Origin of the sequence: Streptomyces scabichelini, assembly GCF_011045015.1 — a bacterium.
GTDB classification, from domain to species: Bacteria; Actinomycetota; Actinomycetes; order Streptomycetales; family Streptomycetaceae; genus Streptomyces; species Streptomyces scabichelini.
In genome coordinates this window covers 1-56,612 of sequence record NZ_JAAKZY010000031.1, presented here as the reverse complement: position 1 = coordinate 56,612, position 56,612 = coordinate 1, and the positions used below count along the sequence as shown (strand labels likewise).

55 protein-coding genes and 2 pseudogenes are annotated in these 56,612 nt (G+C 68.2%); 35 read left to right on the top strand and 22 right to left on the bottom strand.

The features are described from left to right. Positions 1–60 precede the first annotated feature (60 nt). From G5C60_RS12795 to G5C60_RS12785, 3 genes are all read left to right on the top strand, one after another. Positions 61–1,779, top strand: coding sequence for a glycine/sarcosine N-methyltransferase (locus tag G5C60_RS12795; protein ID WP_478503120.1), 1,719 nt, complete (start codon positions 61–63; stop codon positions 1,777–1,779). A 174-nt stretch (positions 1,780–1,953) separates the two neighbouring features. Next, positions 1,954–2,379 carry a pyridoxamine 5'-phosphate oxidase family protein gene (locus G5C60_RS12790; protein WP_165258263.1) on the top strand — a complete coding sequence of 142 codons (426 nt, stop codon included), beginning with the start codon at positions 1,954–1,956 and terminating at the stop codon, positions 2,377–2,379. A gap of 67 nt (positions 2,380–2,446) precedes the next feature. Continuing rightward, positions 2,447–3,103: a pyridoxine/pyridoxamine 5'-phosphate oxidase gene (locus tag G5C60_RS12785; protein ID WP_165258261.1), complete on the top strand. Its 657-nt coding sequence runs from the start codon at positions 2,447–2,449 to the stop codon at positions 3,101–3,103. Positions 3,104–3,217: 114 nt separating this feature from the next. Here G5C60_RS12785 and G5C60_RS12780 read toward each other — a convergent pair whose 3' ends face one another. The 3 genes from G5C60_RS12780 to G5C60_RS12770 form a co-directional block, all read right to left on the bottom strand. Next, positions 3,218–3,823, bottom strand: coding sequence for a GNAT family N-acetyltransferase (locus G5C60_RS12780; RefSeq protein WP_165258259.1), 606 nt, complete (start codon positions 3,821–3,823; stop codon positions 3,218–3,220). A 31-nt stretch (positions 3,824–3,854) separates the two neighbouring features. Then, positions 3,855–4,262 carry an OB-fold domain-containing protein gene (locus G5C60_RS12775; protein WP_165258297.1) on the bottom strand — a complete coding sequence of 136 codons (408 nt, stop codon included), beginning with the start codon at positions 4,260–4,262 and terminating at the stop codon, positions 3,855–3,857. An 83-nt stretch (positions 4,263–4,345) separates the two neighbouring features. Then, a complete protein-coding gene (locus G5C60_RS12770) occupies positions 4,346–4,795 on the bottom strand; it encodes a DoxX family protein (protein ID WP_165258257.1) in 450 nt (149 codons plus the stop codon). Positions 4,796–4,989: 194 nt separating this feature from the next. Between G5C60_RS12770 and G5C60_RS12765 the strand changes: the two genes are divergently transcribed. Further along, the gene (locus G5C60_RS12765) at positions 4,990–6,180 is read left to right on the top strand and encodes a flavin-containing monooxygenase (RefSeq protein ID WP_165258255.1); all 1,191 of its coding nucleotides are present in this window, start codon (positions 4,990–4,992) and stop codon (positions 6,178–6,180) included. 341 nt (positions 6,181–6,521) lie between these two features. Further along, on the top strand, positions 6,522–8,039 hold the full coding sequence (locus G5C60_RS12760; RefSeq protein WP_165258253.1) for a flavin monoamine oxidase family protein: 1,518 nt from the start codon (positions 6,522–6,524) through the stop codon (positions 8,037–8,039). 233 nt (positions 8,040–8,272) lie between these two features. On the opposite strand, the gene G5C60_RS12755 is transcribed toward G5C60_RS12760, so the two are convergent. Beyond that, the gene (locus tag G5C60_RS12755; protein WP_338145800.1) at positions 8,273–10,336 is read right to left on the bottom strand and encodes a PhoX family protein; all 2,064 of its coding nucleotides are present in this window, start codon (positions 10,334–10,336) and stop codon (positions 8,273–8,275) included. 420 nt (positions 10,337–10,756) lie between these two features. Between G5C60_RS12755 and G5C60_RS12750 the strand changes: the two genes are divergently transcribed. The 6 genes from G5C60_RS12750 (at position 10,757) to G5C60_RS12725 (ending at position 15,657) form a co-directional block, all read left to right on the top strand. Further along, positions 10,757–11,731, top strand: coding sequence for a phosphate ABC transporter substrate-binding protein PstS family protein (locus tag G5C60_RS12750; RefSeq protein WP_165258251.1), 975 nt, complete (start codon positions 10,757–10,759; stop codon positions 11,729–11,731). Further along, complete coding sequence (pstC, locus tag G5C60_RS12745) at positions 11,731–12,681, top strand: phosphate ABC transporter permease subunit PstC (protein ID WP_165258249.1); 951 nt, start codon at positions 11,731–11,733, stop codon at positions 12,679–12,681. The genes G5C60_RS12750 and pstC overlap by 1 nt, the downstream gene beginning before the upstream one ends. Continuing rightward, positions 12,681–13,592, top strand: coding sequence for a phosphate ABC transporter permease PstA (gene pstA / locus G5C60_RS12740; protein ID WP_241266747.1), 912 nt, complete (start codon positions 12,681–12,683; stop codon positions 13,590–13,592). Before pstC ends, pstA begins: the two co-directional genes overlap by 1 nt. Before the next feature lie 62 nt (positions 13,593–13,654). Beyond that, the gene (pstB, locus tag G5C60_RS12735; RefSeq protein WP_165258291.1) at positions 13,655–14,503 is read left to right on the top strand and encodes a phosphate ABC transporter ATP-binding protein PstB; all 849 of its coding nucleotides are present in this window, start codon (positions 13,655–13,657) and stop codon (positions 14,501–14,503) included. A gap of 55 nt (positions 14,504–14,558) precedes the next feature. Beyond that, the gene (locus G5C60_RS12730) at positions 14,559–15,356 is read left to right on the top strand and encodes a winged helix-turn-helix transcriptional regulator (protein WP_338145798.1); all 798 of its coding nucleotides are present in this window, start codon (positions 14,559–14,561) and stop codon (positions 15,354–15,356) included. 10 nt (positions 15,357–15,366) lie between these two features. Then, on the top strand, positions 15,367–15,657 hold the full coding sequence (locus G5C60_RS12725) for a hypothetical protein (RefSeq protein WP_165258247.1): 291 nt from the start codon (positions 15,367–15,369) through the stop codon (positions 15,655–15,657). 74 nt (positions 15,658–15,731) lie between these two features. Here G5C60_RS12725 and G5C60_RS53650 read toward each other — a convergent pair whose 3' ends face one another. Together G5C60_RS53650 and G5C60_RS12715 are read right to left on the bottom strand one after the other, a co-directional pair. Next, a complete protein-coding gene (locus tag G5C60_RS53650; RefSeq protein WP_165258245.1) occupies positions 15,732–17,120 on the bottom strand; it encodes an FAD-dependent oxidoreductase in 1,389 nt (462 codons plus the stop codon). 68 nt (positions 17,121–17,188) lie between these two features. Further along, positions 17,189–17,869 carry an arsenate-mycothiol transferase ArsC gene (locus G5C60_RS12715; RefSeq protein WP_165258243.1) on the bottom strand — a complete coding sequence of 227 codons (681 nt, stop codon included), beginning with the start codon at positions 17,867–17,869 and terminating at the stop codon, positions 17,189–17,191. A gap of 164 nt (positions 17,870–18,033) precedes the next feature. On the opposite strand from G5C60_RS12715, the gene G5C60_RS12710 reads away from it, so the two are divergent. Further along, a complete protein-coding gene (locus tag G5C60_RS12710) occupies positions 18,034–18,438 on the top strand; it encodes an ArsR/SmtB family transcription factor (protein WP_165258241.1) in 405 nt (134 codons plus the stop codon). 162 nt (positions 18,439–18,600) lie between these two features. Here the strand turns inward: G5C60_RS12710 and trxA are convergent, their stop codons facing one another. From trxA to G5C60_RS12695, 3 genes are read right to left on the bottom strand one after another with little or no spacing between them, the layout of a single operon-like run. Then, entirely contained in the window at positions 18,601–18,930 is a 330-nt protein-coding gene (gene trxA / locus G5C60_RS12705) for a thioredoxin (protein WP_165258287.1), read from the bottom strand. Positions 18,931–18,959: 29 nt separating this feature from the next. Then, positions 18,960–19,949, bottom strand: coding sequence for a thioredoxin-disulfide reductase (trxB, locus tag G5C60_RS12700; RefSeq protein WP_165258239.1), 990 nt, complete (start codon positions 19,947–19,949; stop codon positions 18,960–18,962). Beyond that, positions 19,946–20,359 (bottom strand): arsenate reductase ArsC, encoded by a 414-nt coding sequence (locus tag G5C60_RS12695; RefSeq protein WP_165258237.1) that lies wholly within the window; start codon positions 20,357–20,359, stop codon positions 19,946–19,948. The genes trxB and G5C60_RS12695 overlap by 4 nt, the downstream gene beginning before the upstream one ends. A 115-nt stretch (positions 20,360–20,474) precedes the next feature. Here G5C60_RS12695 and G5C60_RS12690 point away from each other — a divergent pair, with 115 nt between their 5' ends. The 4 genes from G5C60_RS12690 to G5C60_RS12675 are packed head-to-tail and all read left to right on the top strand — an operon-like array spanning position 20,475 to position 23,147. Then, positions 20,475–20,783 carry an ArsR/SmtB family transcription factor gene (locus tag G5C60_RS12690; RefSeq protein ID WP_165258235.1) on the top strand — a complete coding sequence of 103 codons (309 nt, stop codon included), beginning with the start codon at positions 20,475–20,477 and terminating at the stop codon, positions 20,781–20,783. Next, a complete protein-coding gene (gene arsB, locus G5C60_RS12685; protein ID WP_165258233.1) occupies positions 20,780–21,886 on the top strand; it encodes an ACR3 family arsenite efflux transporter in 1,107 nt (368 codons plus the stop codon). Before G5C60_RS12690 ends, arsB begins: the two co-directional genes overlap by 4 nt. Next, a complete protein-coding gene (locus G5C60_RS54085; RefSeq protein WP_165258231.1) occupies positions 21,886–22,086 on the top strand; it encodes a DUF2180 family protein in 201 nt (66 codons plus the stop codon). Before arsB ends, G5C60_RS54085 begins: the two co-directional genes overlap by 1 nt. Beyond that, positions 22,083–23,147, top strand: a complete 1,065-nt coding sequence (locus tag G5C60_RS12675; protein ID WP_165258229.1) for an ArsO family NAD(P)H-dependent flavin-containing monooxygenase — start codon at positions 22,083–22,085, stop codon at positions 23,145–23,147. The genes G5C60_RS54085 and G5C60_RS12675 overlap by 4 nt, the downstream gene beginning before the upstream one ends. A 27-nt stretch (positions 23,148–23,174) precedes the next feature. Here the strand turns inward: G5C60_RS12675 and pstS are convergent, their stop codons facing one another. Beyond that, the gene (gene pstS / locus G5C60_RS12670) at positions 23,175–24,236 is read right to left on the bottom strand and encodes a phosphate ABC transporter substrate-binding protein PstS (protein WP_165258227.1); all 1,062 of its coding nucleotides are present in this window, start codon (positions 24,234–24,236) and stop codon (positions 23,175–23,177) included. 450 nt (positions 24,237–24,686) lie between these two features. Beyond that, positions 24,687–25,727: a flavin-containing monooxygenase gene (locus G5C60_RS12665; protein WP_165258225.1), complete on the bottom strand. Its 1,041-nt coding sequence runs from the start codon at positions 25,725–25,727 to the stop codon at positions 24,687–24,689. Between the two features lie 65 nt (positions 25,728–25,792). Here G5C60_RS12665 and G5C60_RS12660 point away from each other — a divergent pair, with 65 nt between their 5' ends. Then, the gene (locus G5C60_RS12660) at positions 25,793–26,116 is read left to right on the top strand and encodes an ArsR/SmtB family transcription factor (RefSeq protein ID WP_338145797.1); all 324 of its coding nucleotides are present in this window, start codon (positions 25,793–25,795) and stop codon (positions 26,114–26,116) included. Between the two features lie 27 nt (positions 26,117–26,143). Here G5C60_RS12660 and G5C60_RS12655 read toward each other — a convergent pair whose 3' ends face one another. Further along, positions 26,144–26,509 (bottom strand): ArsR/SmtB family transcription factor, encoded by a 366-nt coding sequence (locus tag G5C60_RS12655; RefSeq protein WP_165258223.1) that lies wholly within the window; start codon positions 26,507–26,509, stop codon positions 26,144–26,146. Between the two features lie 73 nt (positions 26,510–26,582). Here G5C60_RS12655 and G5C60_RS12650 point away from each other — a divergent pair, with 73 nt between their 5' ends. The 5 genes and pseudogenes from G5C60_RS12650 to G5C60_RS12630 all read left to right on the top strand — a co-directional run bounded on the left by G5C60_RS12650 (position 26,583) and on the right by G5C60_RS12630 (position 30,762). Continuing rightward, positions 26,583–26,750, top strand: coding sequence for a hypothetical protein (locus G5C60_RS12650; RefSeq protein ID WP_165258221.1), 168 nt, complete (start codon positions 26,583–26,585; stop codon positions 26,748–26,750). 33 nt (positions 26,751–26,783) lie between these two features. Further along, positions 26,784–28,175 carry an NAD(P)-binding domain-containing protein gene (locus G5C60_RS12645; RefSeq protein WP_165258219.1) on the top strand — a complete coding sequence of 464 codons (1,392 nt, stop codon included), beginning with the start codon at positions 26,784–26,786 and terminating at the stop codon, positions 28,173–28,175. Positions 28,176–28,243: 68 nt separating this feature from the next. Further along, complete coding sequence (locus G5C60_RS12640) at positions 28,244–28,687, top strand: ArsI/CadI family heavy metal resistance metalloenzyme (RefSeq protein ID WP_165258217.1); 444 nt, start codon at positions 28,244–28,246, stop codon at positions 28,685–28,687. Positions 28,688–28,694: 7 nt separating this feature from the next. Then, complete coding sequence (locus G5C60_RS12635; protein WP_165258215.1) at positions 28,695–29,924, top strand: MFS transporter; 1,230 nt, start codon at positions 28,695–28,697, stop codon at positions 29,922–29,924. Between the two features lie 54 nt (positions 29,925–29,978). Beyond that, a pseudogene (locus G5C60_RS12630) lies at positions 29,979–30,762 on the top strand (TSUP family transporter). Positions 30,763–30,883: 121 nt separating this feature from the next. On the opposite strand, the gene G5C60_RS51925 reads toward G5C60_RS12630, so the two are convergent. Then, positions 30,884–31,537, bottom strand: coding sequence for a hypothetical protein (locus G5C60_RS51925; protein WP_241266746.1), 654 nt, complete (start codon positions 31,535–31,537; stop codon positions 30,884–30,886). A 524-nt stretch (positions 31,538–32,061) separates the two neighbouring features. On the opposite strand from G5C60_RS51925, the gene G5C60_RS12620 reads away from it, so the two are divergent. Together G5C60_RS12620 and G5C60_RS51920 are read left to right on the top strand one after the other, a co-directional pair. Next, complete coding sequence (locus tag G5C60_RS12620) at positions 32,062–32,325, top strand: helix-turn-helix domain-containing protein (RefSeq protein ID WP_165258211.1); 264 nt, start codon at positions 32,062–32,064, stop codon at positions 32,323–32,325. 160 nt (positions 32,326–32,485) lie between these two features. After that, positions 32,486–32,872: pseudogene (locus G5C60_RS51920) on the top strand (DUF6083 domain-containing protein); the annotation flags it as partial. Positions 32,873–33,100: 228 nt separating this feature from the next. Here G5C60_RS51920 and G5C60_RS53125 read toward each other — a convergent pair. Continuing rightward, positions 33,101–33,223 (bottom strand): hypothetical protein, encoded by a 123-nt coding sequence (locus G5C60_RS53125; protein ID WP_277611265.1) that lies wholly within the window; start codon positions 33,221–33,223, stop codon positions 33,101–33,103. A gap of 146 nt (positions 33,224–33,369) precedes the next feature. Between G5C60_RS53125 and G5C60_RS12615 the strand changes: the two genes are divergently transcribed. The 5 genes from G5C60_RS12615 to G5C60_RS12595 all read left to right on the top strand — a co-directional run bounded on the left by G5C60_RS12615 (position 33,370) and on the right by G5C60_RS12595 (position 39,215). Then, positions 33,370–33,858 (top strand): hypothetical protein, encoded by a 489-nt coding sequence (locus tag G5C60_RS12615; protein ID WP_165258209.1) that lies wholly within the window; start codon positions 33,370–33,372, stop codon positions 33,856–33,858. 71 nt (positions 33,859–33,929) lie between these two features. Continuing rightward, entirely contained in the window at positions 33,930–35,405 is a 1,476-nt protein-coding gene (locus G5C60_RS12610) for a UvrD-helicase domain-containing protein (RefSeq protein ID WP_165258207.1), read from the top strand. 221 nt (positions 35,406–35,626) lie between these two features. After that, positions 35,627–36,580, top strand: a complete 954-nt coding sequence (locus tag G5C60_RS12605) for a serine/threonine protein kinase (RefSeq protein WP_338145796.1) — start codon at positions 35,627–35,629, stop codon at positions 36,578–36,580. A 53-nt stretch (positions 36,581–36,633) separates the two neighbouring features. After that, positions 36,634–37,230 carry an ABC-three component system middle component 2 gene (locus G5C60_RS12600; RefSeq protein ID WP_165258205.1) on the top strand — a complete coding sequence of 199 codons (597 nt, stop codon included), beginning with the start codon at positions 36,634–36,636 and terminating at the stop codon, positions 37,228–37,230. A gap of 35 nt (positions 37,231–37,265) precedes the next feature. Next, complete coding sequence (locus tag G5C60_RS12595; protein WP_241266745.1) at positions 37,266–39,215, top strand: DNA recombination protein RecN; 1,950 nt, start codon at positions 37,266–37,268, stop codon at positions 39,213–39,215. Positions 39,216–39,521: 306 nt separating this feature from the next. Here the strand turns inward: G5C60_RS12595 and G5C60_RS12590 are convergent, their stop codons facing one another. Genes G5C60_RS12590 through G5C60_RS12575 form a run of 4 tightly spaced genes read right to left on the bottom strand, consistent with a single transcriptional unit; the run spans position 39,522 to position 46,592 of the window. Next, positions 39,522–42,605: a TniQ family protein gene (locus G5C60_RS12590; protein WP_165258201.1), complete on the bottom strand. Its 3,084-nt coding sequence runs from the start codon at positions 42,603–42,605 to the stop codon at positions 39,522–39,524. Between the two features lie 10 nt (positions 42,606–42,615). Further along, a complete protein-coding gene (locus tag G5C60_RS12585; RefSeq protein ID WP_165258199.1) occupies positions 42,616–43,743 on the bottom strand; it encodes an ATP-binding protein in 1,128 nt (375 codons plus the stop codon). Next, positions 43,740–45,872, bottom strand: coding sequence for a DDE-type integrase/transposase/recombinase (locus G5C60_RS12580; protein ID WP_165258196.1), 2,133 nt, complete (start codon positions 45,870–45,872; stop codon positions 43,740–43,742). Before G5C60_RS12580 ends, G5C60_RS12585 begins: the two co-directional genes overlap by 4 nt. Before the next feature lie 3 nt (positions 45,873–45,875). After that, positions 45,876–46,592, bottom strand: coding sequence for a TnsA-like heteromeric transposase endonuclease subunit (locus G5C60_RS12575; RefSeq protein ID WP_241266744.1), 717 nt, complete (start codon positions 46,590–46,592; stop codon positions 45,876–45,878). Positions 46,593–46,855: 263 nt separating this feature from the next. Here G5C60_RS12575 and G5C60_RS12570 point away from each other — a divergent pair, with 263 nt between their 5' ends. The 5 genes from G5C60_RS12570 to G5C60_RS12550 all read left to right on the top strand — a co-directional run bounded on the left by G5C60_RS12570 (position 46,856) and on the right by G5C60_RS12550 (position 51,513). After that, positions 46,856–49,081, top strand: a complete 2,226-nt coding sequence (locus G5C60_RS12570) for an acetate--CoA ligase family protein (protein WP_165258194.1) — start codon at positions 46,856–46,858, stop codon at positions 49,079–49,081. A 76-nt stretch (positions 49,082–49,157) separates the two neighbouring features. Then, the gene (locus G5C60_RS12565) at positions 49,158–50,051 is read left to right on the top strand and encodes an enoyl-CoA hydratase/isomerase family protein (RefSeq protein WP_165258192.1); all 894 of its coding nucleotides are present in this window, start codon (positions 49,158–49,160) and stop codon (positions 50,049–50,051) included. Positions 50,052–50,139: 88 nt separating this feature from the next. Next, complete coding sequence (locus G5C60_RS12560; protein WP_165258190.1) at positions 50,140–50,757, top strand: flavin reductase family protein; 618 nt, start codon at positions 50,140–50,142, stop codon at positions 50,755–50,757. A gap of 91 nt (positions 50,758–50,848) precedes the next feature. Beyond that, positions 50,849–51,118, top strand: coding sequence for a hypothetical protein (locus G5C60_RS12555; protein ID WP_165258188.1), 270 nt, complete (start codon positions 50,849–50,851; stop codon positions 51,116–51,118). Then, positions 51,115–51,513, top strand: coding sequence for a PIN domain-containing protein (locus G5C60_RS12550; RefSeq protein WP_165258186.1), 399 nt, complete (start codon positions 51,115–51,117; stop codon positions 51,511–51,513). Before G5C60_RS12555 ends, G5C60_RS12550 begins: the two co-directional genes overlap by 4 nt. Here the strand turns inward: G5C60_RS12550 and G5C60_RS12545 are convergent. Further along, a complete protein-coding gene (locus tag G5C60_RS12545; RefSeq protein WP_165258184.1) occupies positions 51,500–52,831 on the bottom strand; it encodes an MFS transporter in 1,332 nt (443 codons plus the stop codon). The two genes, G5C60_RS12550 and G5C60_RS12545, sit on opposite strands and share 14 nt — an antisense overlap. Positions 52,832–52,902: 71 nt before the next feature. On the opposite strand from G5C60_RS12545, the gene G5C60_RS12540 reads away from it, so the two are divergent. Next, positions 52,903–53,922 (top strand): GlxA family transcriptional regulator, encoded by a 1,020-nt coding sequence (locus G5C60_RS12540; RefSeq protein ID WP_165258181.1) that lies wholly within the window; start codon positions 52,903–52,905, stop codon positions 53,920–53,922. On the opposite strand, the gene G5C60_RS12535 is transcribed toward G5C60_RS12540, so the two are convergent. From G5C60_RS12535 to G5C60_RS12525, 3 genes are all read right to left on the bottom strand, one after another. After that, complete coding sequence (locus G5C60_RS12535; RefSeq protein WP_241266743.1) at positions 53,890–55,161, bottom strand: MFS transporter; 1,272 nt, start codon at positions 55,159–55,161, stop codon at positions 53,890–53,892. The two genes, G5C60_RS12540 and G5C60_RS12535, sit on opposite strands and share 33 nt — an antisense overlap. Before the next feature lie 111 nt (positions 55,162–55,272). Next, entirely contained in the window at positions 55,273–56,322 is a 1,050-nt protein-coding gene (locus G5C60_RS12530) for a Zn-dependent alcohol dehydrogenase (protein ID WP_165258179.1), read from the bottom strand. Between the two features lie 11 nt (positions 56,323–56,333). Continuing rightward, the coding region (locus G5C60_RS12525; protein WP_277611254.1) for an acyl-CoA dehydrogenase family protein at positions 56,334–56,612 on the bottom strand (279 nt) is incomplete at its 5' end.

The following is a 56,612-nucleotide window of genomic DNA, read 5'->3' as shown; positions in this document are numbered from 1 at the left end:
CATGGCTTCCGCGACTCGGGGTATGCGCTCGTCGATCTCCAGGTACCCGCGCCGCCGGCCATCAGCCCGACAACGGAAGGTTTCGCCATTTTCGCGCGTCCGGATCAGAAATTCGGAAACAATCCCGTCGAAGTACGAGAAACCGGCCATTACACCGAGGAGTACACACCCAGCTTCGTCGAGAAGTGGGATTCGCTCATAGACTGGGAAAAGAGGGCGGAGAGCGAAGGTAAATTCTTCATCGACCTGCTGCGCAGTCGGGGCGTGAAGAGCGTACTCGATGTCGCGACAGGCACCGGCTTTCATTCCGTACGGCTGTTGGAGGCCGGGTTCGACACCGTCAGTGCGGACGGCAGCGCCGACATGCTGGCGCGCGCCTTCGAGAACGGAATGCGCAGGGGCGACCACATCCTGCGCGTCGTCCAGGCGGACTGGCGCTGGCTCAACCGGGATGTGCACGGTGAGTACGACGCCATCGTCTGTCTCGGCAACTCGTTCACGCATCTCTTCTCGGAACGTGACCGGCGCAGGGCGCTGGCCGAGTTCTACGCGATGCTGAAGCACGACGGAATTCTCGTCCTGGATCAGCGGAACTACGACGCGATTCTGGACCGGGGATACTCGAGCAAGCACACGTACTACTACTGCGGCGAGGATGTCGCCGTGGCGCCCGAGTACGTCGACGAGGGGCTGTGCCGCATGCGGTACGACTTCCCGGACGACTCCGTCTACCACCTCAACATGTTCCCGCTGCGGAAGGACTACACCCGCCGGCTCATGTCCGAGGTGGGCTTCCAGCACATCGAGACCTACGGCGACTTCCAGCACACCTACCGCGACGAGCAGCCGGACTTCTTCATCCACGTGGCGGAGAAGGAGTACCGGATGGAGACGGAAGGGGGCGGGGAGGGCGCGTACGTGGGCGCGGTCAGGGCGGCCCGCAGTTACTACAACTCGCCCGACGCCGACGCCTTCTATGCCCGCGTGTGGGGCGGCGAGGACATCCACATCGGCCTCTACGAACGCCCCGGCGACACCATCGCGGAGGCCAGCCGCCGCACCGTCGAGCGGATGGCCTCGAAGCTGGAGCTGACCGAGGACTCCGTGGTGCTCGACCTCGGCTCGGGCTTCGGCGGTTCGGCCCGCTATCTGGCCGAGACGTACGGCTGCCGGGTCCTCGCGCTCAACCTCAGCGAGGTGGAGAACGAGCGGCACAGAGAGCTGAACGCCGCCCGTGGCCTCGCCGACCGCATCGAGGTGGTGGACGGCTCCTTCGAGGCGATCCCCTACCCGGACGGCGAGGTCGACGTCGTCTGGTCCCAGGACGCCTTCCTGCACAGCGGCAACCGGGCCCGTGTCCTGGAGGAGGCCGCGCGCGTACTGCGCCCCGGCGGCCACCTCATCTTCACGGATCCGATGGCGGCGGACGACTGCCCCAGTGCCGTACTGCAGCCGATCCTGGACCGTATCCACCTGGACGACATGGGCTCCCCGGCCTTCTACACCCGTGAGTTGGCCCGCCTCGGCTTCACCCCGGCCGACGGCGGCTCGGCCGACGGTGTGGCCGACGGCTTCGAGGAGCTCCGCGAGCACCTGGTGGCCCACTACGGCCGGGTCCTGAAGGAGACCGAGAACCAGGAGGCGAACGGCTTGGCGGACGAGGTCAGCTCCGACTACCTCGTCCAGATGAAGAAGGGCCTCACCCGCTGGGTCGACGGTGGCCGGGATGCGCACCTCACCTGGGGCATCTTCCACGTCACTCGGGGGACGGGACGGTAACCGAGCCATGAGCCACCCTTGTGGGCCGAGGCGGCCTCCTCGGCCGCCTCGGCCCACCGGGGTGTTCGGAATACGCAGTGGTGCCGGATCCGCTGACGGAGATAACACGGAAACGGTACGGAGACGACAAAGACGTCCGCGTCCACACCACTGGAGAAGCCGAAGGAGACCGACATGGCCCTGAGCCGCGAAGAGCGTGAGCAGTTCCTGGCCGAGCCCCACGTCGCCGCGTTCGCGGTGGACGCCGGGGAGGGACGGGCCCCGCTCACGGTGCCGATCTGGTACCAGTACGAGTCCGACGGCACCGTGTGGATCCTGACCGGAGTCGACTCCCGCAAGAACCAGCTGATCGGGGCGGCGGGCCGGTTCTCCCTGATGATCGACCGGCTCGAACCCACCATCCGCTACGTGTCGATCGAGGGGCCGGTCATCGACACGACCCCCGCCACCATCGAGCATCTCCGGGAAATCTCCGCCCGCTACCTCCCGGCCGACAAGGTCGACGGCTACGTCGACTTCGCCTGGAAGGAACACGGCGAGCAGTTGGTCATCCGCATGCGACCCGAACACTGGCTCTCGTCGGACCTCGGCACGGTCTGAGGGCGAATCACACCCGAGCCGCCGCACTCTCGCCTCTGCCGCCCGCTCGTCCGGCGATACTCCCCGTATGGAAACGGATCTTCACGAGCTCCTGCGTTCGCTGCGCGTGTGGGACACGGAGCTGCCCGCCTTCGACCCGGCCGAGGCCCCTGACGAGCCCCTGCCCCTCTTCGCGCGCTGGCTCGCGGAAGCCGCGGCGGCCGGTCAGACCGAGCCGCACACCATGTCGCTCGCGACGGCGGACGCGGACGGTCTGCCCGACGTCCGCACGGTGATGCTGCACGGCGCGGACGCGAACGGCTGGTCCTTCGCGACACACTCGAGCAGCCGCAAAGGACGCCAACTGGCCGGTCGTCCGTACGCGGCACTCGGCTTCTACTGGCCCGTACAGGGACGGCAGGTCCGCGTACGCGGACCGGTGGCCGTCGCTTCGCCGACGGAGGCCCAGGCGGACCTGCACGCCCGCTCGACCGGCGCCCTGGCGGCGGCCCTGGTCGGCCACCAGAGCGAAGTGCTGGACTCCGTCGGCGAGTTGGCACGTGCATCGGAGTCCGCCTGGGAACACGCCCAGCACGAGCCGGACGCGACGGCCCCGACCTGGACCCTGTACCGCGTCCAGCCGGACGAGGTGGAGTTCTTCCAGGGAGACGCCCGGCGACGGCACGTACGGCTCGACTATCGCCGTACGGACGGAGGCTGGGCCAGGCAGCTGCTGTGGCCGTGAGGGCACGCAGGTTCTGAGGGGTGGCAGGGCGTGCGGGGCTGCAGGCCGTGCGAGGCGGCAGGCCGCGCGGGGCAGCAAGGCCCTGAAGGCCCGCAGACCCTGAGGCCCCTCAGCTCATCGCGGAGCGGAGGGCTCCGGATCCGTGGCGATCCGGGCGTGCAGGTGCACGTCCCGGAACGTGTCGTGCCGGTCCGCCTCGAACATCGCGTCGCGCAGCGTGCCCTCGTGGCGGAAACCGCAGCGTTCCGCGATGTGGCAGGAGGCGTCGTGGCCGAGGGCGTGGCCCAACTCCAGGCGGTGGAGGCCGAGGTCGGTGAGGGCCCAGCGGGAGGCGAGCATGAGCGCCCGGGTGGCGACGTGGCGGCCGCGGGCCTCCGGCAGGACCCAGTAGCCGACGCGGGCGCAGCGCGTGACGGTGTTGATGTCGTTGACGCCGATGTGGCCGAGCGTCGCGCCGGTGGCCGCGTCCGTGACGCGGAAGGAGGCGCCGCTGCCGTCCGCCGCACTCTCGGCCCGCGAGCGGAGCGCATCCCGGGCGCCCTCGTTGTCCGTGATCGTCTGGAACGGGGCGTTCCAGCGCCGGTACTCCGGGTCGGTCAGGCCGCGCAGCCACGCCTCGACGTCGGGGTCGGACTCGGCGTCCCAATAGCGCAACCGCAGGCCGTGACCGTGCAGTTCGGGGAAGGGATTGACGAGGAACCGCTCGTGGAGATGGGCCATCGTTCCATTGAAACTCGTACGTCCCCACGCCTCACATCTGGGGCCGGAACACCGGAACGACGACCTCCCCCGCCTCTCGAAACGCCACCTCCAGCCCCATCCCGACCCGCAGCGCGTCGGCCTCGCACTCCACGACCTCGGTCATCATCCGCGGCCCCTCCGCGAGATCGACGACGGCAGCGACGTACGGGGTGCGCTCGCCGAAGGGCGGCAGGTCGTTGCGGTGGACGACGGACCAGGTGTAGAGCGTGGCACGGCCGCTCGCCTGCTCCCAGGCCACGTCCTCGCTCCAGCAGTGCGGGCAGAACTCGCGGGGGTAGTGGTGGGCGCGCCCGCACTCCTCGCACCGCCGCACGAGCAACTGCCCCCGGGCGGCCGCCCCCCAGTACGGCCGCGTGAAGGCATCCACCTCCGGCACATCGAACCGCGTCCCCGTCACATCCACCGAACCCACCCCCTCACAACATCCACCGAACCCCGCGCATCACACCCGCCCACTGGCCCCATCCCCTCAGAATCCCCTCAGAAGAGCCCCAGCGCGCTGTCGAGCGACCACGTCTGCCACGACATCCCGAACAGGGCCACCAGGGAAATCAGCGCCATCATCGAGTTCTGTCCCTGCTCGGCCCAGTCGTGGATCATGAGAACGAGGTAGAGCAGGTTGAGGAGCAGCCCGCCGACCAGGGCGATCGGCGTCAGGAAGCCGGCGATCAGGCCAAGACCCAGGGCGAGTTCCGCGTAGACGACGACGTACGCCATCGTCCGCGGCCGGGGCGCGACGACGACGTCGAAGCCGCTGCGCACGGCGTTCCACCGGTGCTTCGCCGCGACGTCCGAAGCCCAGGCGATCCCGGTCCCCCGCTCGAACCAGCCCTTCTTGTCCTTGTGCCGCCAGCTCTCCAGCCACCACAACCCGAGGCCGATACGCAGCACGGCGACCCATTCCGCACCGGTGAGCCAGATCGCGTCCATGGCGCCTCCCGAGCCGAGAATCTGACGGTACGTCAGTTCAGCGCATGGACGGCACAGACGCAAGACGCGTGCGGGCGCTCCGGAAGCCCTACGCCACGGAACCCACCCATCTCTCCCACAGCCGTGATCAATTCGCAATCAATTCCGGGCTTGACCGAGACCCATCAAGTGACGACGTGAATACGCTCTGGCACATGGCCGACTCGACATCCACTTCGACGTCCCACGCCGTGCCGTCCCACGAGGACCGTCCCGTGTACGTCATAGGCGGCGGCCCCGGCGGGCTCTCCGCGGCGTACGCGCTGCGTTCCCAGGGCGTGAGAGCCGTCGTGCTCGAGAAGTCCGAGCACGTCGGAGCTTCCTGGCGGCGGCACTACGACCGGCTGCATCTGCACACGACCAGGCGGCTGTCCTCCCTCCCCGGCCTTGTGATGCCGCGCTCCTTCGGGCGCTGGGTCTCGCGGGACAACGTGGTGCGGTATCTGGAGAAGTACGCGGAACACCACGAGCTGGAGGTCGTGACGGGCGTGGAGGTCTCCCGCGTGGAGCCCGCCGCGGACGGCACCGGCTGGCTGCTGCACGCCACCGGCGGACGCGAGCTGACCGGCAGCGCGGTCGTGATCGCCACCGGCTACAACCACACGCCCCACGTGCCCGACTGGCCCGGCCGCAACACGTACACCGGCGAGTTCCTGCACGCCGGCGACTACCGCAACGCCGCCCCCTACGCCGGCCGCGACGTCCTCGTCGTCGGCATCGGCAACACGGGCGCCGAGATCGCCGTCGACCTCGCCGACGGCGGGGCCTCGCGCGTACGGCTCGCGGTGCGGACCGCCCCGCACATCCTGCGCCGGTCCACGGCCGGCTGGCCCACCCAGCTCACCGGGATTCTCGTACGGCGGCTGCCGGTCGGCCTGGTGGACCGGCTGGCCGGGCCGGTGGGGAAGATCAGCGTGCCGGACCTGTCGGCCCAGGGGCTGCCCCGGCCCGACACCGGGCTCTACTCGCGCGTGAAGGAAGGCGCGATCCCGGTGCAGGACGTCGGCCTGATCGACGCCGTACGCAAGGGCCGGGTCGAGGTCGTGGCCGCCGTCGACGGCTTCGAGGACGGCAAGGTCGCCCTCGCGGGCGGCGACCGGATCGGCCCGGACGTCGTCATCGCCGCGACCGGCTACCGGCGCGCCCTGGAGGACATCGTCGGACACCTCGGCGTCCTGGACGAAAGCGGGCGGCCGGTCGTCCATGGCGCGCGCACCCCGGAGAACGCCCCCGGCCTGTACTTCACCGGCTTCACCAACCCCATCAGCGGCATGTTCCGCGAAATCGCCCTCGACGCCCAGAAGATCGCGAAGGCCATCGCGAAGACGGCGGCGGCACGGCGGTAGCACGGAACGCGGTACCGGCGGAACGCGTGCCGTCACCTTCCGTACGGGACCTGCCCGTACAGGGCTGCCGCACGGACCTGCCCGTACGGGGCTGCCGTGCGGGCTCCTCGTACGGGATCTGCCGCACGGGACCCTGCCGCACGGCACCTGCCGTATGGGCCCGCCATACGGGACCTGTCGTACGGAGCCTCAACTCCCTTAAGTACTCGCTGTGTTACTTCTGAGTCAGATGCGCCGAGAGCGCTGTACGGAAATCGCCACGGTGGCCAGGATGTGAGCCCTGCTCACTTTCCGGCTCCATCCGCCATACGTACGCCTGCTCTCCGCGACGGAGGATGACCATGGCACGCGAAAGACAGCTCCCCAGACAACTCCCCTCAAGACTCTCCCGACGCTCACTGCTCGGCGGCGCCGCCGCTGCCGGGGCCGCCGGGGCAACCGCCCTCGCCGGCGCGGGCACCGCCTCGGCGGCCGCCGCCCGCGAGGCCGATGTCGCCATCGTCGGCGGCGGGCTCGCGGGACTCACCGCGGCCCGCGACCTGGTGGCGGCCGGCGCGTCCGTGGTCGTCCTGGAGGCCCGCGACCGCGTCGGCGGCCGGGTCGTCAACCTGAAGCTCTCGAACGGCGGGGTCACCGAAGGGGGCGGCGAGTTCATCGGCCCGACCCAGACCCGGATCAAGGCCCTCGCCGACGAACTGGGCGTGGCGACCTTCCCGACGTACAACACCGGCAACAACCTCCTCTACAAGGACGGCAAGCGCACCCCCTACGCCACCGACGGGCCACTCGGCGCGGTGCCGCCCGTCGACGCGGCCGGGCTCGCCAACGCCGCCATCGTGCAGGCGATGCTCAACGACATGGCCACCAAGGTGCCGGTCAACGCCCCCTGGACCGCCGCGAAGGCAGCCGAGTGGGACCGGCAGACCTTCGAGACCTGGCTGAGGGCCAACGCCGTCATCCCCTCCGCCAAGTTCCTCCTCGACGTGGCCTGTACGTCCCTCTTCTCCGCCGAACCCCGTGAACTCTCCCTTCTCTTCGTGCTCTTCTACATCGCCGCCGCCGGCGACGCCTCGAACCCCGGCACCCTGGAACGCCTCACCTCGACCGCAGGCGGCGCCCAGGCCACCCGCTTCGTGAACGGCTCGCATCAGGTGCCGCTGAAGCTCGCCGAGCGACTGGGCTCCGGCCGCGTGGCCCTGAGCGCCCCGGTGCGCTCCATCGCCCGCTCCGGCGACCGGTACACCGTGACCGCCGACGGTCTGACCGTCAGCGCCCGCCGCGTCGTCGTCGCGCTGCCGCCGCCGCTCGCCGCGCGCATCACGTACGACCCGCTGCTGCCCGCCTCCCGTGACCAGCTCAGCCAGCGGCTGCCGATGGGCTCGGTCGGCAAGGCGATCGCCGTCTACGACACCCCGTTCTGGCGCGCCGACGGTCTCAACGGCCAGGTCGTCAGCGACACCGGCGCCGTCCGCTCCACCTTCGACAACTCACCTTCCGACGCCTCCTACGGCGCCCTCATGGGCTTCATCGAGTCCGACCAGATGCGCGCGCTCGACGCCACCCCGGCGGACGAGGTCAAGGCGGCCGTCCTCAAGAGCTACGCGACCTACTTCGGGGACAAGGCCAAGTCCCCCACCTCCTTCGTGCTCCAACGCTGGGACAACGAGGCCTACTCACGCGGCGGCCCCGTCGCCTACGCCCCGCCCGGCCTCCTCACCCAGTACGGCCCCGCCCTCCGCAAGCCCGCCGGCGGCATCCACTGGGCCGGGACCGAGACCTCCGGCTTCTGGAACGGGTACATGGACGGCGCCGTCCGCTCCGGCGAACGGGTGGCCGAGGAGGTCCTGGCGGCGCTCTGACGCATCCGACATCCAGGGCCGTCCGGCATGTCTCGATCCCGGCCGACCGAGTTCCTGTGAAGGCCGTGGCGGGTACGAACCCTGTTGTAGGTTCTCAACCCGTCAGCCCAGTCGCATCGCGTTGACCTGCACTTCTCCTGACTGTCTCAAAGGCAGACCGCGTTATTCGTCTCAGCCTCACACCCACTGCCCGGGCAGCCGAAGGCGGCCCGGGCAGCCAGGCGGATTTTCAGCTACCTGCGTTCCTTCCACACCGTCACGACCGACGGCCGCGGAATACTGCCCGGCCCGTCCGGCCAGAGCGAGGCCGGCTTCTCGGCGGTGGCACCGGCCAGCTCGCCCGGGTGCTGGACGGCGACCAGGATGCGGTCCTCAGTGATGATCGGGCCACAGGTCTCGGCGCCGAGCGCCACGGTCAGGAACTGCTTGACGTGGCCGCGTTCGGGGCCCTTGACGGGCACCGCGAACAGGCCGTCGTTCGAGCCGAGCGCGCTGCCGTCGGTGGCGATCCACAGGTTGCCGTGCGGGTCGAAGGCGACGTTGTCGGGGCAGGAGATCGGGCTGACCTGGTTCTTGTCGAAGCCGGCGAAGTACGTCGAGGGGTCCTCGGGGTCGCCGCAGACCAGCATCAGCCGCCAGCTGAAGGACATGGCCGCGGCATCGGAGCGGCGCTCTTCCAGTTCCAGGATGTGGCCGTGCTTGTTGCCGATGCGCGGGTTGGCCTCGTCGGGGCCCGCCTTGCCGGTGGCGCCGCGGTCCTTGTTGTTGGTCAGCGCGACGTACACGCGGCCGGTGGTCGGGTGGGGCTCGACGTCCTCGGGGCGGTCCATCTTGGTGGCGCCCGCCTTGTCGGCGGCCAGCCGTGTGAAGACGTACACCTCTGCGGCGCTCATCCCGGGTATGTGCGAGACGTCGCCCGTGGCGAGCGGGATCCACTCGCCGGAGCCGTCGAACTGCCCGTCGCTGGGCAGCTTTCCGGTGCCGTCGATCTCGGCGGCCGGGCTGTCGCCGGTGAACTTGGCGACGTACAGGGTGCCTTCGTCGAGCAGGGTGAGGTTGTGCTCGCGGGCGGCTCGGCTGTCGCCCTTCTTGTACGTCTTGGTGGAGACGTACTTGTAGAGGTAGTCGAAGCGTTCGTCGTCGCCCATGTAGAGGGCGACCCGGCCGTCGCGGGTCAGGCGGGGCTCGGCGGCCTCGTGCTTGAAGCGGCCGAGGGCGGTGCGCTTGCGGGGAGTTGAGGTGGGGTCGTGCGGGTCGATCTCGACGATCCAGCCGTGGCGGTTGGGCTCGTTGGGCTCCTTGCCGATGTCGAAGCGGTCGTCGAAGAGCTCCCACTTGCGCTCGCTCGCCCCGGTGGGCAGGCCGTAGCGGGCCAGGCGCTGCTTGGCGGTGGGGTCGGTGACGGCGGCGGCGTTGGCGAAGTACTGGTTGAAGTTCTCCTCGCCGGTCAGGACCGTGCCCCAGGGGGTGATGCCGCCGCCACAGTTGTTGAGCGTTCCCAGGACTGTGTGGCCGGTGGGGTCGGCGTTCGTCTTGAGGAGGTCGCTGCCTGCTGCCGGGCCGGTGAACTTGATCGGGGTGGTGGCGGTGATGCGGCGGTTCAGCGCGTCGCCGGTCACCGGCCACAGCCGCCCCGAGCGGTCGTCGGCGCGGACCACCAGGACGGTCAGCCCGTGCGCGGCCCAGGCGATCTCGGCCTGCTCGCGGGTCGGGGCGGCCGGGTCGTAGCCGAAGAACATGATCTGCTCGTCGGTGTACTCGTGGTTCACCACGAGCACCTGCCGGCCGTGGCTGCGCGGCAGGTCCAGCAGCGCCATGTAGTCGCAGTTGTAGCCGAACTGCTGGGCCTGGGCCTTGGCGCTCTGCTTGTGGGCGTCGAAGCGGGGAGCTCCGGCGAGGACCGGGTCGCCCCAGCGGATGACGACCTGCTGTGCGTAGCCGTCCGGGACTGTCACGGCGTCCGCGGTGTTCGGTGCGACGGGCTCGAAGTCCAGACCGCGCGGCGGTCGTATACCGGAGACGGGGGCCGAGGAGGAGGCCGCCGCGGTGGCCATGCCGGCGCCGGTGGCCAGGGCCACGACGGTGGCCGTCTTGAGTACACCTCTTCGGGACAGGGCCCGCTGCACTATGTCGCCGAAGTACGGGTTCAGTGAGCGGTTCGGTGCCTCGTGGGAGCAGGCGTCGCCGCACCGGTAGCGGCACGTGAGCGCCGACCGGGCGGTGTTGTGGCTCGGGAGCAGGGGGAGCTCGGGGCGTTGACCTGTGCGATCTGTGCGGTCGTCGGGCTGACGGTGCACGGTTGCCTCCACGCGATCGGGACGATCGTTCTCAGCCGCCCGCTTGATAGGCAGCCATCGATGCGGGACGCTATGGGCCCTTCGCCCGCCCGGAGGCGACTGAAGGGTGAACTTCGATCGAACAGTGCTTTGCCAGCCGGGTCCGGTCATCGTGCGCCGGCGCATTCCACTTCCCCTTCGACTCCCAGCCGTTCACCCGTCGCGCGCTGGAGTCGAGTGATGAACCAGCAGTTCAAGAGACCCTTCCGTGACAATAGAACAAGATCCTTCTATATAGATGACTAGCTATAGTTCATGCCAGAGGGACTCTCCGTACACCGTGCGTTCATATAGCCGGACTTCGATCCACAGTGTCCGAACGGAGCGCGCTGCGCACCGATCCATCGCCGGAGTACCCGGCAGACACAAGGGTCGAGAGTCGTGAATATTTCCTCTTCATTGCGCCGGGCCAAGGCTCCGCTGGCTCTGACGGCTGCCGTCCTGCTGGCCGCGAGCGCGTGCGGCGGTTCCGATGCGGGTTCGGGCGACGGTGGCGACGGCAAGCTGGCCGGGAACATCAAGGTCGACGGTTCCAGCACGGTGGCGCCGCTGTCCACGGCGGCGGCCCAGCTCTTCCAGGCGGAGAACTCCGGAGTCAAGGTCACGGTCGGTACATCCGGCACCGGCGGCGGCTTCGAGAAGTTCTGCGCCGGCGAGACCGACATCTCCGACGCCTCCCGTCCGATCAAGGACGAGGAGAAGGCAGCCTGTGACAAGAAGAGCATCGCGTTCGAGGAGTTCACGGTCGCCAACGACGGTCTGTCCGTCGTGGTGAGCAAGGACAACGACTTCGTCGAGTGCCTGACCGTCGAGCAGCTGAAGAAGATCTGGGAGCCCGGCTCCAAGGTCAACAACTGGAACCAGGTGGACTCCAAGTTCCCGAGCGAGAAGCTTGAGCTCTTCGGTGCCGGCACCGACTCGGGCACCTTCGACTACTTCACCGACGCCATCAACGGCGAAGAGGGTGCCTCCCGTACCGACTACTCGCCGAGCGAGGACGACAACGTCACCGTCCAGGGTGTCTCCGGCTCCAAGGGCGGCCTCGGCTACTTCGGTCTCTCCTACTACGAGGAGAACAAGGACAAGCTCAAGGCCCTGAAGATCGACGGCGGCGACGGCTGTGTCGAGCCCACCACCGAGACCGTCCAGGACGGCACCTACAAGCCGCTCTCGAGGCCGCTGTTCATCTACCCGAAGGCCACCTCGCTGGAGAAGGCGGAGGTCGAGGCGTTCGTCGAGTTCTACGTCGAGAACCACGCCGACATCGCGGAGAAGGCCCAGTTCGTGCCCCTGAACAGTGAGCAGGAGGCCGAGCTGAAGAAGGACCTCGACGCCCTCAAGGCGCAGCAGAGCTGATGAGCTCCCCTGTCACTGGGCGGCGGGCCGCTTCCGGAAGCCCCGGCTTCCTGAAGCGGTCCCAGCCGCGTTACGGCGAGAAGGCCATCAAGGTCCTCCTGGTGGCCGCCTCCCTGGTCTCGGTGCTGACCACCATCGGCATCGTCATCGCCCTCATCCCGCCCGCCGGCGAGTTCTTCGGCAAGGTGAACTTCGGCGACTTCATCACCGGCACCAACTGGGCACCGCTGTTCAAGCCGCCGCACTTCGGCGTCATCCCGCTGGTCACCGGCACCCTGATGGTCACGCTCGTCGCCCTGCTGGTGTCCGTGCCGCTGGGCCTCGGCGCGGCGGTGTATCTGAGCGAGTACGCCCACCCCCGGGTCCGTACCGTCTTCAAGCCCGTTCTCGAGGTGCTCGCGGGCATCCCCACCGTCGTCTACGGCTTCTTCGCGCTGAAGGCGATCACCCCGCTGCTCCAGGACATCTGGCCAGTCGGGGACGGCCCGCAGGTCTTCAACGCCCTGGCGGCCGGTTTCGTGATGGGCGTCATGATCATCCCGACGATCGCCTCGCTCGCCGAGGACTCGATGAACGCCGTGCCGCGCGCGCTGCGCGATGGCGCGTTCGCCCTCGGCTCCTCGCGGATGCAGGTGTCCACCCGGGTGGTCTTCCCGGCCGCGCTGTCCGGCATCGTCGCCGCCATCGTGCTCGGCATCTCCCGGGCGCTGGGCGAGACGATGATCGTCGCGGTGGCCGCGGGCGGGCGCCCGAATCTGTCGTTCAACCCGCTCGAAGGCATGCAGACGATGACCGCGTTCATCGCCGCCGCCGGTATCGGTGACCTGCCGACCGGCTCCACCGGCTACCAGACGATCTTCGCGGTGGGCCTGCTGCTCTTCGTGATGACCCTGGTCATGAACCTGGTCAGCATTCGCCTGGTCCGCAAGTACCGGGAGGTGTACGAGTGATGAGCAACGTCATGGACCGAGACGTCAGCGTGGCGGACGACCCCGGAGTGCCCCGGCTCAAGGGCAAGGGCACCCCGTTGCGGGAGCGGTTCTTCCAGCTCAGCCTGTGGGCGTCGCTCGCGGTCGGCGTGATCTTCCTCGCCTCGCTCCTCACGTACGTCGTCGTGGAGGCGTGGCCCCGGCTCGACTCGCGGATCTGGACGAACTTCCCGGACATCATCGACCCGTCGAACGCGGGCGCCCAGTCGGCGATCATGGGCACGCTCTGGATCATCGCCTTCACCGCGCTGTACTGCCTGCCGACCGGCATCCTCGCCGCCATCTACCTGGAGGAGTACGCGGATGCCAACCGCTGGTGGAACCGCGTCATCGAGATCAACATCCAGAACCTGGCGGCCGTTCCGTCGATCGTCTACGGCATCCTCGGGCTCGGCATCATCTCCCGCGGGCTCGGCTTCGGCCAGACCGTACTGACCGCCTCGCTCACCCTGTCCCTGCTGGTGCTGCCGACCGTGATCATCGCCTCCCGGGAGGCGATCCGCGCCGTGCCGCAGTCCATCCGCCAGGCCTCCCTCGCGCTGGGCGCCACGCAGTGGCAGACGATCTGGCGTCAGGTGCTCCCGGCGGCCGTGCCCGGCATGGCGACCGGCTCGATCCTCGCGCTGTCCCGCGCGATCGGTGAGGCGGCTCCGCTGCTGCTGCTCGGCGGGCTGACCTTCATCACCTTCAACCCCACCGGCGTGGAGAGCCCGTTCACCGCGCTGCCGATCCAGATCTTCGGCTGGATCAGCCAGTCGAGGGCCGAGTTCACCGCGCTGGCCGCCTCCGCGATCGTCATCCTCCTGGTGATCCTGCTCGCGATGAACTCCCTGGCGATCTGGCTCCGCAACCGCTACAGCCGCAAGTGGTGATCGCCATGACCTCCATATCCGACCCCACCGACATCACCGTTCTCTCCGACCAGGAGGCTTCCATGACCTCTCCCTCCGACTCCGTCGGCGGCACCAGGACCCCGCGAGTCTCCTATCGCGAGGCGCCGTCCCTGGCCAGCCCGGTCTTCGAGGTCGGTGGCCTGTCGGTGTTCTACGGCGACCACGAGGCCGTACGCGATGTGAACCTGCACATCGGCGAGCGTCAGATCACCGCGATGATCGGCCCGTCCGGCTGCGGCAAGTCCACCGTGATCCGCTGCTTCAACCGCATGAACGACCTGGTGCCCACTGCCCGTGTGGCGGGCAAGATCCGGTACCACAACGAGGATCTGTACGGCCGGGACGTCGACCCCATCGAGGTCCGGCGCCGTATCGGCATGGTCTTCCAGAAGCCCAACCCGTTCCCGAAGTCGATCTACGACAACATCGCGTACGGGCCCCGGGTGGGCGGCTTCAAGGGCAACCTGGACGACCTGGTCGAGGAGACCCTCACGCACGCGGCGCTGTGGGACGAGGTCAAGGACAAGCTGAAGACCTCCGCGCTGGCGCTCTCCGGTGGTCAGCAGCAGCGGCTGTGCATCGCCCGCACCATCGCGGTCAAGCCCGAGGTGATCCTGATGGACGAGCCCTGCTCGGCCCTCGACCCGATCGCCACCGCGAAGATCGAGGACCTCATGGAGCACCTGGCCGTGGAGTTCACGATCATCGTCGTCACGCACAACATGCAGCAGGCGGCGCGTGTTTCGCACCGGACCGCCTTCTTCACCGCGGACGTCGACGACAAGGGCGTACGGCACGGTCGGCTCGTCGAGTACGACGAGACGGCACGCATCTTCTCCAACCCCTCCGACCAGCGCACCGAGGACTACATCTCCGGCCGCTTCGGCTGACGGGCCCACTCCAGTGTCCGTCCCTTTGCGCGCATCACGTGAAGGAGTTCCCCGGGTGACACCCGAAGCACACAGGCCACTTCAGCCTGCCGTGAAAGGCAGCCTGAGCGGTCCGGAAGACGGCAAGAACCCCGACTTGCTGCTGGCCGAGCCCGACGAGGACCTGGCCGCCATGGCCCTGGCGGGCTTCGAAGGCGCGGGCATCCGGACCGTCGTCTGCCACGACGGCGCCGAGGCGCTGCTCCAGGTCGGCGCCTGCCACCCGCGCGCGGTGCTGCTCGGTGCCCCGCTGCCGGTGGTCGGGGCGGCGCGGGTCACCGAGCTGATCGCCCGGCTCCACCCGGTGCCGGTCCTGGTGGGAGCCGGACCTGAGGGAGCCGCGGAGGCGACGGCCGCGGTGGCGGCCGGCGCCATCGCCTTCGTGGCCCGCCCCTACCGGACCGGGGAGATCGTCCCCCTGCTGATGTCCGGCGGTCGGGACGACGACAGCGACACGCAGCCGCTCGTCGTCGGTGACATCGAGCTTGATCCAGCGGGCTTTCACGTCTATGTACGCGGCCACTCGCTGCAGTTGCCCGTCCGTGAATTCATGCTGCTGCGCTACTTGATGGAGCACGCCAGCCGGGTCGTCAGCCGGGCCGAACTGACCCGCGCCGTGTGGGGCACCGACAGCCTGGACAGCAACACCCTCACCGTGCACATCCGCCGGGTGCGCAACAGGCTCCGGGAGGACGGCAAGAGCTGCTGCACCATCGACGCCATCCGCGGCCTGGGGTACCGGCTGGAGTGCGGTTCGTCGTGTGCTGAGGGGGCGCGGGCCGAGCCGTCGATCACTCCGACGCCCATGGCATAGGACGTAGGCCGTGACCGGAGGGTCGGAGGAGGACTCGTACATCGACCTTCCGGTCTGGGCGACCGGCTACCCCCGGTGGGGCGCCGTCCACGGACGGCACCACATCCCCACCATCGGCACGCTCTACCACCGCAAACGGTGGTACTCGACGAAGGTCCGCGTACGTTTCCTGCCCCCAGGTCAGGCGGGATGGCTGACCTTCACCACCGACCCGAGGACCCTGGGCGAGATCATCACCGCCGGCACCCTGGCCGAGGCCCGGACGCTGATCTCCCTGTGCCTCACCGACGCGGACCCTTGACTGCGGGCCCGCGTCCACAGACTCCGGCCGACGGGCTGCTTGGCGGTGCCCCGTCGGCCGGCCCACGTCAGAGCCTACTTACGCCCGTGCTCGCGTACCCAGGCTTGGGTCGCCAACTGCACCGCGTCCCAAGGAGATCCCAGCGGCGGCGTGTAGGAGAGGTCGAGGTCGCTGACGTCGTCCACGCTCATGCCGTGGAACAGGGCGGTCGCGTACGTGTCGACGCGCTTGGAGATCTCGGCGGTGCGCCGCCCGACGAGCTGGGCACCCAGCAACAGCCCGCTGCCGCTGTCCCCGGTGATGCGGGCCGCGATCGGGGTGGCGCCGGGGTAGTACGCCTTGTGGTCGTCGGGGGCGCTGGCGGTGGTCATCGGCGTCCAACCGCGGCCCGCCGCAAGGGCCTCGTGCTCGCGCAGCCCCGTCCGGGCGGCCACCAGGTCGAAGACCTTCACGACCTGCGTGCCCAGACTGCCCGCGAAGCGCCGGTCGCCGCCGAGCGCGTTCTCGCCCGCGACCCGGCCCTGCTTGTGTGCGGTGGTGCCCAGCGGCAGCCAGGTGGTGCCGAGCATGCGGTGGTGGGTGACGACGCAGTCCCCGGCTGCGTACACACCGGGCAGTGACGTACGCATCCGGTCGTCGACCGCGATGGCGCCGCGGAAGCCGAGTTCGGCGCCGGCCTCGGCGGCCAGGGTGGTGTCGGGGCGTACGCCGACGACGACCAGGACGAGGTCGGTCTCCCGGGTCAAGGGGGCGCCGTCCGCGCCGGTGGTCTCCACCCGCAGCCGGTCGCCCGCCTCCCGGAAGATGCCCTTGACGGTGGTGCCGGTCAGCACGTCGACGCCGTGCGCCACGAGCTCATCCCGTACCAGCGCGCCAAGTTCACCGTCGACGGTCGGCAGCACCTCGGGCAGCGCCTCGATCTGCGTGACGGCGATCCCGCGCGTGGTCAGCGCCTCGGCCATCTCCAGGCCGATGTAACCGGCCCCGATGATCACGGCGTTGGCGGACTGCCGTGCGTCGAGGCCGCGTTCCAGCTCGAAGGTGTCGCCCATGCTGTGCAGCAGATGCACGCCCTGCTCGGGGCCCAGGCCGGCCAGCCCTTCGATGGGCGGCAGCACGCTGACCGCGCCGGTCCCGACGACCAGGGCGTCGTACGGCAGTTCCTCACTCCGCCCGTCCGCATCCCGTACCGTCAGCCGCTTGGCGGCCGGATCGATGTGCGTGGCGCGGGTGTTGATGCGTACGTCCATGCCGGTGGCCGCCAGGTCCTCGGCGGTGCGGTGGGCGAGGTTGCTCCAGTGCGTGACCTCGCCGGAGACGTAGTAAGGGATGCCGCAGATCGAGAAGTTGGGGTAGGCGTCGGCCACCACCACGGTGACCTCGCTGCCCGGGTCGAGTTCCCGGGCCCGCAGGGCGGCACTGATACCGGCATCGCTGCCGCCGACGGCGATCACACGGGTCACGGGAGAGCCTCCAGGGAGTGGCGATCTGCGCGCCTACGACGCTACGTACCGCCCCTCACCTGGGCAACTCATCTCCGGGGAACTCCTGTGGGCAACAGTTCACGCGCCAGTACGTCGATACGGGTGGCGAGCGCGTCCCGCACCGCCCGCGCACTCTCGATATCCAGCCCGCACAACTCCGGCAGGTCCCAGTCCAGGTAGCGGCGCCCGGGCCGGACCGGGCACGCGTCGCCACAGCCCAGCGTGACGACGACGTCGGCGGCCGTGACCACCTCGGCGGTCAGCGGCTTGGGGAACTCGTCGTCCGCGTCCAGCCCCTGCTCGGCCAGCAGTTGGAGCACCACCGGGGCGATCTCCGTACCGGGCGCGGAACCGGCGGTCAGCACGCGGATCCCGTCGCCCACCCGGTAGCGCATTAGCGCGGCAGCCAGCTGCGAGCGCCCCGCGTTCTCCGTGCACACGAACAGCACTTCGGGCACCGGCTTCGGCGACAGCCCCATGCCACGGGCGAGAGCACCGAGCCGCTGGTCCGCGAACCGCTCGACCAGGACCGGGAGATGGTGCCCCACACGCGCGTTCGCCGACACCAGCCAGGAGCACTCCTCGACGTAGTTCTCGACCGTCTCCCGCGAGAAGGCCCTGCTGTGCCGTGCGGCCAGCCGGAGAGTGATGCGCTCGAGTACGGGGTTGATGTCCCGCAGGGGTGGGGCTGCTCGGCGACCTGGGCCGAGAGGGCTTTGCTCGTCCATGGGGCGGCTCCTCGATGGGCAGCTCGCTGGCTCCCCCACCGCGGATAATAGGTGCATGTCTATGTCTTGGATAGACGTCAACCTAAGTGAACGCTTGGTGAACAAGGCCCCCGGTGTGGCCTCGAACACACGGTTGGTACTTGGCTCATGCTTATGGTTCATAGATGGCTATCACTGAATTGGGCGCCGCGGAGGTTGCGGACGAGACGAAGGCCGATACCTGTTCCCCCGGCCTGGCCTGCCTGCTCATCGAGCGGGAAGAAGCCGAGCGTCTTGCCGCCATGCTCAAGGCCATCGCCGACCCCACGCGGCTGCAGATATTCCGCATCATCGAGCGCGCGCCGTCCGGCGAGGCATGCGTGTGCGACCTGGCCGACTGCCTGGGCTTCCGGCAGCCGACCGTCAGCCACCACCTGAAGCTCATGACCGAAGCAGGACTCCTGAACCGCGAACGCCGCGGCACTTGGTCCTGGTACTCGGTGAACTACGACGGCCTGAACAGGGTGCGCACGATCCTGGATCCCTCGGTCGGTACGACGACGGCGGCGGCGACTTCCAGCCGGGTGTAGCCGGTAGCGGCCCGAATGCAGGTACTCGGCATGGTCACCTACGTCCGGCTGGCGCACTCCTCGTCCCCGGCGAGAAGACCCCCGTGTCCGTCTGAGCAGACCCATGGCGAATGGGCCGCTCCCTGACGGGGAGCGGCCCGTTCACTGTGCGTTGCCCCTGTCTCAGCCCAGGAAGTGCTTGAGGTCTCGCTCCAGCGCGGCCTTCGGCTTCGCGCCGACGATGGTCGTGGCGACCTCTCCGCCGACGTAGACGTTCATCGTCGGGATGGACATCACGCCGTACTTGGCGGCGGTGGCCGGGTTCTCGTCGATGTTGAGCTTGACGATCTCGATCCCCTCGCCGTGCTCGGTCGCGATCGCCTCCAGGGAGGGGGCGAGTTGGCGGCAGGGGCCGCACCAGGCCGCCCAGAAGTCGACGAGCACGGGCTTGTCGCTCTTGAGGACGTCCTGTTCGAAGGAGTCGTCGGTGACGTTCTTGAGGGCCATGGGGATCTCCAGGTACGCATATGAGGCGGGGGCCGTCAGACGGCGACGGCCGCGGCCATCGCGGGTGCGTCGGCGAGGGCCGTGAGGTGCCGTTCGGCGTCCAGAGCAGCCGCGCAGCCGGAGGCCGCGGCGGTGATGGCCTGGCGGTAGGTGTGGTCGACGACGTCGCCGGCGCCGAAGACGCCCGGGATGTTCGTACGGGTCGAGGGGGATTCGACCTTCAGATAGCCCTCGGAGTCCAACTCCAGCTGGCCGGTGAAGAGTTCGGTGCGCGGGTCGTGGCCGATCGCGATGAACAGGCCTGTCACGTCCAGGTCGCGGGTCTTGCCGGTGGGGACGTCGCGCAGCACGACCCCGGCGAGCTTGCCGTCCGCTTCCTTGATCTCCGCGATCTCGCTGTCGAACGCGAAGGAGATCTTGTCGTCGGCGAAGGCACGGTTTTGCATGACCTGGGAGGCGCGCAGCGTGGAGCGGCGGTGCACGACGGTCACCGAGCGGGCGAAGCGGGTGAGGAAGGTCGCCTCCTCCATCGCGGTGTCGCCGCCGCCGACCACCACGATGTCGCGGTCACGGAAGAAGAAGCCGTCACAGGTCGCGCACCAGGACACGCCCCGGCCGGAGAGCTCGTCCTCGCGCGCCAGGCCGAGCTTGCGGTAACCGGAGCCGGTCGCGACGATCACGGCGCGCGCCCGGTGGACGGTCCCGGCCGTGTCGGTGACGGTCTTGATGTCACCGGTCAGGTCGACCTCGACGATGTCGTCGTCGATCATCTCGGCACCGAAGCGTTCGGCCTGGGCCCGCATGTTCTCCATGAGGACCGGGCCGTCGATGCCCTGCGGGAAGCCGGGGAAGTTCTCGACCTCGGTGGTCGTGGTCAGCGCGCCGCCGACGAAGATGGCACCGCCGAAGACGAGCGGCTTGAGCTCGGCGCGGGCGGTGTAGAGGGCGGCGGTGTATCCGGCGGGGCCGGAGCCTATGACGATGACGTCGCGGATCTCGTCCGTGGGGTTGCGGGTTTCGCTCATGCCGTCTTCTCCGGGGCGATCTCCTTGATGAGGCCCTCGATCAGGGTCTTGATCTCGTCGCGGATCGGGCGGACGGCCTCGACGCCCTGACCGGCCGGGTCCTCGAGCTCCCAGTCCAGGTACCGCTTGCCGGGGAAGACCGGGCAGGTGTCACCGCAGCCCATCGTGATGCAGACGTCCGACTCCTTGACCGCGTCCACGGTCAGCATCTTCGGGACCTCGGCGGAGATGTCGATGCCGACCTCGCGCATGGCCTCGACGGCGGCCGGGTTCACGGCGGCGCCCGGGTTGGAACCCGCGGAGCGGACCTCGACGCGGTCTCCGGCCAGGTGGGTCAGCCACGCGGCGGCCATCTGGGAGCGGCCGGCGTTGTGGACACAGACGAAGAGCACGGAAGGCTTGTCGGACATCAGGAGGTCTCTCTTGTCTCGCAACGGGGACGGGAGCTGTCCCGCAGAAGGGGCGGGATTGGATCACATCAGCACCCGATGGTGTCAGCCACCACTGATGTGAGAGTATCAGTCCATGATGACGTCAGTCGACACTGACCTGATCCGGGTTCTGGCCGACCCGCTCAGGCTCCAAATCGTGACCCTGCTCGCCCGCGAGACGCTGTGCACCACCCACCTGGTGGAGGAGACCGGCGCCAAGCAGACCAACCTCTCCAACCATCTGAGAGTGCTGCGCGAGGCCGGGGTCGTCGAGACCGAGCCGTGCGGGCGGTTCACCTACTACAAAGTCCGCCCGGACGTCATCGCCTTGCTCGCAGGTCAGTTCGCCGACCTGGCCGAGTCCGCTCGTACCGCCGCCGACAACAAGAGGGCCTGCCCGTGACCCCCACCGAAGCACCCGCGACCACCGAGGAATCCTCGGTCGTCGCGAAGCTTTCGACACTCGACCGCTTCCTCGCCGTCTGGATCCTCGCCGCCATGGCCCTCGGCCTCGGCCTCGGCAGGCTCATCCCCGGCCTGAACGACGCCCTCGCCAAGGTCGAGATCGGCGGCATCTCGCTGCCCATCGCCGTCGGCCTGCTGATCATGATGTATCCGGTTCTGGCCAAGGTCCGCTACGACAAGCTCGACGCCGTCACCGGCGACCGCAAGCTGATGGTTTCGTCCCTGGTCATCAACTGGGTCGTCGGCCCGGCCGTGATGTTCGCGCTGGCGTGGATCTTCCTGCCCGACCTGCCCGAGTACCGCATCGGCCTGATCATCGTCGGGCTCGCCCGCTGCATCGCCATGGTGATCATCTGGAACGACCTGGCCTGCGGCGACCGCGAGGCCGCCGCCGTGCTCGTGGCCCTCAACTCCGTTTTCCAGGTACTGGCGTTCGGCCTGCTGGGCTGGTTCTACCTTGACCTGCTGCCCGGCTGGCTCGGCCTCGGTGAGGGCGAACAACTCGACATCTCCATGTGGAAGATCGCACTGAACGTCGTCATCTTCCTGGGTGTCCCGCTGCTGGCAGGCTTCCTCACCCGCCGGTTCGGCGAGCAGAAGCTCGGCCGCGAGCGGTACGAGTCCAACTTCCTCCCGAAGATCGGCCCTTGGGCGCTGTACGGGCTGCTCTTCACGATCGTCGTCCTCTTCGCCCTGCAGGGAAAGACGATCACCTCGCAGCCGCTCGACGTGGCGCGCATCGCGCTTCCGCTGCTCGTCTACTTCGCCGTCATGTGGTTCGGCACGTTCGCCCTCGGCAAGGTGATCGGCCTTGCGTACGACCGCACCGCGACCCTCGCGTTCACGGCGGCCGGCAATAACTTCGAGCTGGCCATCGCGGTCGCCATCGGCACGTTCGGTGTGACGTCCGGCCAGGCGCTGTCGGGCGTCGTCGGCCCGCTCATCGAGGTGCCGGTCCTGGTCGCGCTGGTGTACGTGTCGCTGGCCTGGCGCAAGAAGTTCGCCCCATCCGAACTGGCCACCGCGGAGGGAGCCCGTTGATGCATTGCCTCGACTGCCGCACGCAGGGAGCGATTGGCACGGCCGTCGGTATCTGCCGCGACTGTGGCGCCGCCGTCTGTGAGGAGCACGCTCACGTGGTCGTGAATGATGTCCGAGGGGGATCGATGCTCAGTACTCCGTACCAGGCACCGGCCCGTATGGTGCGATGCCCCATGTGTGCGGCGGCGCGGGCGGCATGACGCAACACGCTGATGTGGTGGTGATCGGCGGCGGCCAGGCCGGGCTCGCCGCCGGTTACCACCTGCGCCGCCTCGGCCTGGACTTCGTCATCCTCGACGCCCAGGCCGAGGCGGGCGGCGCCTGGCAGCACGCCTGGGACTCACTCCATCTCTTCTCCCCGGCCGCGTTCTCCTCGCTGCCGGGGCGCCCCATGCCCGTACAGGAGGGTGAGGTGTACCCGGACGCGCGGCATGTCGTGGAGTACCTCACCGAGTACGAGAAGCGGTACGCGCTGCCCGTTCGGCGGCCTGTGCGCGTCATCGGCGTCCACCGCGACGGCGAATTCCTGCGAGTGGAGACCGACTCCGGCACCTGGCGAGCACGGGCGGTGATCAGCGCGACCGGCACCTGGTGGCGTCCCTTCCTGCCCGCCGTGCCCGGCCGTGGCACCTTCGCCGAGCGGCAGCTGCACACGGTGGAATACCGCGGCCCCGCCGAGTTCGCCGGGCAGCAGGTCATCGTCGTGGGCGGCGGCAACTCCGGCGCGCAGATCGCCGCCGACCTGGCGTACAACGCCGAGCTGACCTGGGTCACCCAGCGCCCGCCCCGCTTCCTCGCCGACGACATCGACGGGCGGGCGCTGTTCGACGCGGCCACCGCCCGCCGCTGCGCCCTCGACGAGGACCGCACCGACACCGGGGGAGTGGCGTCCCTGGGAGACATCGTCGCCGTACCGCCCGTGCGCGAGGCCCGGGACAAGGGGTTGTTGAAGGCGTCGCCCATGTTCGTACGCCTGACTCGTGACGGTGTCGTATGGGCCGACGGCACTGGCGCGCCGGCCGACGCGGTCATCTGGTGCACCGGCTTCCGCCCGGCGCTCTCGCACCTGGCGCCCTTGAGCCTGCGGGGCCCGCATGGCCACATCCCCACCGCCGGGACTCGTGCCGTGGAGGAGCCACGTCTCCATCTCCTCGGCTACGGCGACTGGACCGGCCCCGCCTCCGCCACCCTGATCGGCGTCGGCCGTCCAGCCCGGGACACGGCCCGCGAAATCGCCGAACTCCTGACAGCCGGAGGGTGATTCACGCACGGTCGGATGCCGGCGATGTCAGCTCAGGGTGCTGATGACCTCGCGTACTTCGGTGGCGACGGATTCCGGCAGCGGCGCGTAGTGAATCTTGGACAGTGGTTTCTGGCCCTCCTCGCTGGCCGCGTAGGCCAGGAACGACTTGAGGGCTGGCAGGGTGTCGGGCAGGTTGCCCGTGTCGCACACGAGCTCGTAGCTGACCAGGACGATCGGGTAGGCACCCTCGGCGGTCGTCTGGTAGTCGAACTTCAGCGTCAAGTCCTTGCCCGTGCCGACCACCTCGGCGGCGGCGATGCCCGCGGAAGCGGTCGTCGCGGACGCCGCGACGGGCTCGGACGCGCCCGTATCGATGGCGACGGTCTTGATGTCGAGTTCGTCGGCGAAGGACAGCTCGAAGTAGCCGATCGACCCGCTGGTGGAACTCACGTCGGTAGCGACAGCGTCGGATCCGTTCGCGGAGTCCCCGCCTCTGCCCTGCCATGCCTTCTCCGCCGGGTGCAGCCAGACGTCGGGCGCCGCGCCCGCGAGATACGCCTGGAAGTTCTGGGTCGTGCCCGAGTCGTCGGAGCGGTGCACGGCTTGGATGGGCAGGGACGGCAGGTCGGCGCCGGGGTTCAACTCCCGGATGGCGGGGTCGTTCCAGGTGGTGATCCGCGAGTCGAAGATCTTGGCGAGAGTGGCGGCGTCGAGCGTGAGGTCGTCCACGCCCGGCACGTTGTGGCCGACTGCGATGGGCCCGCCCACCATGGGCAGGTTGATGATCCTGCCGCCCGAGCACACATCGTTCAGTCCCTCGGCATCTTCCGGCTTGACCGGGCTGTCGGATCCGCCGAACGACGTGTCCCCGCGCTGGAATTGGTGGACTCCGGCACCGGAGCCCACGGGGTTGTAGGCGATCCGTACCGGCGGACACGCCCGTTCGTACTGCTTGATCCAGTACTGCATCACGTTGTCCTGGGCGGTCGATCCCGAGCCGGGCACCTTCCCGCTCTTGGCGCAGTCGATGTTGGTCGTCGGCGTGGCGGACGCACGGTCATCGACACCGCCTGAATCGCCGAGCCCGCAACCCGCCAGAAGCAGCATGCACGCCAGCCCGCCTGCGGCGGTCGGAGTACTCCGTCGGCTCTTACGTTCCCCACGTCGGCCTTGCACCGTTGTCCCCTCACGTCACCGCGAACAGAACATAGATGCTTACCGATGCTTCGTGTGGTCGGGTGACATCCAGGCGAACGTCAACTGACGTGCTCCCGTACTCCCCGTGACGGCGTGGGCGGGCAGGGGGTGCGCCGGACGCCGACACCCCGCTGGGCATGGTCGCCGGCTTCGCACTGGTTGGCGTCGGCATCCTGGGCTACCTGATCGCTCCGCTCCTGGGCGGGCCTGTCGCCGACGCCTTCGGCTATACCGCACTCGCCGGTGTCGTCGCGGTCACCGCGGCCGTCGTTGCCTGGCCGCCCGGCACCAGCGGGCCTGAGGGCAGGCGTCAGGCCATCTACTGCCGCAGCTCTGCCCCATCGCAGCGAGCACACAGCACTACCCACGCAGCCTCCTCAGCACGTGTGTCGCGTCGCGGCCGACCCCGCGCAGGGTCTTGGAGGAGAAGCTGCGCTGGAACTCCATGCCGATGAATCCGAGTCCGGGCACGGTCGTGGCGATGCCGCCGCGGTGCAGAGGTCGGCCGTGGGCGTCCAGGGCTCCGCTGCCGGTCAGGTAGGGGAAGGTGAGGCGGTAGCCGGTAGCGAAGACGACCGCGTCGACCGTTTCCTTCGTGCCGTCGGCCCATACGACGCCGTCGGGAGCGAGACGGGTGAACATCTCGCGCCGGTCCACGCCGTGGTCCTGCAGGGCGGCGCGGTAGCGACCGTCGTCCAGTACCGAGACCGGCACTTTTTCCAGCCAGTGCCGGATCGGGGCGATGTCCAGACGGGTGTGCTTGAGCCACCAGTGCAGGTCCCGGCCCAGCGGGCGCTGCGCCATCCAGCCGATCGGACGCCGGGTGGCCAGCGTGGTGTCGGCGACTTCACCGAGCTCGGCGGCGATCTGGATCGCGGAGTTGCCCCCGCCCACCACCACGACCCGCTGCCGGGCGAACGGGCCGGGGCTGCGGTAGTCGGCGGCGTGCAGCACCCGGCCGGTGAACTCCGCCCGCCCGGGAAGATCCGGGATGTACGGGGTGTCGTAGTCGCCGGTCGCGGTGATCACCGCCCGTGCCGTGAACTCGCGGCCGTCCTCGGAGCGGACCGACCAGGCGTCGTCCTGGCGGGTGATCGAGGTGACCGTCGTGGAGGTGCGGATCTCCGCAGCCAGGTGGCGGGCGTAGGCGCGCAGGTAGTCCACGACCTCGTCCCGTGTCGGGTAGCGGTCCCCGTCGCCGGGAAAGCGCATATCCGGGAGGGACGAGTACTGGGCCGGGGAGAACAGGGTGAGGCTGTCGTAGTAGCGCGGCCACGCCCCGCCCGGCGCCTCGTCGGCCTCCAGGACCAGGGTGCGGGCGAAACTGTGGCGGGGGGCGAGGGCGGCTGAGGCCAGGCCGGACTGCCCGGCGCCGATGATGATGAGGTCGGCCTGTTCCATGAGATCGTGAACCTTCCGTAATGAGTCGTTGTTTCGGGAAGTGACGAAGTGTTGGGCGGGGAGTGGTGACGGCAACCGGCGGTGACGGCTTCGCGGTGGACGCAGCGACGGCCGACTTCCTCAAGGCCCTGGCGAGCGAAACCCGGCAGAAGGTGATGCAGCAGTTCGCCGGCAACACTGAGCTGACCGTCGGCGAGATCGCCGAGCGGTGCGCGCTGAAGCCGTCGACCGCCTCGGAACACCTCAGCCTGCTGCGCCGCGGCGGCCTGGTCCTCTCCCGCAAGGAGGGCAAGCAGGTCTTCTACCGCGCCGACGGCGCGACCATGGCCGAGCGGCTCGGGGCACTCCAGCAGTACCTGGCGCGCTGCTGCCCGCCGGGCTGCGCCTGACCGGCAGCGCCGAGTGCCCCGTTGCGATCAGGCGCGCAGGTCGAGCATGGCGGACATCGCGGCGACCACGGACGGGGCGACCTGGTAGTAGACCCAGGTCCCGCGCCGCTCCGAGGTGAGCAGTCCGGCCTCGCGCAGCTTCTTGAGATGGTGGGAAACGGTTGGCTGGGAGACGCCGACGTCGGAGATGTCGCAGACGCATGCTTCGCCGCCCGCATACGAGGCGACCTTCGAGAACAGGCGCAGCCGCACGGGGTCAGACAGCGCTTTGAACATCGCGGCCATCTTCTCGGCGTCGGCCTGCGACAGTTCCCCGGCGGTGATCGGCGGGCAGCACGGCACCGCGGCTCCGCCCTCCAGGACCGGCAGTTCCACAACCTCTGATTTCGACATGCGTCTATGTTGACATCTGTCGATACAGAGTGGCAAGCTACAGACATCGATAGTCATCGAAACAGGGGTTGTCGTGACCACACTGATCCGCTCCGCTTTCACTGTCGCCCGGGCCCGCCGCACAGCCCGCCACCTGGCCGACGTCAGCTTCTGCGACAGCTGCGCACAGGTCTGCGACAGCTCCTGCCGGACCACGGCCCACCAGCGGCGCACCCAGTACGCACTCTCCTTCACCCGCTGAATTCGCCCCACCTACTCAGGGAGATCGACCACCATGAGCGAGCAGCAGCTCCCCGTCGTCGTCATCGGAGCCGGCCCCGTCGGCCTGGCCGCAGCCGCCCGCCTCGTGGAGCGCGGCATCGAGCCCGTGGTCCTGGAAGCCGGGCCGGCCGCCGCCTCCGCGGTGCGGGGGTGGAGCCACGTGCGCCTGTTCTCCACCTGGGGCGAGCTCACCGACCCGGCCGCCGAGAAGTTGCTCGCCCCGACCGGCTGGACCAAGCCGGACACCGCCACCTACCCCTCCGGCGGCGACTGGGCCGAGCACTACCTGCAGCCGCTGGCCGACGTCCTGGGCGACCGCGTCCGCTACGGCGCGAAGGTCACCGGTGTCTCGCGCACCGGCCGCGACCGCATCGTCGACGCCGACCGCGAGTCCCAGCCCTTCGTCCTGCACTTCACCACCGACGACGGCCGCGAGGAGCGCATCTTCGCGCGCGCCGTCATCGACGCCTCCGGCACCTGGACCACGCCCAGCCCGGCCGGAGCGAGTGGCCTGCCCGCCCTCGGGGAGACGGCCACGGCCGACCGGATCACCTACCGAGTGCCCGACCTCAAGGACCCGGCCGTCCGCGCCCGTTACGCAGGCAGGCGCACCGCCGTCATCGGCTCCGGCGCCTCCGCGTTCACCGCGCTGGCCACGCTCGCCGATGTCGCCCAGGACGAGCCGGGCACGCACGCGATGTGGATCCTGCGGCGCGGCATCAGCGGCTCCACGTTCGGCGGCGGCGAAGCCGACGAGCTGCCCGCCCGCGGCGCACTGGGGCTCGCGGCGAAGGCCGCCGTCGACAACGGCTACGCCGACGCGGTCACCGGCTTCCGCACCGAGGCGATCGAGCGGGCGGACGACGGACGGCTGATCCTCGTCGGCGAGGACGGCCGACGTCTCGACCCGGTCGACGAGGTCGTCGTCCTGACCGGCTTCCGCCCCGACCTGTCCTTCCTCTCCGAGATCCGCCTCGGCCTGGACGAGCGTCTCCAGGCGCCGACCGAGCTGGCGCCACTCATCGACCCCAACCAGCACTCCTGCGGCACTGTCTACCCGCACGGCCACAAGGAACTGTCGCACCCCGAGCAGGGCATCTACCTGGTCGGCATGAAGGCCTACGGCCGCGCCCCCACCTTCCTGGCCATGACCGGCTACGAGCAGGTCCGCTCCATCACGGCGGCCATCGCCGGCGACATCGAATCCGCCGACCGCGTCGAACTCACCCTCCCCGACACCGGAGTGTGCGGCGGAGCCGGTCTCTTTGACGACCCGGCAGCCGGACAGAGCGACGGCGGAGGCTGCTGCGCCCCGGCGCCGCAACTCGTACAGATCGGCGTCGGCGCCCCCATCACAGCCGCTGCCGCTGCCGGCGAGGAGACCTCGTCCGGCGGCTGCTGCTGAGCTGAACTCCGGTGCCCCACCGTCACATGGCCGGGGCGCTTGACTCCTACGACAGGAGGAACACCGTCATGTCCCGAGTACAACTCGCCCTGCGCGTCCCCGACCTTCAGGCCTCGGTCGCCTTCTACAGCAAGCTTTTCGGCGCCGAACCGGCCAAGCTCCGCGAGGGCTATGCCAACTTCGCCATCGCCGAACCCCCGCTGAAGCTCGTCCTGGTCGAGGGCGCGCCGGGCGAGGACACACGGATGGACCACCTCGGCGTCGAAGTCGAATCCTCCGAAGCCGTCCAGGCCGCCACCACCCGCCTGGCAGACCAGGGTCTGGCAACAGATGTGGAGAACGACACCACCTGCTGTTACGCCCTGCAGGACAAGGTGTGGGTCCACGGCCCCGGCCAAGAACCCTGGGAGGTCTACGTCGTCAAGGCCGACGCCGACACCCTGGCCAAACAGACGGACAGCACCTGCTGCGCCACCGCGGCCCAACCGGCCGCGGCCAGTGGCTGCTGCTGACCACACGATGACCGACCTTCACACCAGCGAGGCCGCGACCGGCGCCGGGGACCGGTCGCGGGCTCGCGCCGCCCTGCCCGCCCTGTGCGCCACCCAGATCACCAGCTGGGGCATCGTCTACTACGCCTTCCCGGTGCTGAACCCGCAGATCGTCCAGGCCACCGGCTGGCCTGTCGGGGCGACCACGGCCGCGTTCTCCGCCGCCTTGCTGGTCTCGGCGTTCGCCGGGATACGTGTCGGCCGGATCATCGACCACCGGGGCCCGCGTGCCGTGATGACCGCAGGCTCCATCCTGGGCGTCTTGAGCATCCTCATGGTGGCCGCTGCACCGAACTTGGTCGTCTTCGCCGTCGGTTGGCTGCTCGCCGGGATGTCGATGGCGGCCACCTTCTACCAGCCCGCCTTCGCCGCACTGACCCGCTGGTGGGGCCCCGACCGCATCCGTGCCCTCACCATCGTCACCCTGGCCGGCGGGCTTGCCTCCACCGTCTTCGCGCCCGTCACCGCGATGCTCGCCGACCACCTGTCCTGGCGCGCGACTTACACCGTCCTGGCCTTGGTCCTCGCCATCGTGACGATCCCGGCCCACGCACTCGCGCTGAACGCCCCCTGGCCCACAGCGCCGCCGACCCCCGCCCATATCACCGACGGCGCAGACACGGTGGCCCGCAGCCGACCGTTCTGGCTGCTGGCGGCAGCCCTGACGCTCTCCGCGTTCAGCGTCTCCGCCGTCGTCGTCGCCCTCGTCCCCCTCTTGCTCGAACGCGGCTTCACCACCAACCAGGCCGCCTGGGCCCTCGGCCTCGGCGGCGCCGGACAGACCCTCGGACGCACCCTTTACGCAACCCTCACCCGCCGCACCGGACCAACTGCCCGCGCGGCCACACTCATCGGGCTGGGCAGCCTCACCACAGCTGCGCTGGCGCTCGTCCCGGGCCCCTACGCTCTACTAGTCGCCCTGTCGGTCGCGGCGGGCATGGTCCGCGGCAACATCACCCTCCTGCAGGCCACCGCCATCACCGATCGGTGGGGCACCACCCACTACGGCCGCCTGTCCGGGCTCCTCGCAGCCCCCACAACCCTGGCCTCCGCGCTCGCCCCGTTTGCCGGAGCGGTCCTGGCCACACCTCTCGGCGGATACCCCCACTTGTTCGCCGGCCTCGCGATCGTGTCCGCAACGGCCTGTGTCGTCGCACTCCGGACGGCGCCCGCCCCACCGGCCCTGGTTCCGCGCTGACCGCATCCCGGCCACATGGCGATACTGGCCCGGCGAACTCGGAAGGCGGCCGGTATGGACTGGTGGACAGGGCTCGGCGCTCTGACCGCCGGGCTGCTCATCTCGGTGGTGACCGCGCCGGTCGGCGTGTCGGGGGCCGTCTTTCTGCTGCCGGTCCAATTCAGCGTCTTCGACGTCCCCAACCCCTCTGTCACACCGACCAATCTGCTCTTCAACGTCGTGGCCGGGCCGGGAGCGCTGTGGCGGTATCGGAAGAACGGCGCACTACGCGGACCACTCGCCCGACAGCTGGTCCTTGGCACGGTGCCCGGCGTAGTCGTCGGCGCCGTCATCCGCGTCTTCGACCTTCCCCGGCCGGCCGTCTTCCGCCTCCTGATCGCCGCGTTGCTCCTCCCCCTCGGACTGTGGCTGTGCACCCGCACCTTCCTGCCGGCCCGCAACCGCAACCGCTCGGAACTCTCCGGCCGGAACATCAGTGTTCTGGCGCTCATGGTCGGCCTCACGGGCGGGATCTACAGGATCAGCGGCGGTTCCATCCTGGGGCCGGTCCTCGTCGGCCGCGGCATGCCGGTCGCCCTCGTCGCGCCAGCGGCCCTCGCCTCGACCTTCGTCACCTCCCTCGTAGGGTGCCGCCTCGTACGGACTGCTGGCGCTTGCCTCAACCGGAGAGGTCGCACCCAACTGGTTTCTCGGACTCGCCTGCGGCTTGGGCGGACTCATAGGCGGCTACCTCGGAGCCCACCTCCAGCCGAAGCTGCCCGAGACGGCACTACGACTACTTCTGGGAACCCTCGCCACCGGCCTCGGTGGGCTCTACGCCGCCCAGGCTCTGACGTAAAGGCGGCCGTTCGTCCGTCGAACCATCGTCGCCGTTGCTCTGCTCGTGCCGCCTTCTGCCGTTACCCCGTATTACTGACATCCCAGCGTGGGCTGATCCGACCCGAGATGGCCCAGGGACGTCAGCCGGTCAGAGTCCAGGACAGGTCTCCGGAGCCTGGAGACCAGTCCCAGGACTTGACGGAGCCGATTGCCACCAGTTGATCGAGCACGCCTGGAAGCACCGTAGAAGTGAGTCCGCAGTCGTACGCCATCCGGTCCATCTCGCTCAGCCCGTGATCGACGTCGGGATTCGTGTGTGCCGTGAGATACACGGTGGCCAGCTGCGGAATCGAGCCGATCGCGCCCACCCGCGCAGGGCGAGCAGCACGCAGGGCCCAGTCAGCCGCTCTCAGCCGGTCGGGGCGTGCCGGGGATTGCGCGAGCAGCGCGGCATCAAGGAGCCTGGCGACCACCGTGGTGCCGATGGAGTCGGGAATCCGATACAGCAATCGTGCTTGTTCCAGCTCCCGCCAGGGGGCTGGGTCATTGCCCAGGCGAAGGCTGCGCAATAGCCCTGCGGACAACCGAACCTCCGCCGTGACGTTCATGCGCAGTGCGCACTGCAGAGCGACGAGGCGAGCGCCGGCCGAGGTCCCGCCCGGCAAGGCAGCGGCGAGGTAGCTGAGCATCTCCCGTACCCGCATCTGTTCGCTCGGCCCCTTGGGCTGCCGCCCGCGCCGACGAGGGATGACAGACCGCTGGTGCGCCGCAGCGGCCACAATCGTGTCGGGCACCACGGCGGCCTGTGACGTGGCGCCGGCGCAGGCGGTGCAGGCATCCGCCAGCCGCCACGCCCGTCCGCCGAGTTCGCGGGCGAGGAGCAGCCGGATGGGGCCGGTACAGCCGCGATGGCGGGGGTGCCAGCGACAGCCGCGTTCGTGGCACTGGCACGTCCGCATGTGGGGCGGAAGTGCATCGCAGCGGGCGTGCCGGGCCAGGTGGGCGAGCGCGGCTGAGCGAGCTGATGCGGCGGTGACCGGGCCGCCGTTCTGAGGGCATTGCTGGCACACGAGTACTGGCCCGCCGGCCTGCGGACGCAGTTCCACGATCCAGGTGCGCCGCACTGCAGGGCGTGTTGTGCAGAGCCTCATAGGGCTCGTGCTCCTCCCATCGCGTTCCGCGCCGACACCCGCCACAGGTAGTCGGGTGTCGGCACACGGTAGTGCAGACATCTGCCCTCTCGCCTTGGTCGCGACCTGCGGAAATAGGGCAGAGGTCTGCACTGACAGGGCAGGGGTCTGCACCGTCGGATGATGGGGTGACGATCTTGCCGCCCGACCCGGACCTCGACGCGTTGCGCTTGGAACTCGCGCGCTTGCGGGCCGCGCGGGGGTGGACCTATGACGAACTTGCCGCCCGCACTGGCCTGGCCAGACGCACCGTCATCGAGATCGAGCAAGGCCGCACCATCGGCACCCTGAAGACCTGGCACGCCCTCGCCCATGCACTGGGCACCCCGCTTGACGAGCTCTTCGGCATCCTGTGCCACGGCCACGAACTTCCCGGACAGGTCGACGGCTGACGGTCTGCCCGAGCACGCTTGATGGATCACTCGAACCGGCGAGGCCGCTACGAACGCGTGATCACACGCTCGTACGCCAGTTGCCCCGAATACGGCCGACTGGGCGACATAGCGGGACCGGTGCCGCCCGTTCGGCGTGTTGCCTGGCAGGTTCGCCCGCATGCGCCCCACACATCCGCTTCCAGGACGCCGCCGGGACAGCAGCGCTGCCGCCGTCCCAGCCCGGCGTTCCCTCCGCGTCGCTCCAGACGGCGTCAGCCGTCTCTTGCGCTGCGGCCAGCGCGACCATTGCCGCGACTGCGGCAACTGGATCGAGTGGTACCACCGCAGTGAGCACCGGCTCGTCCGCCTTCATCCGCAAGAATTGCCGATCGTGAGGGTTCCCGCTGCATGCCGCTGGCACGTCAGCTCCGGCGTCGCTCATCCCGCGGGCGACGGCAGCAGCTGGTGCCGCGTTCCGCATGCCGCGCTCTGCCCTGCCCGCGATGGCTCATCGGCGATGCTCGGATTGGTCGCGCTTCGCCGGGCTCTGGCAGTGAATACTCGTCGCCTACTCGATTCCGGCGCCTTCACCTCACCGTCCACAGCGCCTGGTGGCCGGACTGCGGCTCCCCCTGTCTGCCGCCCGTCCCGTCCTGTCGTACAGCTTCTCTACGTCCGTTACCTCGCGGCCCGCCCAGTCGACGAGATCCAGTGCGTCGCACAAACCCGTCGCCGTCGCCGCTGCACCAATCCGCTGCTCGCCCCTGACTCCCCAGCCGGCACCTGGACTCTTCTACCCGCCACCGCAGCGCGCGGCCAACTCGCCCTGCCTGCTGAGGTCATGGCCGTCTACGACCTCACCGGCCTTCCGTACGCCGAGCAGCTGCGCTGGCGCGTCCAGCGCTGCCCAGAGCATGCGGCCACACCCTCGGCCGCTGACCTTGCGGTAGCGGACTGGGAAGTCTTCGACCCACTCATCCATCACGAGCACATCCACACCCGCCTACCCACCCACGGCCGGCGCCCCCGGCCAATCGGCCAGGCACGGCAGGAGGCCCGGCCGTGACACCGCACCACGCCATCGAGATCACCCTGACCCGGCCCGCCACCACACGCGAACTGCACCGCGCCCGCCGGACCGTGCCGCTGGCAGCCAATGCCGACCACACCCGACTACTGGTCGTACAACCGGCAAAGAATCCCGGTCGCGCTCTGCGCGTCCTGAGGCACCAACTCGGCGGCCGGCTGCCGATCGACATCCTGACCACTCATTACCCCGATGAGCACGGCCAGATCCTGCTCAACGTGGCCCTCAGCACCACCGCCCACAGAACCATTCGCAAGTCTGCGGCCGCCCAGGGCCAGCGCCCCAGGGACTTCCTCCGCGAGAGGCTGACCGCAGCCGTTGCACAGAGTGAACAAGAACGCGCCCGGCGCCTCATCGCTCAGCTGCAGGATCTGCTCGTCGAGTACACCGCCGAAGAACTGCTGACTTGCGCGGCCAGCACTCTCCTCAGCGCCCACCGCTCGCGGAGTCCGTCCGCACCCTAGGATCCCGGCCGGCACCTCGCAGATCGAACACGGACGCCCCCTCTCCCGTCAGCCGCCTTCCCGGAGGCCTTGTGCCCACGCCCACCGACGAACAAGCCGAAGCCGTTGATGCCTTCCGCGCCGATCACCACCTGGTACTCCAGGCAGGCGCCGGTACTGGCAAAACCACCACCCTCACCCTGCTGGCCGCCGGCACCGAACGCCGCGGCCGCTACCTCGCCTTCAACAAAGACATTGCCCGCGACGCCTCCACCCGCTTCCCCCGCACGGTGTTGTGCAAGACCGCCCATGCCACGGCGTACGCGGCCGTCGGCCGCAACTACGCTCACCGCCTCAACAGCCCCCGCCAGCCCGCCTGGAGAACCGGCCAGGCCCTCGGTCTCACCGGCTCCGTCCGTATCGGCGACCGCGAAGTCAGCCACAAGGTCCTGTCCCACACCATGCTGCGCACCGTGACCCGCTTCTGCCACTCCGCCGACCGCTCCCTCACTCGCGACCACGTTCCGCCCCTGCGCGGTCTGGAAGCACCCGGCCACCATGACCAACTTGCCTCAGCCGTAATGCCGTTCGCGTCCAAGGCCTGGGCCGACCTGCAAAACCCCAGCCAGGGTGTTGCCCGGTTCGAACACGATCACTACCTGAAAATCTGGGCCCTGACCGAGCCGAAGATCGCGGCAGACTTTCTGTTCCTCGACGAAGCCCAGGACACCAACCCCGTCCTCGAACACGTCTTCCTCGCTCAGCGCGATCACGCCCAGCTCGTCATGGTCGGCGACTCTGCCCAGGCCATCTACGGCTGGCGCGGCGCCCGTGACGTCATGACCGGATTCGAGGGCACACCGCTCTCCCTCACCCGCTCGTTCCGCTTCGGACCCCGCCTCGCCGAACAGGCCAACCGGTGGCTAGTCCTCGCAGATGCCCCGATCCGGCTATCGGGAAGCGAGGCCGTTCCGACCGAAGTAGGCCATGTTGCGTGCCCACAGGCAGTGCTGTGTCGCACCAATGTCGGTGCCATGGTCGAAGTGATGCGTCTGCTCGCAGAAGGCCGTCGCGTCGCGCTGACCGGCGGAGGACACAGTCTGCGGGCGCTGGCGCTCGCAGCCGGCGACCTTAAAGCCGGTCGCCGCACCACCCACCCCGAACTGGTCCTCTTCGCCACCTGGGGCGAACTGCAGGACTACGCGGAACACGACCCCGCTGGAAGCGATCTCCAGCCCCTGGTCGACCTCATCGACAAACACGGACACGAAGCCATCCTCGTCGCAGTCGACCAACTCACCGACGAGGCGCACGCCGACGCCACCGTCTCCACCGCGCATAAAGCCAAAGGCCGTGAGTGGTCCACCGTGAAAATCGCCGACGACTTTCCCCCGCCCAAAGACACCGACCAACACGATGCCCAGGGCCGCCCGATCCCCGAGCCGGTCAGCGACGTGGATGCCCGCCTCGCCTACGTCGCTGTCACACGCGCCCGCCACCAACTCGATCTCGGGGGCCTGTCATGGATCGACGACTACCTCCGCGGAGCCCGAAGTGCGCCTGGCTGAGCTTGCCTTCAGTTTCGGGCTCGGGCTCGGGCTCGTTCGTAGAGGTTCTCCGGACATCTGTCGAAACCAACCTGCCAAGAGACAAAAATTGCCACCAGGGTTGATCCACTGACTGGCCGGACGCTACGGTCAACCCTTAACCCTGCGTCACAGGTGGTAACTGAGCACACTGGGAGACGCGGGGCGGCAGTATCGGCGGGGGTGCGATGCAAGGAACCAACGTGGTGTCGGCCGGGGTACCGCCCATCAGCTTCGCCGTCCATCTGATCCGCGGCGGAAGCCTCGGCGGCGCCCGGGACGACTTCGAGAAGATGGTCGCCGAGTTGGCCGGAGCCACCACGCCCGGTGTCCGGATGATTGCTGCGAACCCGGGCGACTGGGGCGTCGATGCGTTTGCCGGCGATCTCGGCGGCGAGATCACGGTCTGGCAGTCCAAGTACTTCTGGCCCACGACAGACAAGAACCAGCAACAACAGATCCGCGACTCCCTCAAATCTGTCCTGGCAACTGCCGCCAAGAAGGCCCACACAGTCAAAATGTGGATCTTGTGTATTCCTTCCAGCATGGACGGCCCCACAGCAGCATGGTGGGACAGCTGGAAGAAGCGGCAAGAACGCGAACACAACATCGTCATCGACTTGTGGGACGAGATACGACTGACCAGGCAGCTACGCACCCCCGAGGCGGACGATGTACGCCGCGGCTACTACGAGGTGTACCGCACCGACCCGCAGACCGGCGAGCCGCGCGATCTTGTAGAAGTGGACGACGACAAAGCTGCCGCTCTGGAATCGGCTCTGTTCATCATGCAGATGAAGGAAGCCGGGCACGTTGAATTCGACTCCGCCAAGCGCCAGTTCTTCAACGCCGACGTCGTCGCCCGGGAAATCGCCCACAAGGGCGTCCCCGCCGAGTTGAAAGCCCTCACCTCCACCGACGCAACCTTGCACGGCTTGTGGGAGGCACGCTTCAACCAGTGCTGGGCAGAGGACAAATTCCCCAGCCTCCACGCATCAGTCTGGTCCGACGTCAGAACGGAGCATCCCCAGCTCCCCCAGATCCTCCGGCTCGACCTGCCCCATGCCTGGGGCCTCGTACATCGGCTGGTGGACAACCGAAAAGCGGGATGGGTCAAACACTGGCGCTCAGTCGCGGCGGCCCACCCAGATCCATGAAATCCGCCACCGTATAGGGCCGGACAATCTCACTCAGCACGGAAGGAGCAGTGGTGGAGGCCGACCGCCCGGTCGTCATGCCGGAAGACGAGGTGCAGTTCCGTCTCGCGCAATTGCTGCTCCTCATGGACGCCTTGGCCAGCCAGGACTTGCCCGGAGCGACCTTGGAGAGGATCGGCTACTACGACTTTCTCTCAGCCAACCCCTTTCTCGTCGTGGATCCGGACAGTCGCGAGGCATCCCTTCTGCGCCTCGCCGGCTTCGATCCACGCACCCTGTCCTACGCCTCGTCAGGACAACGGTTCACCAGTCGCCGGGAACGCATCCAGCACGATCTCGCCCTGCTCGTCGCATACGGCTGCTGTACCGCCTCTGCTCAAGAGGGCAGCCTCATGTACAGCATCACTGACGGCGGCCGCCGCTTGAGCAGCCAGCTCACCACCACGTACGCCACGTCCTTCTCCACCGCGGCCGAAATGATCGTGCGCAAGCTGAAGCGTATGAGTGATACCCGGCTGCGCAAGGAGTCAGCGAGCTGGCTACGCCTGAACAGCACCGGCAACAGCCCAGGAGCAGCCTTGGCGAAGGTCCTCGGCTCCGTAAGCCAGCCACTTCACACCATGACCCCACTCTGGCTGGAGGTCGAGTGAACGCCAGCTCTGGAATCCGTATCAGGCGTCTACGGTTGGTCGGTATCGACCGCAACTACGACGTCGACTTCACGAGCGACGGCGACGTGCGTCACCTGTCGGTGATTTCCGGAGCTTTCAGTTCCGGAAAGACCGCGGTGCTGGAGTTCATCGCATACGGGCTGGGAGCCAAAAAGCATCCACGGCACCCGGAAGTCATGCGCAAGGTCAGGGCGTCCCTGCTCGAAGTCGAACTTTCGGGCGTCGCCCATGTCATCGAACGAGCCGTAGGGGAGCCGTCCACCAGCGCCTTCGTCCGGCTGGGCCGACTCGACGAGCCGGCAACTTTCGCGGCAGAACGCAGGACCATTGAACCTGCCGGCGACGCGCAGAGTTTGTCCACCTTGCTGCTCAGTCACTGCGGGCTGGAAGGCGTCCAGCTGCGCGAGGCTCCGACCAGCTCCGAATCGCGTACTGACCCACTCAGCTTCCGCGACCTGATGTGGCTTACGTTCCTGACCAACGAGCGTGTAGCCGACAAGAACTTCCTGTTTGAGAACAGCCACATGCGCAAGCACAAGCTGCGCCAGGTCGTCGACGTCGTCTTCGCTGTCCACGATGACCGCCGGGTCGAAATCGGCGCCCGCATCCGGGAGCTGGAAACCCGGCTGAGCAAATCTCGCAACGAGCTGGCGACGGCGCGCTCCTTCGTCGAAGAGCAACATCCCGCCACCGCAAGTGCTGAGGAACGCATCACTGCGGAGCGTGAACTGGCCGACATCACCCGTCAGTTCGAGGTGATTGACGCGCAGGCAAGGGCTTCGACAGACTTCGCCACTCAGCTCCGCGCCAGACACCGGAATGCAGCAGAGCAGGCTCACGCGGCAGCTGCCGTGTTGCGCGACCAGGAAACACAGCTGGCGCGCATGCTCCCCCTGCGTGCGCAGTACGCCGACGATCTACTCAAGCTCGGCATGCTGGCTCAGGCCAAGAGCCTTTTCGACCCCCTGCGCGTGCGCACGTGCCCAGCCTGCCTCAACCCCCTGCACGAGCCCCCGAACACCGACTCGGGCCACTGCAGCATGTGCCGCAACCCCGTCGAGCCGAGCGCGGAGTCCGAGACGAACCTGGGGGCGGCAGCTGATGCTGCCGCGCACGGAGACGAACGACTGGATGTCGCTGCAGAATTGCGAACCACGAAGGCTCGCCTCAAAGCCATCACCACTTACATCGAGGAGCTCGAACAATCACTTGCCACTGCGGAGAGGCGGGCCGCGGACACCGCCGTGGAGGAGCAGCGCGCAGCCAAAGCGTTGGACGAAGCGACAGGACCCGTCGTATCGACCTTCCTGTCCGCGCGCGATGAACTCCATCGCCGCCAGATGGAGGCGAACCGTCGCATCGACCACCTGAATACCGCTGCCAAGCTGCAGGAAGGGCTGGAGAAGCGCGCAGCCAAGGTGGGCCAACAGGAAGCGCAGCTCCAACACTTGCGCGACGAGCTGGCGAATCTGGGCGACGCGGCTGCGGACCGCGACGACGTCCTGCGGGAGATCAGCAGACGCTACGCGCGGCTCCTCACCGAGTGGCACTACCCCAAGCTGAGCATGCCCACCGTTGCAGATGACCTGACACCGCACGTCAGAGGCGAGCCCTATCAGGAGGCTTCGTCAGGAGCGCGAACGTTGATCACACTGGCGTGGCAGCTTGCAGTCTTCGAGGTAGCTGTCGAAAAGGGCGCGGCTCATCCCGGCTTCCTCATGATCGACAGCCCTCAGAAGAACCTTGGCCATGGTGGCACGCGTGATGCTCTCATCGCCGATGCAGTGAGCATCGACGACTTCTACCGATACCTGCGGCAGTGGCTGCAGGACCGAGATGACATGGCGCAAGTCATCATTGCTGACAACAGTCCGCCTGACCTGGTAGAGGAACACGTGATCGTCCGCTTCAGCAGGGATGAAGCCCACCCGCCGTACGGTCTCATTGATGACGAGACTGGATGATGAGCTCGCGCATCGCGGTGCACCACGTGTCGACTCGGCCTCCGCCGCTGAGCCGTTCAGGCTGGCGTGACGCGTACGGTCCGGGGAGAGTGCAGGCATCGACTAGAGGTGCCCGGATTGGCGGGCAGGTCCTTCGCAGGATCTTGATGCGGAGAATCAGTCCAGACGCCGGCGAGAGAGGTCTTCGTCAGGTGTGTAACGCTGAAGCTCCCTGACCGTCCACAGCATGTGCCGGGCAACGTCACAGCAACCTTGCGAAAGTTCCAGTGTCACGCTCCGATGGTCGGCGACCACGGCCTCTGCTCGTCACTGCGTTGGGCCTGGACCCTGCTGTTGGGCCTTGGCCGAGATAATCAGCCGCCTCACCGGTCCAACGCCTAGCCCGGTTGCCCTCGAGATAGTTTTCATGGACTCGCCATGCTCCATGAAGCGCTTCACTACCTCTGCGTTCTGCTCCGCGGTGAGCGGCTGCCGCAGCCGCAGCACGCCCTCCCGGTGGAGCAGATAGCGAACCGAGTGGCGTGGGATGCCCATGGCTTTGGAAATCTCCGGGACCCCCTGACCGTCCAGTATGTGACGTTGCACCATCTCCTCGGTCTGACTTTCGTAGGCCGACCGATTTTTTGCGCCCCGGCTGCGGGGAAGGGTGTAGCCCTCCCTCTTCAGGAACTTTCTGACCACGTGGTCCGGAATACCGGTACTGCGGCTGATCGATGCGGCACTCGCACCCTGCCTGTAACGGTCGACAATCTCAGGCACTCGGCCTTCATGAGGGGAAGGTTTTTGGGTACGCATTTGCGGCACGAGGGGCCTGCGCCCTGGAGGATGGATGGCGACCCCTTCCGCAACAAGAAGGCCGCGGATTGTTGCCTGCGCCATACCCGTTGCGCGGCTGATCGAGGCAAGGCTCTCCGCGTTCTTCGTGTATCGCCTGACGACCTCAGCCGCCCGCTCTTGATGAGGCGAGCGCCTCCGAGGGCGGCGTCGGGGCACATTCGCCTTGGCCAGCAGACGACGGATTGCGTCGGTGGGGATGCCGGTCGCCTCGTGGATAGCTCGCACAGAGTCACCACGCGCATAATGTCTAACCACGTCGTCCGACCTGTCAGCGTGTCGTGCACGCGGGCCGGTATGACGACGTTCTACGCCCGCCTGCTCGAGGATTCGCCGTGCGATGACGGTCGATATATGCAGTTCAGCAGCGATCTCCTGAAGGCTCTTCTGCTCTTGTGTGTATCGCCGCACCACCTCACTGGCGCTCGCGGCATAGCGTCCCAGATTAGGCCTTCGAAGTTCGACTCCCATAGACCGCAGTTGCTGCGAGATATCTCGCTGACTCGCACCAGATGAGGCGGAAATCCTGTAGAGAGTCCATCGCTCTTCGACGTACTGCCGCCGCCACGTTTCGGCGTCGCCCGCAGCACGGCTCTTGCGACGCTTAGGCTCCCGTTCGAGAGGGTGTCTGTCGTGGACGTATCGGATGTGATCGGCCGTGGTTCCCAGTCGCTCGGCGATCTGTTTCGGATAGAGATCCTCCGACAGGGCAAATTGCGACACCAGCTCCGCATCAATCGACTCCGGGTCGGAACCAGGCAGTTCAAGGTCCTGCAACAGCGTCGACGGTAGATCGGGCTCCCATGTCAGTGGTTCTTCGATGCCGCAATCAGACAGCAGTTCCTCCCCTCGCCTACGCAGTTCGGTGACTTGTGCCGGTGACAGCCGCCGTCGGAATTCGCGGTACGGCGCGAGGCCGCGTCCAGTCAGCTTCATGGCACCTGAGGCCGCCTCCGCAGGATTGCCCGTGAGCGTTTCATAGACCCATCGGCTGGCCTGCAGGGCTGCACCTTGCATCGGTCGCGTCTGTCGGCTGATCTCCTGCCAGCGGGATGGAGATACGAGCTGGTCGGTTTCGTTGAAGGTGATGCGTCGTCGTGCGTAGTCGATGGGAGGGGGATGCCGGTCGAGCGTGTCAGCGAGCCAGGCCAGCGCTTGGCCGACGTTCCCGCCCGAGGCGGCCTGAGCAATCTTTCTGCTTGTGTAGCCCAGCGTCTCGAAGGAAAGGTCGCATCCCAGCAACCGCGCCACTTCAGGTGCAGTGAGCTTAGTTCCGGACTGGACGAGGTGGACAGCCAGCGTGCGCCAGATCGTCCGGGGCCTGGTGTGGTTCGGAGGTGTGAGCTGTAGAGCCCAGCGCGGCCACAGCATGGCCGGTGTTGCCCGGGCGCGTTCCAGACTGTGGCCTGAGGCTCGTTTGATCAGCAGGAGCGCGGCGGCATTGTGCTCGCCTCTGAAGCCGCAAGTCTGCAGGCGCTGTTTGGTGGGGCCGAGGAGGACTTCTCGCAGAACGGATGAGCCGCCATGGTTCGTCCAATTACTCACGGCAGACAGGGTCAGGTAGCTGCTGCCGCTGGTTCGCTCCAGCAGCCCAGCCACGCGAGAGCCGGCCTCCGTGGTGTTCGGTGCACCGAGCATGCCCACAGCCGCGGTCAGGCCGAGAGCCGTGGTGGCCGCGTCCCGCGGCGCAATGCCTCCGGTGATATCTACGCCCGCTCCGCTCTCCAGGAACCGGCGGCTGCTGTCGATGACCGATGCCGAGGCCCACGAGGCAAAGTCGTCATCAAGGGCGCTCGGCATGAGCCTGCGGAAGATGGCTCTCAGATCGGCGAGCATCTGCCCTGGTGCCAACCCCGAGCGCGCATAGATTGGCAGCTTGTCCGCACCGACCTGTCCGTCCATCAGTTGCCCCAACAGGCGCTGGGCGTCGAGGATCTCCGGGTCATCGGCAAGGGAAAGAGCAGCGGATTCGGGCAGGAGGAACCCGCAGCGCTTCCTGGTGCCCGTGACCGGCAGAACACACGTTCCGGGCTTCGGCATCCGATTGCGAGGGTGTGGGTGCAAACGCGGCCGGCCGCCGCAGCAGGGGCAGCGGTCTGCCAGCAGTAACTGATGACGCTCACAGGCAAAGGTCCAACCGAGTCGCCAGGACAGCTGCCATCTTCCGCCGTTCTCCGCAAGGCACGCTGGACAAAACCGTGACGCGCTCAACGCCCAGTTGCTGCGGATACGGATACCGCGCAGAGGCGAATCGATCTCCAACACGTGCGGATGCCAGCGTTCCAACGTCATGTCGAAGAGCTGTCGCTCGGCAATTCCGGTAACGCGCTCAACGCTCTGGCGCTCTTCGGGGCGCAGACACACAACCCAGTTAGGAGTACGTGATGTTTTGGGGCCGCGTTGACGAGGCAGACCCATCGGTCCGACGATCTCGCCGATGGAGGCATGCATCCGGCTCGCAACTGCCTCCACCCAGCTGTCGAATGCCTCTCCGGCCAACGGCTCAAGCCGCAGAGGGAACGTGCGCAGATCGGCTCCGTCTGGCAGTTCGGGCATGGCGTGCTACTCATCCCCGACGCGGCCGACTGGTCAATCGACCCTTCTCGAGCGCAGCACGCAGTTCCGCGCGGGCGCGCTCCGAGGCGGCATCGTTCTTGACACGATCCAGAAGATCTTCGTCCAGCCGCTCGATCCCCTCGCGCACGGCTCGCTGACATCCGCGGTTGATGAGGGTCATGAGCGAGCCGATGTGGCCCGTGGAACGTGCAAAGAGGTAGTCGGATAGATCGTCAGCGATCATTCCCTTGTGCTTGTCCACGAGTACCACTCGATCCTCAATCGCCAGGAGCAGGTGGCGCCACGCCCGGCGGCCGGCTTCAGTGGTGATCTGAAACGGATCCACGGTCAGTCGCGTCGTCCTGCGGCCTGTCTGCGCCAGCACAGCATCCGCGTAAGTCTCTCCTTCGGAGAACAGCCCCCGGTCCTGCAGGCCCACGCCGACGAAGACAAGCGTCACGGGGAACTCGTTCGCGATGTGTTTGAAGTGATTGCTCACCTCGACTCCGTTGGTCTGACGCCACTTCAGAAAGTGCAGGTCGTCGACGATGAGTACCTTTGTCTCGCACGACAGAACACAGTCCAGAGCTCTGATCCCGAACTGGGAAGTGGTGCCGGTGTTGCGCGCAGGATGGGAGTAGTACTCCAGGATCGACCGATTGAAGTCCTTCATGCCCGTGTTGCCGGTCAGGCCGATCCGGCACACGGGCCAGCGCTCGTGGCCGTCTGAGGTCTTCTCGCCTTGCTCCGCTATCTCCCGTCGGTGGTACTTCGCCGCGAAGGACAGCACGGAGGTCGTCTTGCCGAGTCCGGGGAAGGCATCGACCGCGACGGCACCCTTCGCCTGGTGTCCGTCTTGGTCATTGCTGTCGACGATGTCCCACAGATCCTCGTAGGTAGAGACGAGCTGCGGCGTGCGCAGAGGACCGAGGTTGGCGTGCCATTTGCGGCGCAGGAGAGCGTACTCGGTTTTGGCCTCGGCGCTCAGCGACTTCCATTGGCGGCGCGTGAGGTTGTCGGGCTTGGTGCGGCGCGGCGCATCAGCGAAAGCCCTGAAGCCCTCTTTCCGTGACAGCGTGAGGTTGTCGAGACGAAGCGAGTCCGGGGTGGCAGTAAAGGACGTGGCTGTGACCGTCATATGTCCTCCAGCGCATCCGCGTAGAAGTCGTCGTCGACAGCAACTGCATCGTCCAGGTCGAGTTCGTCGTCGTCATCGCCGTCCTCCCGGCCCGGGGCCTCATCGCGCTCGTCCAGCGCTTCGAGCACCTTGCGTACCGAGGGCAGTGACTCGACCACGTCCGCCGGGGTGTCTGGTTCTGGGTCCGGCAGTACGAGTTGCTGCTCACGGGAGAGTCGAAGAGCCATGCGCCGCTCTGTGAGGCTCATTCCCAGCCCCATGTTCCACCGCTCCAGCAGGTCCCCGACGGCAAGCCGGTCATCGGGATACGTGTACTTGGACCGCGCTAGTTTGCGGGCGAAGCCGAGAGCCTCCTCGCTGAACGGCATGTCCTGCGATGGGGCGTGCTCCCAACGCAACGGATACCATTTCCTTTTCCGTGGATGGCGGAAATAGATCCGGTTTATGTCATCACGGTTCACATGGAAGGGCCACGCGCCACCGGGGTACCTGCTCTTCTCATCGCGAAATTCGTGGATGACATCATCGTTGTAGCGACGCCCTCTGATCTCGACGCCATAGTGATGCACATTCAGGAACTCGACCTCAAGAAACTCGTAGGCGAGATTTGGATCCCGAGGGGCGTCGATGTAGCCAGCGCGCGCGATCCCATGCTCAAACATCTTGGCCGGAGAAAGCTTGAGACCAGAAAGGCGAGGATCCACGAGGCTGGAGTGCGGGCGATGGTGGTAAACCAGCGCGATCCACTCGCGGATGATACTTTCAAGTTCATCGAGGAAGAAGTATGCGTCGTTCTCCGGGGCGAGTCCCCGTGAGTGCACATCAGGCCCTTTGTAGCCGGGCAGCGCCTCGAGCAGCCCTTGCCGTAGTGTGCGGAAGAAGCGCTCAATCGGCCCCTTGTCCCGGCCGGTGCGCAGCCTTGCGGGCTGAATGGAGATGCCCATGCGTCGACACACACTCGTCAGGTGCGCGGAGGTGTAGATCTTCCCGTGGTCGACCACGATCGTCTCCGGGACAATCGCTGGGCCCGCGGCGTCGACAAGGGGACCTTCTATCGCTTCACGGTCCATCAGAATGGCGCGGGGTATTCCATGTTCGGGCCACACCGCATGCCCCGGCCAGTCGCTAGGCGCTGCCGGAGGGCGATAGGTCTGATAGAGCACACGGCACGCGTCCACAGCCTTCGTCGAGACGGGCGTGCAGAGCAGGCCGGTGATGCATCTCGTGTACCAGTCCATCGCCACGGTGATCTCAACTTGGACCCATCGAAGCGTGATCGGGTCGAGCGCGAAGACGTCCGACCTTGTCGTGTCCATCAGCACGTACTCGCCGGGCCTGGTCGGCCGGAGTCTGCCGTACGCACCTGTCGGCCGATCGGCGGTCTCCCTGCGGCCCTTGCTGCTGCCCTGGAACGTCGGCTTTTTTTGTTCCAGGTCTTCAAGCACCCGATAGGCCGTCGCCCTGCTCGGAATGTTTATCTTTCCCCGCCCATAGCGGACCGTCAGCCGTGCTTCCGTTCGCGAGATCACGAGACTGCGCGAAGGCCCTGACTCGTTCTCGTACTCCTTCATGATTTCGAGTGCAGTCTCCATCCACCGCTCATCGACTGAGGGGAACCTGCGGCCGGGAACGACTCCGGTCGGCGCTAGACCCGCTTCGCCCCTGCTCTCGTATTGCCGGACCCACTCCCTGATGGTGCGCTCGTCGTGGCCGAGCTCAGTGGCCTTGGCCGCATAGCGCTTCATCCACGGGACACCAGGGGCGTAGTCGGGACGTGGCTCACCGGCCCCAGCCAGTTCAGGACTTCCCGACTTGAAGCCATACATGACTTCACGCACATGAGCGGCTCGCTCAAGCACCTGATCCCGCTGTGTTTCAGTGAGTTGTGCCAAGACCGTTGCAGCGTCGTCGTACGGATCCTCGGACGAAGGTCCATCGCCCTGAGGAACGATGCGTGCCCTGCCAGAGAAGAGAAGCTCCCGCACTGTCATGCGAATAACGGAGCCTCGATTGTCCTTGAGCAGAGCAGCGTTCTCCGAGGCCGTGGCAACGAGTTCGACAACCTCAAGCATCTCGCCGTCAAGAAGAAACTGAGTTCCCAGACCCACTCGGACACCGAAGGAAGACATGAACTAACCCCTCCTCAGAACGTTTCGGTCTCCCAGAGGCCGCAACATGCTCGTCACCCAACGCTTCCGCCACATCAGATGGAGCAAGCAGGCGCGTACCCGAGCCTCGGGGTAATCAGGTACCGAAGAGATCGCCTCCGCAATGGAAACACCGTCGAATTCGGCCGCCAGCATCACGTCCAGAAGAGTCGGGTCGAAGAGTGACACGCGCCGACGGCCGGCAAGGAAGCGGATATTGGCGAGTTCGTCTTCCGGCGGCTCGGACCAGACTTCATAGGTCCACCCTCGCCGTTCCACCGCCTCCCGGGACCAAGCCAACGTCCGTGCAACGTCCGGAACATCCAGACGGCTAGTCGGTTTCACATCGACGATCACCGGCCCTGATGTGGTCAACAGCAGGAAGTCGGGGACATGCGCGCGTTTCTTGCCCTCAACTTCGGCGCGAAGCAGGAAGGGCTGGCTGACGATGCTGGTGACCGCTCGATTGAAGTCGGCATACAGCAGTCGGGCGAGCTCGAGTCGGGACTCGTAGATGACCTCGTCGCCCATCGTGCTGGACCAATAGGTGCCCGAGTAGTGCTTCTGCCCCTTGTACCACCGGAAGGTCCGCCACGGCGCAGCAGCTCTCAGTACATCCGCCTGGACACTGAACCAGTCGACGTCCTCGCGTGTCCTGCCAGTTGCTTCACGGAAGCTCAGCATCACCGCGCCCAGCGCCATCCGCCTCACGCCCCCTCAAACCTTGGGAAGGGCAGGCCTCCATCTCAGCGCACTCCGGAGGATCAGGGCATCACTCACACGGGTACACCTGAGACTGTGGGTAGATGCTGGGTGCCTCAGCTGAGAACTGGGCGTCAGTTTTGAGACCCTACACCTGTGCCCGCCACAAGTTCTTTGCGTGCAGACCAGTTCCTGACGAGGCGTCAGTTCAGTAATCTGACACTGCGTCAGTTATTGGCAGTCACACAGGAGCGGGCGGACCGATGCTTGGATCAACCCACGGCACCCTCACCACCGACTCCCGCCGGGCTCGGGTCAGCGCCTGCGGCGAGCAACCGGCGCCTGCCGTCCACGGCAGGCCCGCCGCCACCGACGACCTCGACGTCAGCGGCCGGCCGCTGTACGCCGGCGTACCCGACCTCGACCGCTTCTTCCACCCCCAGTCCGTGGCCGTCGTCGGCGCCTCGGACGCCGAGGGGCGACCGAACACCGGCATCACCAGGCAGCTGCTCTCCTGGGCCGAGCGGGTCGGCGCCCGGCTGCACCCGGTGCACCCCTCCCGTCAGTCCGTCTTCGGCATACCCTGCGTCCCTTCTGTCGCGGACCTGCCCGAACAGGTCGATCTGGCCGTGCTGCTGGTCTCCGACCCCCTTCCCGTGATCGAGGAACTCGCCGAGTCCAAGGTGAAGTTCGCCGTCGTCTTCGCCTCCGGGTTCGCCGAGACCGGAGTGCAGGGCGCCGCCGCACAGGCCCGCCTCGCCGCCGCCGTGGAGCGCTCCGGGCTGCGGCTGCTCGGGCCCAACACCAACCTCAACGCCTTCGAGAAGTTCCGCGACGACCTGGACGGACCGGCGATCGCGCTGATCACCCAGTCCGGGCACCAGGGGCGTCCCGTCTTCACGATGCAGGAGCTGGGCGTACGGCTCTCGCACTGGGCTCCCACCGGCAACGAGGCCGACCTGGAGACCGCCGACTTCATCTCCTACTTCGCCGAGCAGCCGGAGGTCGGCGCCATCGCCTGCTACGTCGAGGGGCTGAAGGACGGCCGCGCCTTTCTGCTGGCCGCCGACCGGGCCGCCCGGCGCGGTGTCCCCGTCGTCGCGGTCAAGGTCGGCCGCACCGAGACCGGCGCCCGCATGGCCGCCTCACACACCGGCAAGCTGACCGGCGCCGACGCGGTGGTGGACGCGGCGATGCGGCAGTACGGCGTGCTCCGCGTCGACGGGCTCGACGAACTCCAGGACACCGCCGCCCTGTTGGCCCGCGCCCGCACCCCGAGCGCCGACGGCGTCGCCGTCTATTCGATCTCGGGCGGCACGGGGGCGCACTTCTCGGACCTTGCGGCCGAGGCGGGGCTGCGGCTGCCTCGCCTTTCGGACGCCAAGCAGGCCGAGCTGCACCAGTGGATACCGGAGTACCTCGACGTCGCCAACCCCGTCGACAACGGCGGGCACCCCGTGGGCGACTGGCGTGGCCGCAAAATCATCGACGCGATCCTCGACGACCCGGCGGTCGGCGTGCTGATCTGCCCGATCACCGGGCCCTTCCCGCCGATGAGCGACCAGCTGGCGCAGGACCTGGTGGACGCGGCGGAAGAGACGGACAAGCTGGTGTGCGTGGTGTGGGGGTCGCCGGTCGGCACCGAGTCCGCGTACCGCGAGATCCTGCTCGGGTCCTCCCGCGTCGCCACCTTCCGTACCTTCGCGAACTGCATCACGGCGGTCCGCGCCCATCTCGACCACGCCCGGTTCACCGCCTCGTACCGCTCCCCCTTCGACGAGGCGCCGCGCACGCACTCGCCCTCCTTCCGCAAGGCGCAGGCACTGATGCGGCCCGGACAGCAGCTGAGCGAGCACGCGGCGAAGCAGCTCCTGCGGGCGTACGGAATCCGCGTGCCGCGCGAGCAGTTGGTGACCAGCGCGGCGGCGGCCGTGCGGGCGGCCGGGCTCGTCGGCTACCCCGTCGTGATGAAGGCCTCCGGCGCCCAGGTCGCCCACAAGACCGAACTCGGCCTGGTGAAGATCGGATTGACCTCCGCCAGTCAGGTCAGGGACGCCTACCGGGAGCTGACCGACATCGCCCGCTACGAGGAGGTCTCGCTCGACGGGGTCCTGGTGTGCCAGATGGTCGAGCCCGGTGTCGAGATGGTCGTGGGCGTCACACAGGACCAGCTCTTCGGGCCGACCGTGACGGTCGGGCTCGGCGGCGTGCTCGTGGAGGTGCTTCGGGACACGGCCGTGCGCGTGCCGCCGTTCGGCGAGGAGCAGGCGCGGGCCATGCTGGACGAACTGCGCGGGCGGGCGCTGCTCGACGGGGTCCGGGGGCGACCCCCGTCCGACCTCGACGCGCTGGTCGAGGTCGTGCTCCGGGTGCAGCGCATGGCGCTCGAACTCGACGGTGAGCTGGCGGAGCTCGACATCAACCCGCTGATGGTGCTGCCCAGGGGGCAAGGGGCCGTCGCGTTGGACGCGCTGGCGGTGTGCCGCTGAGGCCCGCAGCCCGCGCCACAGCCCCGCGGCCGCTCGTACGAACCCCACTGCCACTCGTACGAAATGGAGCACCCTCATGTCCCACTCCCCCCATGCATCCCGCGACTCGGATGAGTCCGGCGAATCCCCTGACACATCCCGGAGCGCCGGCCCCGACCAGCGCTCCGGCCCAGAAATTTCCCTCGAGTCATTGGTACGGCACGCCACTGACAATCAGGTCTCGTGGATCACGCTCAATCGACCGGAGGCGATGAACGCCATCACCTCTGACCAGCGAGAACGCCTCATCCAACTTTTTTCCGAGGCCTCCGCCGACCCGGACGTACGGGCCGTCGTGATCACCGCGACGGGCCGCGGTTTCTGCGCGGGCGCCGACCTGCGTGGGGGGCCGCAGGCCGCGGAACGGGTCGCAGGCGACGTGGCCCGCGTGATCCGCCTCGGCGCCCAGCGGCTGATCGCCGCGGTCCTCGACTGCGAGAAACCGGTGATCGCCGCGGTGAACGGCACCGCGGCGGGAATCGGCGTGCACCTCGCGTTCGCCTGTGACCTGGTCATCGCCGCCGAACCGGCCAAGTTCGTCGAGGTGTTCGTACGGCGAGGTCTGGTCCCCGACGGCGGCGGCGCGTATCTCCTCCCCCGTCTGATCGGTCCGCAGCGGGCGAAGGAGCTGATGTTCTTCGGCGACGCGCTGACCGCCGCGGACGCGGAACGCCTCGGGCTCGTCAACCGCGTCGTACCGGCCGAGGAGCTGGAGAAGACGGCCCGCGAGTGGGCCGAGCGCCTCGCCGTCGGCCCGACCCGCGCCCTCGCCCTGACAAAACAGCTCGTGAACGCGTCCCTGGACACCGACCGGGCCACCGCCTTCGCCGCCGAGGCCGCCGCGCAGGAGATCAACATGACGACGGCGGACGCGAAGGAAGGGGTGGCGGCGTTCGTGGAGCGGCGGGGGCCCGAGTTCGGCGGACGATGAAGTCGTGGGCACGGCCGTGTTCACGTCCGTACCGGTCCACGGCCACCCCTTCCTATCTGACACTCCGTCAGCTTCAATGGAAGACGTGATGGGACATGCAGGGATGGCCGCCGCCGCCGTCCGCTACCTCAGGTCGGCCGGAACCTCCACCGTCGCGGGGCCCGTAGAGGCGCTGCCGCGCCCGGATCTGCGCGCTGTCGGCGACGACGAGCGGGCGCCGGTCGATCAGGCCGAATTCCGGCGCGTACTGGGGGACTTCGCGACCGGGGTGACCGTTGTCACCGCGCCCGCCGCCGACGGCGAGGCCGGTCCCGCCGGTTTCGCCTGCCAGTCCTTCTCCTCGCTCTCCCTCGATCCACCGCTGGTCGCGTTCATGGTCGCGCGTACGTCGACGACGTGGCCTCGGATCGCTCGCGCGGGCGTCTTCTGTGTGAACGTCCTGGGGGCGCACCAGGGCGAGTTGTGCCGTGGGTTCGCGGTGAGCGGGGCGGACAAGTTCGCGGGGGTCGTGTATGACGCGGCGCCGGTGACCGGGGCGCCGCGGCTGGACGGGACGCTCGCGTGGATCGACTGCACGATCCACGCCGTGCACACCGGCGGGGACCATCTGATCGTGGTGGGGCGGGTCGAGGCCTTGGGGACGACCGATGGTGACGACGCGCCTTTGCTGTTTCATCGGGGGCGGTTCGGACGCCTGAGCGACTGATGTGGGGATTTCCCAGAAGTCGTTCATCAGTGCGAGTGATTCGTAGGATCAGGGCTGTCACTGTGCGTGTGGGTCGGCTTACCGTCTAGGCATGAACGAACCCACTCGGATCGACATGTCCGAGCTCAATGAACCCGGCGCGATGACCCGCCTCGTCGCGGGCCCCGGCCCCATCGAGGTCACCGACCACGGCGAGGTCATCCACGTACTGGAGCGGTATGACCGCCCCATGCGCGCTGAAGAACTCATCGAGTTCTGGGAATCGGGCGGCGGGATCGACCGGGAGATGCTGGACGAGATCGACGCCTTGTTCTCCGGATCGGACGAATACACCGAGAGCGGAGACGAAGCCGCCTCATGACCGCCACCTACGCACTCGCGGACACGTCGGTCTTCGTGGCCCGCGAGACCGGCCGCAGTATGGCCTCTCCCCTCCCGCGCAATGTCTTCATCTCCCCGGTCACGCTGGCAGAGCTGTCCCTGGGCGTCCTGGCCTCGCGCGACGACGCGACGCGAGCCCGCCGCCTGGCCACGCTCACGGTCGCGTCGAGATATACGGTGCTCGCCCCCGATCGCATCGTCGCCTCCGTGTGGTCACAGATGATGACCGAAATCGCGGAGGCAGGCCGGCCGATGCCCAAATCCCGCGTCAACGACGCCTGGATCGCGGCCACAGCCCGCATGCACGACCTGCCCGTCATCACCCAAGACGCCGGCTTCACCACCTTCCCCGGCGTTCAAGTCATCCGGGTGTGACTGCGAGGCCGGTCGCCCCCGCGGCCGGTTTCCTCCGAATCACCAGCGCCATCAGCGCCGCCGCCGCGCACAGCGCCCCGGACGCGTACCAGACCACGTCGTACGAGCCGAAGGTGTCCCGCGCGGCGCCGCCGAGGAAGGCGACGAGGGCGGCGCCCACCTGGTGGGAGGCCAGAACCCAGCCGAAGACGATCGCACTGTCGTCGCCGTACTGCTCGCGGCACAGGGCGAGGGTCGGCGGGACGGTGGCCACCCAGTCGAGGCCGTAGAAGACGATGAAGAAGATCATCGGGGGCTGGACCGAGGGCGCCAGCAGCATCGGCAGGAACAGGAGCGATACGCCGCGCAGGGCGTAGTACACCGCCAGCAGCCGCCGCGGTTCGAAACGGTCCGTGAACCAGCCGGAGGCGATCGTGCCGACGACGTCGAAGACCCCGATGACCGCGAGCAGCGACGCGGCCGCCGTGATCGGCATGCCGTGATCGTGGGCGGCGGGCACGAAGTGCGTCTGGATCAGGCCGTTCGTCGACGCGCCGCAGATCGCGAAGGTGCCGGCCAGCAACCAGAAGGGGCCGGTGCGGACCGCCGAGAAGAGGACGGTCACCGCACGGCGGGCCGCGCCGGGCATGGGGGGCGGCTTCTCCACGAACTCCGGTGAACCGTACGGCTTGAGCCCCACATCCGCCGGATGGTCCCGCAGCAGCAGCCATACGAAGGGGACGACCGCGAAGGCCGCCAGGGACACCGTCACAGCGGCGGGACGCCAGTCGTGCTCCGAGACGATCCAGGACAGCAGAGGGAGGAAGATCAGCTGCCCTGACGCCGAGGCCGCGGTGAGGATGCCCGTCACCAGACCGCGCCGCTCGGTGAACCAACGGTTCGTGACGGTCGCGGCGAAGGCCAGCGCCATCGAACCCGACCCCAGCCCGACCAGCAGCCCCCAGCACAGCAACAACTGCCACACCGCCGTCATCCACACGGTCGCGCCCGAGCCGATCGCGATCACCAGCAGGGCCACCGCGACCACCCGACGGATACCGAAGCGGTCCATCAGAGCGGCCGCGAACGGCGCGGTGAGCCCGTACAGCGCGAGATTGACGGAAACCGCGAGCCCGATCGTGCCGCGCGACCAGTGGAATTCCTCGTGCAGCGGATCGATGAGCAGGCCCGGGAGGGAGCGGAAGGCCGCGGCGCCGATGATCGTCACGAAGGTGACGGCGGCGACGAACCATGCGCGGTGCACCCGTGCGCGGCGTCGTCCCGTCTCGGGCTTGGTCTCGGGCTCCTGGAACGCCTCGGCTTGGGATGTCTGCGTCACGTCATAGAGCTTCTGCGCTGCGATCAACACGAACGAGTGGCCCGAAGGACAGCATTCGCTAGGATCGGGCCATGGGTCCAGCCACGACAGCCATGAACCCCCGCCGCCACCGCGTCGTCGTCCTCGCCCTGGACGGCCTCCTCCCCTTCGAGCTGGGCATTCCGCAGCGGATCTTCGGCCGCGCCAGGACCGCCGAGGGGCGGAAGCTGTACGACGTCGTCACCTGCTCGATCCGGCCGCCCGGCCCCGTGGCCACGGACGCCGACTTCGCCGTGCTCGTCGAGAACGGTCCCGAGGCGCTGGCCACGGCCGACACCGTCGTCGTACCCGCCTCGTACGAACTCGGCCCGGTCTTCGACGAGGGCCGGCTCACGGACGAACTGGCCGCCGCCCTCGCCCATATCCGGCCCGGCACCCGCCTCGTCTCCATCTGCACCGGCGGGTACGTCCTCGCCGCCGCCGGATACCTCGACGGCCGCCCGGCGACCACGCACTGGTCCCACGCCGAGCACTTCCAGCGGCTGTTCCCGAAGATCAACGTCGACGCGGACGTGCTCTTCGTCGACGACGGCGACGTCCTCACCTCCGCCGGTGTCGCGGCCGGGATCGACCTGTGCATTCATCTCGTACGCCGCGACCACGGCACCGCCGTCGCCAACGACGTGGCCCGCCGTACCGTCGTACCGCCGCATCGTGACGGCGGGCAGGCGCAGTACATTCAGCGGCCGGTGCCCGAGCCGCAGGTGGCGACCACGACCACCGCCCGCGCCTGGGCGCTGGCCCGCCTCCACGAACCGATCCAGCTGCGCGACATGGCCGAGCAGGAGTCCATGTCCGTACGCACCTTCACGCGCCGTTTCCGCGAGGAGGCCGGGATCAGTCCCGGTCAGTGGCTCACCCAGCAGCGTGTCGAACGCGCCCGCCATCTTCTGGAGTCCACCGACCTCTCCATCGACCAGGTGGCCCGCGACGCCGGATTCGGCACGGCCCAGTCGATGCGGCAGCACCTCCAGGCGGCGCTCGGAATCACGCCGAGCGCCTACCGGCGTACGTTTCGGTCAGGCAACGTCGGTGTCGCCGGCCGCTGTTGAGGCCGGGTCCGCCTTCCCTGAACCGGTCTTCGCCGCAGTGTCCTCCCCTGTCTGGTCCGTCTGGTCCGTCCCGCCACGCCGTTTCGCGATACGCCTCTCGCCGAAGGCGCCGACCAGCACCATCACCATGGTCAGCCCCGCCCCGGCCAGGATCGCTGTCGACGGGGTCACGACCTGGAGCAGGAGGCCCGCGAAGGAGCCCGTGGCGGCGTAACCGGCGCCAATGGCCGCGTACATCACGGAATAGCCCGCGGCCAGGGCACTCTGGGGCAGGACCTCGCGCAGCGAGAGGTTGCGGGTGAGCACGGCGGAGGCCTGGAGGAGGCCCGCGGCGACGAGGGCGACCGCCATCCAGGCGGTGCCCGGTATCAGCGCGAGCAGCGCCACGCAGGCCGTGAATACGCACATCAGCAGCAGGCTGCGCGTACGCAGCTGACCCGGCCAGGAGCGCAGGCCGTAGACGATCGCGCCCACCACCGAGCCGATGGCGAATCCCGTGAGGAGCGGACCCGTCCAGCCGACGTCGATGCCGCGCTGTTCCAGGAGGGCGGGCAGGACGAGTTCGGCGAGGGCGACGAGGGAGAGACTGGCCGCGCCCGTGACGTACACGGGCCAGGCCCGGACCAGGATCCGCAGCATCGACTCGCCGTCGCGGTCCTTCTCGTCCGCCGGCCAGCCCTGGGGCAGCAGCCACAGGCCCGCGACCGATGCCGCCATCAGGGCGGCGGCCAGCAGCAGCGGGAGCCCGGGGGCGACACCGAGGGCGAGGCCGGTGACCACGGCCGGGGACAGGGCCCATACGCCGTACATCTGCGCCGACTCGACGGACAGGGCCTGGGGGACGGCGCGCTCCGGGACCAGGCTGGTGAGCAGGGTCCGTAAGCCGCCGGGTGCGGCTGCGGGGGCGCCGCCCGCGGTGAACGCGAACACCGCGAGTATCAGGGAGTGGGCGTCCGGGAACGCGCCCAGGCCCGCGAAACCGACGGCTCCCGTCGCCAGGCCCGCGGCCAGATGCGGACGGGCCCGTTCCGGGCGCATGCGCATGCCGAGCAGCGGGGCGCCCACGATCTCGCCGATCACGTACGCCGCCGCCAGGATCGCGCCCAGCGTGTAGCCGCCGGGGCGCTCGCGTACCAGGAAGACCAGGGCGAGCGGTGCCATGGCCACCGGCATGCGGGCGCCGATGGCTACCACGGTCCAGGTCAGGACCTGTCGGGAGGCGACGTCGCGGTAGGTCATGCGATGACCGTAGGTGACGGGTCTGACAGTGCCCCAGGCGATTTCCGGACCTGTGGACAACTGACCTGTGGATAACTTCGGTACAAGCGCCCGCCGCCTACCCGCCCCAGGTCAGAACGTCAGTACCCCCCTCGCCACCCTCCCCGCCTCCGCATCCGCCTTCGCCTTCTCGAAGTCCTCCACCGGATACGTCTCCGTCACCAACTCGTCCAGCAGCAGGCGTCCCTCGCGGTACAGCTGGGCGTACAGGGCGATGTCACGCTGCGGCCGCGACGACCCGTAACGGCAGCCCAGGATCGACTTGTCCAGGTACATCGACGACACGAGGAAGGACGCCTCCGCGGTCGCCGGTGGGACGCCCAGCAGGACCGCCTGGCCGTGGCGGTCGAGCAAGTCGACGGCCTGGCGGATCAGTTCGACCCGGCCCACGCACTCGAAGGCGTGGTCCGCGCCAGTCGGAAGGATGTCCCGCGCCCCCTCCGTCGACGTCAGGAAGTGCGTCGCGCCGAACTGCCTCGCCGTCGCCTCCTTCCCCGGGTTCGCGTCCACCGCGACGATGGTGGACGCGCCCGCGATGCGCGCACCCTGGATGACGTTCAGCCCGATTCCGCCCGTACCGATCACGATCACGCTGTCGCCGTGGTCCACACGCGCGCGGTTCAGCACCGCGCCCACGCCCGTGAGCACCCCGCACCCGATCAGCGCGGCGGAGGCCAGGGGGATGTCGTCGGGGATACGGACCGCCTGGACCGCCTTCACCAACGTCCGTTCAGCGAAGGCGGAGTTGGATGCGAACTGGTACACCGGTCGCCCGTCGCGCGAGAACGGCTGTCCCGGCCTCCCGATCGCCTTCCGGCACATCGTCGGCCGGCCCCGGTCGCACTCCGCGCAGGCACCGCAGTTCGCGAGCGTGGAGAGCGACACATGGTCTCCGGGACGGACATGGGTGACGCCGGCGCCCACCGCCTCGACCACACCCGCGCCCTCGTGCCCGAGCACCACGGGAACGGGGAACGGTATGGTCCCGTCCACCACCGAGAGGTCGCTGTGGCACAGCCCCGCCGCGGAGATCGCCACCAGCACCTCCCCCGGCTCCGGTTCCCGTATTTCCAGGTCGTCGACGACCTGGGCCTGCTTCCCGTCGAACATCACGCCGCGCATGTGTGGCCCCCTCAGCCCTTCGGTTCCCTCGGCAGGCCGAGCACCCGCTCGGCGATGATGGTGCGCTGGATCTCGTCCGAGCCGCCGTAGACGGTGTCGGCCCGGCTGAAGAGGAACAGGTGTTGCAGGGTGTCCAGTTCGTACGGCGCCGACGGCGACCAGTCGGCCGGTCCCACCGCCGCCTCCGCGCCCCGGACCTGCATCGCCAGCTCACCGAGCCGCTGATGCCAGCGCCCCCACAGCAACTTGGCCACGCTGGGAGCCCCCACGTCCAAGCCCCCGCCCGAGCC

Bases quoted from the DNA above. Each gene is read 5' to 3' on its own strand.
- G5C60_RS12790 (WP_165258263.1), top strand. From the start codon at position 1,954: ATGGCCCTGAGCCGCGAAGAGCGTGAGCAGTTCCTGGCCGAGCCCCAC.
- G5C60_RS12785 (WP_165258261.1), top strand. From the start codon at position 2,447: ATGGAAACGGATCTTCACGAGCTCCTGCGTTCGCTGCGCGTGTGGGAC.
- G5C60_RS12780 (WP_165258259.1), bottom strand. From the start codon at position 3,823: ATGGCCCATCTCCACGAGCGGTTCCTCGTCAATCCCTTCCCCGAACTG.
- G5C60_RS12770 (WP_165258257.1), bottom strand. From the start codon at position 4,795: ATGGACGCGATCTGGCTCACCGGTGCGGAATGGGTCGCCGTGCTGCGT.
- G5C60_RS12765 (WP_165258255.1), top strand. From the start codon at position 4,990: ATGGCCGACTCGACATCCACTTCGACGTCCCACGCCGTGCCGTCCCAC.
- G5C60_RS12760 (WP_165258253.1), top strand. From the start codon at position 6,522: ATGGCACGCGAAAGACAGCTCCCCAGACAACTCCCCTCAAGACTCTCC.
- pstC (WP_165258249.1), top strand. From the start codon at position 11,731: ATGAGCTCCCCTGTCACTGGGCGGCGGGCCGCTTCCGGAAGCCCCGGC.
- pstA (WP_241266747.1), top strand. From the start codon at position 12,681: ATGAGCAACGTCATGGACCGAGACGTCAGCGTGGCGGACGACCCCGGA.
- pstB (WP_165258291.1), top strand. From the start codon at position 13,655: ATGACCTCTCCCTCCGACTCCGTCGGCGGCACCAGGACCCCGCGAGTC.
- G5C60_RS12715 (WP_165258243.1), bottom strand. From the start codon at position 17,869: ATGGACGAGCAAAGCCCTCTCGGCCCAGGTCGCCGAGCAGCCCCACCC.
- G5C60_RS12710 (WP_165258241.1), top strand. From the start codon at position 18,034: ATGGCTATCACTGAATTGGGCGCCGCGGAGGTTGCGGACGAGACGAAG.
- trxB (WP_165258239.1), bottom strand. From the start codon at position 19,949: ATGAGCGAAACCCGCAACCCCACGGACGAGATCCGCGACGTCATCGTC.
- G5C60_RS12695 (WP_165258237.1), bottom strand. From the start codon at position 20,359: ATGTCCGACAAGCCTTCCGTGCTCTTCGTCTGTGTCCACAACGCCGGC.
- G5C60_RS12690 (WP_165258235.1), top strand. From the start codon at position 20,475: ATGATGACGTCAGTCGACACTGACCTGATCCGGGTTCTGGCCGACCCG.
- G5C60_RS54085 (WP_165258231.1), top strand. From the start codon at position 21,886: ATGCATTGCCTCGACTGCCGCACGCAGGGAGCGATTGGCACGGCCGTC.
- G5C60_RS12675 (WP_165258229.1), top strand. From the start codon at position 22,083: ATGACGCAACACGCTGATGTGGTGGTGATCGGCGGCGGCCAGGCCGGG.
- pstS (WP_165258227.1), bottom strand. From the start codon at position 24,236: ATGCTGCTTCTGGCGGGTTGCGGGCTCGGCGATTCAGGCGGTGTCGAT.
- G5C60_RS12665 (WP_165258225.1), bottom strand. From the start codon at position 25,727: ATGGAACAGGCCGACCTCATCATCATCGGCGCCGGGCAGTCCGGCCTG.
- G5C60_RS12655 (WP_165258223.1), bottom strand. From the start codon at position 26,509: ATGTCGAAATCAGAGGTTGTGGAACTGCCGGTCCTGGAGGGCGGAGCC.
- G5C60_RS12645 (WP_165258219.1), top strand. From the start codon at position 26,784: ATGAGCGAGCAGCAGCTCCCCGTCGTCGTCATCGGAGCCGGCCCCGTC.
- G5C60_RS12640 (WP_165258217.1), top strand. From the start codon at position 28,244: ATGTCCCGAGTACAACTCGCCCTGCGCGTCCCCGACCTTCAGGCCTCG.
- G5C60_RS12635 (WP_165258215.1), top strand. From the start codon at position 28,695: ATGACCGACCTTCACACCAGCGAGGCCGCGACCGGCGCCGGGGACCGG.
- G5C60_RS53125 (WP_277611265.1), bottom strand. From the start codon at position 33,223: ATGCTCTGGGCAGCGCTGGACGCGCCAGCGCAGCTGCTCGGCGTACGG.
- G5C60_RS12590 (WP_165258201.1), bottom strand. From the start codon at position 42,605: ATGCCCGAACTGCCAGACGGAGCCGATCTGCGCACGTTCCCTCTGCGG.
- G5C60_RS12585 (WP_165258199.1), bottom strand. From the start codon at position 43,743: ATGACGGTCACAGCCACGTCCTTTACTGCCACCCCGGACTCGCTTCGT.
- G5C60_RS12580 (WP_165258196.1), bottom strand. From the start codon at position 45,872: ATGTCTTCCTTCGGTGTCCGAGTGGGTCTGGGAACTCAGTTTCTTCTT.
- G5C60_RS12575 (WP_241266744.1), bottom strand. From the start codon at position 46,592: ATGGCGCTGGGCGCGGTGATGCTGAGCTTCCGTGAAGCAACTGGCAGG.
- G5C60_RS12570 (WP_165258194.1), top strand. From the start codon at position 46,856: ATGCTTGGATCAACCCACGGCACCCTCACCACCGACTCCCGCCGGGCT.
- G5C60_RS12565 (WP_165258192.1), top strand. From the start codon at position 49,158: ATGTCCCACTCCCCCCATGCATCCCGCGACTCGGATGAGTCCGGCGAA.
- G5C60_RS12560 (WP_165258190.1), top strand. From the start codon at position 50,140: ATGGGACATGCAGGGATGGCCGCCGCCGCCGTCCGCTACCTCAGGTCG.
- G5C60_RS12555 (WP_165258188.1), top strand. From the start codon at position 50,849: ATGAACGAACCCACTCGGATCGACATGTCCGAGCTCAATGAACCCGGC.
- G5C60_RS12550 (WP_165258186.1), top strand. From the start codon at position 51,115: ATGACCGCCACCTACGCACTCGCGGACACGTCGGTCTTCGTGGCCCGC.
- G5C60_RS12540 (WP_165258181.1), top strand. From the start codon at position 52,903: ATGGGTCCAGCCACGACAGCCATGAACCCCCGCCGCCACCGCGTCGTC.
- G5C60_RS12535 (WP_241266743.1), bottom strand. From the start codon at position 55,161: ATGACCTACCGCGACGTCGCCTCCCGACAGGTCCTGACCTGGACCGTG.
- G5C60_RS12530 (WP_165258179.1), bottom strand. From the start codon at position 56,322: ATGCGCGGCGTGATGTTCGACGGGAAGCAGGCCCAGGTCGTCGACGAC.